This window comes from Nonomuraea sediminis (assembly GCF_018531495.1).
GTDB classification, from domain to species: domain Bacteria; phylum Actinomycetota; class Actinomycetes; order Streptosporangiales; family Streptosporangiaceae; genus Nonomuraea; species Nonomuraea sediminis.
This window is the reverse complement of record NZ_JAHDTI010000020.1, coordinates 55,681-110,905: the sequence shown is the minus strand read 5'-3', so window position 1 is coordinate 110,905 and position 55,225 is coordinate 55,681. Positions and strand designations below refer to the sequence as shown.

Here is a 55,225-nt window from a genome sequence, read left to right as displayed (position 1 = left end):
ACTCGCTCGGCGGGCTCACGCTGGGGCTGGCGGTCTCGCAGCTGATGCCCTCCCGGGCGATCTACTCCGATCCCGCCTTCCGGCTGCCGGTGCTGCCCGACGGCTCGGCGGTGACCTCGCAGATGGCCGCCGTCAAGGACCTGTCGGTCGAGCAGATGGCGGCCGTGCATCCCGAGTTCTCGGCGGAGGAGGTGGCGCTCGAGGTCGAGATGACCAAGCTCTGGGACCCCGCCACGGCCACCTCGCTCAGCACGGTCGCGGGCAAGGACTTCACGCCGCCGCTCCCTGTGCCGTCGCTGGTGCAGGTGGCGGATCCGAGCTTCCTGGTCTCGCCCGAGTACCAGGAGGAGCTGCGCGGCAAGGGCTTCGAGGTCCGCGTCGTCGCGGGCGCGACCCACACGATCCACCGCCACCTCTTCGACGCCTTCATGTCCGGCCTCGACGACTGGCTCTGACGGTCGGGGTCTGTGGTTTGGGGCTTGTACGGCAAGCCAGGGTGCCGCCGCCCGCCGTACTTCGGCTCAGGGCCCGCGGCCGGCGAGTTTCCGCTGTGCCTACATAGCTGGAAATATGCGTCGATAGCTCGATAGATGGCTAGACGCGCCGAATAATAGAACGATGATCGCGCATAACGGCGAACTGGATTCGGTGGATCTCGCGATCCTGGCCGAGTTGCAGAGGGACGCCCGCCTGCCGAACAAGGATCTCGCCGACCGGCTCGGCGTGGCGCCGTCCACCGCCCTGGAGCGCGTACGCTCGCTGCGCCGCCGCGGGATCGTCACCGGCTTCCGCGCCGTGGTCGACACGGCCAGGCTGGGCCGCCCGCTCCAGGCGCTGCTCGCGCTGCGCGTGCGGCCGCACACCGAGCAGCTCGTGGACCCGCTGCGGACCTTCGTGCTCGGGCTGCCCGAGACGATCACGCTGTTCCACGTCGCGGGCGTCGAGGACTTCCTGGTGCACGTGGCCGTCGCCGACGCCGACCACCTGCACCGGCTGGCGCTGGAGAAGTTCCTGATCCGGCCGGAGATCGTGCAGCTGCAGACCACGTTGATCTTCAAGACCGAGCATCAGCCCATCCAGCGGCCGCCCGAAATGTGACAATGATCCACATGGCTCTCCGGATCACTTCGCTCGCCGAGCGTCCAGAATTCGCCGCCACGTTATGGGACATGCCGCACGCCTGGCCGCCGTTCATGTTCCAGGACCCGATGGCGGACCTCTTCTATCCGGTCGCCGCGACCGAGTACGCCGACTACGTCCTCGTGGCCGACGACTCCGACGATCCGGGACGGCTGGCGGCGCGGGGCTGCATGATCCCCTACGCGGTGCGCGGGGACGAGCTGCCCGACGGGGGCTGGGACGAGATCATCCGCAACGGCCACCTGGCGCGGGCCGCCGGTGACGTGCTTGACGGCATCTCGGCGCTGGAGATCACGATCAGGGAGGACCTGCTCGGCACCGGGATCTCCCACCACATGATCGCCGCGATGCGCGACCAGGCCGTGAAGCTGGGATTCCGCGAGCTGGTGGCGCCGGTCCGGCCCAACCAGAAGCATCTGGAACCGCACGTGCCGATGTCGGACTACGCCTTCCGCACCCGGGAGGACGGCCTGCCGTACGACGCCTGGCTCCGCGCCCACGTCCGCGCGGGCGCCGAGATCGTGAAGGTGGCGCCGCGCTCCATGGTCATCGCCGGGACGCTGGCGGAATGGCGCGCCTGGACCGGCCTTCCCTTCGACACCCCCGGCCCCATCGACGTCCCCCGCGCCCTCACCCCCGTCCACTGCACCCCCTCCCACAACCACGCCGTCTACGTCGAACCCAACGTCTGGGTCTCCCACCCGCTCTGACGAGGTGCTTCCTTTACGGCGCCGCTCTCAAGGGCCGCCTCTCGTCCGACGGTGCTCTCAAGAGATGCCTCTCGTACGGCGCCGCTCCCAAGAGACGCCTCTCGTACGTGCTCCCAAGAGACGCCTCTCGTACGGCGAGCCGCCGCCACCGGCCGCCCGCCATACTCCGGCTCAGGACCCGCGCCCGGCGCTTCCGGCGAGTCGATGACCGTCACCCACCGCTACGACGCCCCACCACCGTGGCCCCCGGTCACCGACTCCCCGCCGCACAAGGCGCCGACCACCGCCGTCCCACGCCTCACCGACCCGGCGCCCCAAGCCCAACCCGGGTACTAGGCCCCCGGAACCCCGGCGTCCCAGGCACAATCCCTGCGCTCAGGAACCCCCCGGGAGCCCCTGCTCGCCGACGCGGCGCCCCGAGCGCAACCCGTGTACGCAGGAACCCCGGGGGCCGGCGTCTCAAGCGCAACCCATGCGCACAAGCTCGCGGGACTCGACGGCTGTCGTGAGCGGGCCGGAGGGGCGGGGACGTGGGGGCGGTGGGGGTTATGTGAGGGTGAGGGGGGTGCCGGGGGTGGGGAGGTGGGTTTGGGTGGGGGCGGAGGTGAGGGCGGGTTCGAGGGTGTCGCGGCCCTGGGTGAAGTGGGCCCAGTGCTCGAAGTGGAGCGGCACCACGTGGCGGGCCCCCAGGATGGCGGCGGCCTCGGCGGCGTCCGCGCTGGTGAGGGTGAGCGGCGCGTCCGGGATGAGGGGCGTCATGGCGGCCCCGGCGAAGAGGATGGCGACGTCCACCGAGGGGAAGCGGGCCGCGATGGACTTGACGACGTCCAGGGAGGCGTTGTCGCCGCTGACGTAGACCGTGGGAAGGTCGGGACCCTCGATGACGAACCCGGTCACCTCACCAGTGAGGTGCTCCGACCCGTCGGGCCCGTGCTGGGCGGGTACGCCGGTGATCGTGAGAGGGCCGAGCGAGTGGGACGTCCAGTTCGGCAGCGCCTGGACGGGCGGCCCGATCCGGTCGGCGGCCGACCGGGTCGACAGCACCAGGGGAACCGTGGCAAGAAAGGCGCGCCCAGCCGTGTCCAGGTTGTCGGGATGCTGGTCGTGCGACAGCAGCACGGCGTCCACGGACCCCACCTCGGAAGGGCCGAAGGCGGGCCCGGCGGTCTTGGCCAGCACCCTGGACCCGATCGGATACTCGCCGGGCGGGTCGAACGTGGGGTCGAGCAGCAGCCGCACCCCACCGATCTCCACCAGCGCCGTCGGTCCACCCACATAGGTAATCTTCATGACCGGTATGGACACCGGGCGCGGGGAATTCATTCCTGCTACCTGAGGGCGGGCCAGTGCTCCGGCCTTAGACCGGGAGTTAAGGCCGGCGCGGGAGTGTCCGCTAGGGCGTGAGCGTGCCTTGACCCGCCTGATCCTGCTGCTCGGTCCACCAGGCGTATGAGACCAGGACGGCGCGAGGTTCGCCATGACGTTCCACGATGGTCGGTTCGCCCGTGAAGTGGGCGACGTCGATTCGTCGGCCGAGGTTGTCTCGGAGTTCTCGAACACTCATACGTTCAGCCATGAGATTCATGGTACCGTTGGTACCGTGCAGCTTCGGTACTCCTACCGCATTTACCCGACACCGGGCCAGCGCCAAGCGCTGGCCCGCGCGTTCGGGTGTGCGCGGGTGGTGTTCAACGACGCGCTCGCCTCGCGCCGTCAAGCACACACGGACGGGCTGCCGTTCATCACCGACGGCGACTTGTCCAAGCAGGTCATCACCGAGGCCAAACGACGTCCCGATCGGGCGTGGCTGGGCCAGGTGTCGGCGGTGGTGCTCCAGCAGGCTCTCGCGGACGCCGTCATGGCCTACCGAAACTTCTTCGCCAGTCTGTCGGGCAAACGTAAAGGACCGAAGATCTCCGCGCCCCGGTTCCGCTCCCGCAAGGACAACCGGCAAGCGATCCGCTTCACCAAGAACGCCCGGTTCAAGGCCGGGGACAAATTGACGCTGCCGAAGATCGGCGACATCGCGGTGCGATGGCCACGCCCCCTGCCGTCCGATCCGTCCAGCGTGACGGTGATCAAGGACGCGGCGGGCCGGTACTTCGCCTCGTTCGTGGTCGAAGTCACCGAACGGCCCTTGCCCCGGATCGAGGCTGAGACCGGTATCGATCTGGGGTTGGGGCATTCGCGGTGCTGGCCGATGGCCGGAAGATCGGCTCGCCCCGGTTTCTGCGTCGGGCTGAGAAGAAACTCAAGCGCCTTCAGAAAGTGTTCTCGCGCAAGGAGAAGGGATCTGAGAACCGGGTCAAGGCCCGGGCGAAGGTGGCCCTTCAGCATGCGAAGGTCGCCGATGCGCGCCGGGAGTTCCACCACCAGACCTCCATGCGGATAGTTCGCGAGAACCAAGCGATCTATGTGGAGGACTTGGCGGTCAAGGGACTGGCTCGCACGAAGTTGGCCAAGAGCGTGCACGATGCGGGCTGGTCAGCGTTCGTGGGCATGCTGGAGTACAAGGCGAAACTGTACGGTCGCACCTTCGTCCGGATCGACCGGTTCTATCCCTCCTCCAAGCTCTGCTCGGCGTGCGGGAACCTGGCAGAGGTGATGCCGCTGAACGTCCGGGAGTGGGCGTGCGCCTGTGGCGTGACCCACGACCGGGATGTGAACGCCGCGATCAACATCCTGGCCGCCGGGAGGCGGCAGGTCGCCGCTGGACGGAAACCCGGATCTGAGATGGGCGGGAAGCGGAGACCCGAAACGCCTGTGGAGGCTGGTAAGACCCCACGCCCGGTGCGCAAGCGCCGGGTACGGGGCTCGGCCGATGAAGCAGGAAGCCACCGGAGTGCCGCATGACACCATGCGGCACAGGCGGAATCCCCGGGATCCATCCCGGGGAGCGCGTCACTTCAGCCGCAGCCGCCGCATCGTCTTCAGCGTCGTGGCCAGCACGTTCGCCCACGCCTCGTTCGACATCCCGAACGGCGGCTCGAACCCGAGCCAGGACGCCTGCGAGGCCACGGTCTGCACCTCGGTGTACCGCAGCAACCCCTCGGGACCGTGGCGCCGTCCCAGCCCGGAGGCCTTCATGCCGCCCATCGGGGCGTCGTAGGAGGCGTAGGCCGCGCCGTACCCCTCGTTGATGTTGACCGTCCCGGCCTTGAGGCGGGCGGCGAAGGCGCGACCGCGGGGTGGCGAGGAGGTCCAGACGGAGGCGTTGAGCCCGTAGATCGTGTCGTTGGCCAGCGCGAGCGCCTCCTCCTCCGAGGAGTAGGGGTAGAGGGCGACGACGGGGCCGAAGGTCTCGTTGCGGCAGAGCGTCATGTCGTCGGTGACGCCGGTGAGCACGGTGGGCTCGTAGAAGAGCGGGCCGAGGTCGGGCCGGGGTTTGCCGCCGGTGAGCACGGTGGCGCCGCGGCCGACGGCGTCGTCCACGTGCGCCGTGACGGTGTCGAGCTGGCGCTGGGAGGTCAGCGAGCCCATCTGGACGGACCAGTCGCGGCCCGCGCCCAGCTTGAGGTTGCGCACCTGCCTCACGAAACGCTCGGAGAAGTCGTCGAACAGCGCGGCGGGCACGTAGAGCCGTTCGATCGACAGGCACAGCTGCCCGGCGTTGGTGAAGCACGCCCGGATCGCGCCCTGCACGGCCAGGTCCAGGTCGGCGTCGTCCAGGACGATCATCGGGTTCTTGCCGCCCAGCTCCAGCGAGCAGCCGATGAGCCGCTTGGCCGCCTCCTCGGCGATCTTCCTGCCGCCCCGGGTCGAGCCGGTGAAGGCCACGTAGTCGGCCCCGTCGAGCAGGGCGTCGCCGATGTCGGCGGGCTCGCCGAGCACGACCTGCCAGATCTCGCGCGGCATGCCCAGCTCGACGAGCAGGTCGATGGTCCACAGCGTGGACATCGCGGTCTGCGTGTCCGGCTTGTGCACCAGCGTGTTGCCTGCGAGCAGGGCGGGCACGGCGTCGGTCACGCCGAGCGAGAGCGGGTAGTTCCACGGCGAGATCAGCGCCACCACGCCCTTGGGCTGGCGCAGCTCGCTGACCCGGGTGGCCAGCGGGAAGATGCCGCTGCGCGCGTGCGGGACGAGCAGGCCGGGGGCGCGGCGGGCGTAGTACAGGCTGCAGCCGGCGACGTCGAGCACCTCCTCGAAGGCGTGCTTGCGCGCCTTGCCCGTCTCGCTCTGGACGATGTCGAGGATCTCGTCGCGGCGGTCCAGGATCGCGTCGTGCAGCCTCAGGAAGGGCCGCACCCGCTCGGCCACCGGCCGCGCCGCCCATTCGACCTGCGCCGCCCTGGCCTTGACGTAGGCCTCGCGCACGTCGTCGGCGGCGGAGATGGGCAGCTCGGCGATGGGGTCACCGGTGAAGGGAGCGGTGATCTCCTGCGTCTTGACGGGCATGACGGAATGATATTCCGCCTAGCTACCGGCGGGTAGTTTTTGTGGATGTCATAGCAAAGGGCCAGAATTCCCCACATGCCAACGTTTGCCCCGCTGAGGCCAGGAGACCCCGAGACGCTCGGAGGCCACGTCATCCTGGGCCGCCTCGGCGAGGGCGGCCAGGGCGTGGTCTTCCTCGCCAGAGACCCGTCAGGCACCCACGTGGCGGTGAAGCTGCTGCAGGCCGACGACCAGGTCAGCATCGGGCGCTTCCTGCGCGAGGCCCAGGTGGCCCAGCAGGTGGCGCCGTTCTGTACGGCGGCGGTGCTCGGCACGGGCGTGGAGGCCGACCGCCCGTTCATCGTCAGCGAGTACATCGAGGGCGCGTCGCTGCACCGGGTCGTGCAGGAGCAGGGGCCGCGCTCGGGCTCGACGCTGCACCGCCTGGCGATCGGGACCGCGACCGCGCTGGCCGCGATCCACCAGGCGGGGATCGTGCACCGCGACTTCAAGCCCGCCAACGTCATCATCGCCGCGGACGGCCCGCGGGTCATCGACTTCGGCATCGCCCGCTCGCTGAACGCCACCTCCACGCTCAGCAACATGCCGGTCGGCACGCCCTCCTACATGGCCCCCGAGCAGGTGCTGGGCCATCCGGTCGGCCCGGCGGCCGACCTGTTCTCCTGGGCGAGCACGATGGTCTACGCCGCCTCGGGCCGGGCGCCCTTCGGCAGCGACACGATGCCCGCGGTGATCAACCGGGTCCTCAACCATCCGCCCGACCTGGGCGTGCTGGAGGGCCCGCTGCGCGACGTGGTGGCCTCCTGCCTGAGCAAGGACCCGGCCCAGCGCCCGACGGCCGAGCAGGTGATCATGCGCCTGCTCCAGCACCCGGTCACCGGCTCCGGCATGCTCGCCCAGGGCGCCGCGGCGGCCCAGGCGGCAGCGAGCGCCGGCCGCCCCCAGCCGAGCCACCCCCAGCCCAGTCACCCTCAGATCAGCCACCCCCAGATCAGCCACCCTCAGCCCAGCCACCCCTACGCGCCGCACGCACAGCCGCCGCACGCACAGCCGCCGAACCAGGGCTGGCCGCCGCATCCCCAGTACGGCCAGCCGGCCACCCACCCGGTCCGCCGCAAGAGCCGGGCCCCGATCATCATCGGCGTCAGCGTGGCCGTGGCCCTCGCCGTGGTGGCCGCGGTGGCCCTGGCGGTCCCGTGGCAGCGGATCAGCGCGGCCGGCCTTACGACCGCGAGCCCGTCACCCACCGTCGAGCGGCGGACGGCGGAGCCGCGCACGACCCCGACCAGCGTGCCCACCGACGGCATCAAGCGGGTCCAGCTGCCCGGCGGCCCGATCACGCTGTACGAGCACCCGGCCGACCCGATCACGCTGACGTCGTACGAGATCTACAACAAGAAGGCCGACGACTGGATCGACTACGCGCGCGGGTCGCTGCGCGGGACCTTCAAGAAGTACCCGGGGAACTGGGAGTCGCTGGTCTCCCCCGACGGCCGCTCCCTGGCGAGCCGGGGCAGGAACTACACCTCCGACAACTACGACTCGATCATCATCACCGATCGCGAGTCCGGTGGCCGCACCACGGTCAAGACCGTGCGGAGCCCGCTGATCAGCAGCATCCGCTCCTGGTCGAGGGACGGCTCGCGGATCCTGCTCAACATCGAGAAGGAGGACCGCGGCAACTGGACCTACCTGGGCTTCGTCATCGTGGACGTCAAGGCGGGCAAGGCCAAGGTGATCAAGGTCGCCGACCAGGCGATCCGCGACACGGCCTTCGGCTGGGACGGCAGCGAGCAGGGCGCGGTCAACGTGGTCGGCAAGGACAAGGGCCTGCGCTTCTTCGACGAGACGGGCAAGGCCACGCGCACGGCGACGGGCGTGGGCAAGCTGGCCTCGGGCACCGACGACATCTTCTCCCCCTCGGGCAAGATGTTCGTCACCAACTGCCCGGGCGGCGGCGACGGCGACCACTGCCTGTGGGACGCCGAGACGGGCGAGCGGGTCCGCAAGTTCTCCTCTGACTGCGACAAGGTGCTGGGCTGGTACGACGAGTCGCACCTGTTCTGCTGGGAGCAGGACAACGGGACCAAGGACGAGATCCAGGTGGTGGACTTCCAGGGCAGGCTGGTGCGCAAGCTGCTTGACCTTCCCAACGAATTCGACTTCAGCCCAGTTTTCACGATGAACCATGAACCGGACGGGTGAGTGATCCGTCGTGAGGGCATGAAGCCGTTGATCCGTAAGGCCCTGACCGTCGCCGCGCTGGCGACGGCCACAGCCGCCTGCACCTCTGCTCCGAGCGGCACCCCGGCCAAGCTCGATCTGAGCAAGAACGTGCGCCTGGTGTCTTACAGCAGCTGCGACGACATGCTCGCCGGGCTGCGTGAGCACGCCGCGGACAACGTGGGCCCCTGGGGCTTCGGCGGGCCGATCATGCCGTACCTGGCGCGTGAGGACACGGCGATGACTCCGCAGGCCAAGACCGCCGAGACCCCCGACCACTCCACCACCAACGTGCACGAGGCGGGGGTGGACGAGCCGGACCTGGTCAAGACCGACGGCAACCGGGTCATCACCGTCACCGACGGCACGCTGCGCGTCGTCGACACGGCCACGAAGAAGGTCACCGCCACGCTGAAGCTGACCGAGAAGGGCCAGCCCGTCTACACGCCCGCCAACCTGCTCGTCTCAGGCGACCGCGCCCTCGTGCTGTTCGAGGGCGGCAACATCATGTTCAAAAGGTTCGCCCCGGTCGGCGACACCCGTTACGTGCTGGTCGACCTGTCGGGCGAGCCGAAGGTGGTGGCCACGATCAAGCCCAAGGGCGGGCAGTTCATCGACGCCCGCATGGTCGGCTCGACGGTCCGCCTGGTGACCCGCAGCCAGCCCGACATCACCTTCCCCACGCCCAAGGACAACGCCACCGACGACGAGCGCAAGAAGCAGAACCAGGACGTCGTACGGCGGGCTCCCCTGGACGCGTGGCTGCCCAAGGTCGAGATCACCGACGCCTCGGGCGCGGTCAGGACGGACGCGGTCAAGTGCGAGCGGGTCAGCCACCCGGCGGACTACACCGGCACCTCGCTGCTGACCGTGCACACCATCGACCTGGCGCAGGGCATCACGCCCGCGGGCACCGCCCCGATCAGCCTGGCCGCCGACGGCGACACGGTGTACGGCACCTCCGGCAGCCTCTACGTGGCCAGCAACCCGCAGTGGTGGGGCGGCATCATGGAGCCCATGGCCGTGGACGACGCGCCGGCCACCGCGCCCGAGGCGACACCGTCGACGCCGAAGGCTCCGCCGGAGGAGACCGAGGTCCACAGGTTCGACATCACCCAGCCGGGCGCGCCCTCCTACGTGGCCTCGGGCAAGGTGCCCGGCCGGCTGCTGAACCAGTACTCCCTGTCGGAGTTCGACGGCAACCTGCGCATCGCCACCACGCAGTCGCAGGACCAGAAGAACAGCTCCAGCGCCGTCTACGTCCTCAAGTCGGACAGCATGGACAAGGTCGGCGAGGTCGGCGGCCTGGGCGAGGGCGAGCGGATCTACTCGGTGCGCTTCATCGGCCCGGTCGGCTACTGCGTCACCTTCAAGCAGATGGACCCGCTCTACACCCTGGACCTGCGTGACCCGGCCGCGCCCAAGGTCACGGGCGAGCTGAAGATCACCGGGTACTCGGCCTACCTGCACCCGGCCGGCGACGGGAGGCTGATCGGCATCGGTCAGGAGGCCAGCGACAAGGGCAGGCCGCTGGGCACGCAGGTCTCGCTCTTCGACGTCAGCGACCCGGTCAGCCCGAAGCGCCTGTCGCAGATGTTCCAGAAGGACTCCGGCTCGGGCGCCGAGTGGGACCCGCACGCCTTCCTGTACTGGCCCAAGACCGGCCTGGCGGTCATCCCGCTCAGCACCTACAGCGAGCAGCAGCAACAGGACGGCGCCGTGGCGTTGAAGATCGACGACTCCGGGGTCTCCAAGCTGGGTATGATCACCCACCCGGTCCACAAGCAGGACGGCTACAGCTACCAGCCGGGCATCCAGCGCTCCATGGTCATCGGCGACTCCGTGTGGACCGTCTCCTACGACGGGGTCCAGGTGAACGACATCAACACCCTCGCCAAGCAGGCCTGGATCCCGCTCCACTGAACCGCGCCTCCCGCACAAGGAAGGGCGCCGACCACTGAGGGAGTCGGCGCCCTTCCGCCTCTTTTGACGTATCGACAAATCCCGACAGTTGGTGAAAAATCCACTGACATCTAGAAGTCGGGCCGGGCGGTGCGGCATGCCTTTCGTAGGACGCGAGCGCGAACTCCGGCTGCTGGCGGGCACGCTCAACCAACCGCCGGTCGTCGTCCTCGTCGAAGGGGAGGCCGGAGTCGGCAAGACCCGGCTCCTGCACGAGCTGATCGGGCACCCGCTGCTGATCGGCAACTGCCATCCGATGCGCTTCCCCTACGGCCCGATCGTGGAGGCCCTGCGCGACGCGAACCCGCCGGGCGGCCTCAACCCCGTCACCGGCGCCTTACGCCCGCTCCTGCCCGAGTACGCCCACCTGCTGCCGCCCGCCCCGGATCCGCTCCAGGATCCGCTGGCCGAGCGGCATCGTCTGTTCAGGGCCGTACTGTCGCTGCTCGAGGCGCTGCGCCCGGTCACGCTCGTGGTCGAGGACCTGCACTGGATCGACGCCGACACCCGGCTGCTGCTGCCGTTCCTGACGCGTTGCCTGCCCGAGGCGGTCAACCTGGTGCTCACCTACCGCCCCGAGGACGTCTGCTTCCCCGTCGCGGCCCTACTGGCCCAGCTCCCGCCGCACGTCAACCACGCCGAGCTGGCGCTGGCGCCGCTCGACGCCGAGGAGACCGCGCTGCTGGCCAAGCACCTGCTGCGCGATCCCCCCGACCTGTGGCCGATGACCAGGGGCCTGCCGTTCGCGATCGTCGAGCTGGCCAGAATGCTGGCCGAGGGCAGGACGGCGGGCACCCCGCCCGCGCTCCGCGACGCCGTACTGCTCAGGATGGACGAGCTGCCCGTCTTGGCGCGGCGGCTGGTGCAGGCGGCGGCCGTGCTGGAGGAGCCGGCCTGCGAGCGGTCGCTGGCCGCGGTCGCGGGCGTGCCCGCCGAGCAGGCCGAGCGCGGGCTGGCCGAGGCGGTCCGCCGCGGGCTGCTGACCCGCTGCCCCGACGGCCTGTACGGCCTGCGGCAGCCGCTGGCCAGGCAGGCGGTCTACGACTCGATCACCCCCACGGTACGGCGCAGGCTGCACCGCAGGATCGACACCCCGGCCCAGCCGCAGGGCACCTTGTCGCCGCGGGAGGAGCAGGTGCGCAGGCTGGCGGCGACCGGGCTGACGAACAGGGAGATCGCCGAGAGCCTGTTCCTGTCGCCGCGGACGGTCGAGGTGCACGTGGCCAACGCGCTGCGCAAGCTCGGGCTGACCTCGCGGCGGCAGCTCAGAGGCACTACGTAGTCGCAATACGTGGTCTCTACGTATGGCCCGGGCCCTGGTCATGGCTCATGTTTCAGATGTTCCCATCCGCCACCCATGGAAGGGCTCACGCTGCCATGCGACGACGCACCCCCATGCTCGCGTTACTCGTCAGCGCGCTGGCGTTACTCACGACGCCACTCCCGGCCTTCGCCCGGGCCGACACCCAGACCTACATCGTCCAGCTCAAACCGATCCTCAGGGAGGCGCCCAGGTCGATCGCGAGCGACCAGGTCTCCCGGTCGGGCGGCCAGCTGGTCGGCGTCTACGAGCACGCCTTCAAGGGCTACACGGCCAAGCTGACGCCGCAGGCCGCCGAGGCGCTCAAGTCGGACCCGAACGTGCTCACCGTCGAGGCCGACGCCGAGGTCACCGCGTTCGACCAGACCGTCGGCACCGGAGTCCGACGGGCGTTCGCACCGGACAACCCGAACCTGGACATCGACGGCACCGACGACGTGCGCATCGACACCGACGTCGCGGTGATCGACACCGGCGTGGACTACACGCACCCGGACCTCAACGTGGTCGAGCGGACCGACTGCCAGACCGGTACCTGCGCCGCCAACAGCGGCACGGACGACAACGGTCACGGCTCCCACGTCGCGGGCATCATCGGCGCGCTCGACAACAACATCGGCGCCGTGGGCATCGCGCCCGGCGCCCGCATCCACGCGGTGAAGGTGCTCAACTCGGCCGGATCCGGCACGCTGTCGGCGATCGCCGCCGGGATCGACTGGGCGGTGGCCCACGCCTCCTCGATCAGGGTCATCAACATGAGCCTCGGCTGCGACGGCTGCACCAGCAGCGCGATCAGCACCGCGATCACCAATGCCACGAACAAGGGCATCGTGGTCGTCGTCGCGGCGGGCAACAGCACCAAGGACGCGGCCACGTTCTTCCCGGCCAACCACCCCGACGTGGTGACCGTGTCGGCGCTGACCGACATCGACGGCAAGCCGGGCGGCCTGGGCGGCAGCACGCTGCCGTGCCGCAGCGAGACCGACCAGGACGACACGCTGGCCTTCTACTCCAACTTCGGCAGCACGGTCGAGATCGCCGCGCCCGGCACCTGCATCTACTCGACGTGGATGAACGGCGGCTACAACACCATCAGCGGCACCTCGATGGCCAGCCCGCACGTCGCCGGGGCCGCGGGGATCCTCACCTCGGGGACCAACAAGCCCACCGACAGGGCCGGGGCGCTGGCCGTACGGTCCAAGCTGATCGCGACGGGCAACTCCAACTGGACCGACGACAGCGGCGACGGCGTCAAGGAACCGCTGCTCGACGTGCACGACGCCACCCAGTACCCGCCGGGCTCCGGGCCGGGCAACAAGCCGCCGGTGGCCGCGTTCACCAACTCGTGCACCGTGCTGGCCTGCTCCTTCGACGCCTCGAGCTCGTCCGACCCCGACGGGACGATCGCGTCCTACGCCTGGGAGTTCGGCGACGGCACGACCGGATCAGGCAAGACCGTGTCGCACACCTACGGCGCGGCGGGCACCTACACGGTCAAGCTGACCGTGACCGACAACCAGGGCGCCAGCGCGTCCACCACGAAGACCATCACCGTGGGCACGCCGACGAACCAGCCGCCGAAGGCCGCCTTCACGCAGACGTGCAGCGTGTTCTTCATCTGGCACTACTGCAACTTCAACGGCTCGTCCTCGTCCGACCCCGACGGGACCATCACCGCGTACGCGTGGAACTTCGGTGACGGCTCGACGGGCAGCGGCGCCACCATCACCCACTTCTACAGCTCGGCGGGCGCCAAGTCCGTCAAGCTCACCGTCACCGACAACCAGGGCGCGACGGGCTCGGTCACCAAGACGGTGACCGTACCCTAGCCCGAAGATCAGGAGTGTTCAGGGACTGCGACCGGGACGATCTCGGGGGCGCCCAGCCTGATGGCGTCGGCTTCCTGGTCGGAGTCCTGCTCCTGGGAGAGCCTTTCGGCCTCCACCCGCTTGCAGAAGTACTCGACCTCCCGCTTGACCTGGTCGCCGTCCCAGCCGAGGGGTACGGCGAGCAGCTCCGCGGCCTCCTGGGCCACCGCGAGGCCGCGGTGGAAGGTCTCGATCGAGATGTGCGTGCGCCGGGTCAGCACGTCGTTCAGATGCCTGGCGCCCTCGTGCGTGGCGGCGTAGACGATCTCGGCGCGCAGGTAGTCGTCCGCGCCGTTGAGCGGCCTGGCCAGCGACCTGTCGCCCTCGACGAGCTCGAGCACCTCGTCGATGAGCGAGCCGTAACGCTGCAGCAGGTGCTCGATCCTGGCCACGTGCAGCCCGCTGGTGTGCGCCAGGCGCTGACGGGAGTTCCACAGCGCTTGGTATCCCTCAGCGCCCACCAGCGGGATCCGGTCCGTGCACGACTGCGGCACCCGCTGGTCCAGCCCGTGCGCGACGGCGTCGACCGCGTCCTTGGCCATCACCCGGTAGGTGGTGTACTTCCCGCCCGCGATCATCACCAGGCCGGGCACCGGGTGGGCGACGACGTGCTCGCGCGACAGCTTGGAGGTCTCCTCCGACTCCCCCGACAGCAGCGGGCGCAGCCCCGCGTAGACGCCCTCCACGTCGTCCCTGGTCAGCGGCACCGACAGGACGGCGTTGACGTGGTCGAGCAGGTAGCCGATGTCGACGCTGGAGGCCGCGGGGTGCACCTTGTCCAGCGTCCACTGGGTGTCGGTGGTGCCGATGATCCAGTGTCTGCCCCACGGGATCACGAAGAGCACGGACTTCTCGGTGCGCAGGATGATCCCGGTCAGCGAGTGGATGCGGTCGCGCGGCACGAGCAGGTGGACGCCCTTGGAGGCGCGCACGTGGATCTGACCGCGCCCGCCGACCAGCTCCTGGATGTCGTCGGTCCATACCCCGGTGGCGTTGACCACCTGCCGGGCCCGCACGTCCAGCTCGGCGCCGCTCTCCAGGTCCCGCACCCGCACGCCGGTGACCCTGTCGCCCTCGCGCAGGAATCCGACGACCTGGGCCCTGGGCGCCACGTGCGCGCCGTAGGTGGCCGCGGTGCGCAGCATGGTCATCACGTAGCGGGCGTCGTCGACCTGGGCGTCCCAGTACTGGACGGCGCCGGTGAACGCGGTCTTCTTGAGCGCGGGAGCCAGGCGCAGCGCCCGGCTCCTGGACAGGTGGCGGTGACTCGGCACGCCCCTGGTCAACCCGGCCGCGTAGCCGAGCGTGTCGTACAGCGCCACGCCCGCGCCCACGTAGGGCCGCTCCCAGCCGTAGTGCGTCATCGGGAACAGGAACGGCACCGGGCGCACCAGGTGCGGGGCGATGCGCTGCAGCAGCAGGGCGCGCTCCTGCAGCGCCTCCCTGACCAGGTCGAAGTTGAGCTGCTCCAGGTAGCGCAGGCCGCCGTGGATCAGCTTCGAGGAGCGCGAGGAGGTGCCCGAGGCGAAGTCGCGCGCCTCGACCAGGCCCACGCTGAGCCCGCGGGTCGCGGCATCGAGCGCGATGCCCGCGCCGACCACTCCGCCTCCCACCACGACCACGTCGAGCTCCTGCGCGGCCATCGTGGTCAGCGCCGATGCCCGCTCGACGGGCCCGAGCCGGGCCACCTGCCTTCCCGCCGCCATAGCTCCCCCTGGGATACGGCCGTCACCTTGTCCTGACATTCCTACCCGCCCTGAGCTTAGGGCAGCAGTCCGGAACGCCGGGTGGCGCTCAAGGTGAAGAATGTCGAGAACGACGAGAACGTCCAGGCCGGCCCTCGCCGGGCCGGCCTGGACGTCGCGATCAGGACAGGTCGAACCGGTCGAGGTTCATGACCTTGTCCCACGCCGCGACGAAGTCCTTGACGAACTTCTCCTTGGCGTCATCGCTGGCGTAGACCTCCGCGAGCGCGCGCAGCTCGGAGTTCGACCCGAAGACCAGGTCGGCCCGGCTGCCGGTCCACGTGACCTCGCCCTTGGCGTCGCGGCCCTCGAAGGTGGCCGCGTCCTCCGACGTCGCCGTCCACGTCGTGTCCATGTCGAGGAGGTTGACGAAGAAGTCGTTGGTCAGGGTGCCGGGGGCCGTGGTGAGGACGCCGAGCGACGACTGCTTGTGGTTCGCGCCCAGGACGCGGAGACCACCGACGAGCACCGTCATCTCGGGCGCGCTGAGGGTCAGCAGGTTCGCCTTGTCGATCAGCAGGTACTCGGCGGGAAGCCGGGTGCCCTTGCCGACGTAGTTGCGGAACCCGTCGACGGCCGGCTCGATCGCCGCGAACGACTCCACGTCGGTCTGCTCCTGCGTGGCGTCCGCGCGGCCCGGCCTGAAGGGGACCTGGACGTCGAAGCCGGCGTCCTTGGCCGCCTTCTCGACACCGGCGGCACCGGCCAGCACGATCAGGTCGGCGAACGAGATCTGCTTGCCGCCGCTCTGGGCGGCGTTGAAGGCCTGCTGGATCCCCTCCAGCTTGCGCAGCACCGTCGCCAGCTGGTCGGGGTCGTTGACCTCCCACCCGCTCTGCGGCTGCAGGCGGATGCGGGCGCCGTTGGCGCCGCCGCGCTTGTCGCTGCCGCGGAAGGACGAGGCCGACGCCCACGCGGTGGACACCAGCTCCGACACCGTCAGGCCCGAGGCGAGGACCTGCTCCTTGAGCGAGGCGACGTCCTGGGCGTCGACGAGCTCGTGCGTCACCTCGGGGAGCGGGTCCTGCCAGAGCAGCGTCTCGGCGGGGACCTCCGGGCCGAGGTAGCGCGCCTTCGGGCCCATGTCGCGGTGGGTCAGCTTGTACCAGGCCTTGGAGAAGGCTTCCGCGAGCTCCTCGGGGTGGTCGAGCCAGCGCCGCGTGATCTGCTCGTAGACCGGGTCGAACCGGAGCGAGAGGTCGGTCGTCAGCATCGTCGGAGCGTGGCTCTTCGACGAGTCGTGAGCGTCGGGAACGGTCCCCGCGCCCGCGCCCTCCTTCGGACGCCACTGGTGCGCCCCCGCGGGGCTCTTGAACAGCTCCCACTCGTACCCGTACAGGATCTCCAGGAAGCTGTTGTCCCAGGTGATCGGGGTGTTCGTCCAGATGCCCTCGAGACCGCTGGTGATCGCGTCGCCACCCTTGCCGGTGCCGTAGCTGCTCTTCCAGCCGAGGCCCTGCTGCTCGAGCGGGGCGGCCTCGGGGTCGGCACCGACGTTCTCCGCCGGGCCGGCACCGTGGGTCTTGCCGAAGGTGTGGCCGCCCGCGATGAGGGCGGCGGTCTCCTCGTCGTTCATCGCCATCCGGCGGAACGTCTCACGGATGTCGCGGGCCGCGGCCAGCGGGTCCGGGTTGCCGTTCGGGCCCTCCGGGTTGACGTAGATGAGGCCCATCTGGACAGCGGCGAGCGGGTTCTCCAGCTCCCGGTCGCCGGTGTAGCGCTCGTCGTCGAGCCAGGTGCTCTCGGGACCCCAGTAGACGTCCTCGTCGGCCTCCCAGACGTCCGCACGACCGCCGGCGAAGCCGAACGTCTTGAAGCCCATCGACTCCAGGGCGACGTTGCCGGACAGGATCATGAGGTCGGCCCACGACAGGCTCTTGCCGTACTTCTTCTTGATCGGCCACAGCAGGCGGCGGGCCTTGTCGAGGCTCGCGTTGTCCGGCCAGCTGTTGAGCGGGGCGAAGCGCTGCTGGCCCGCGCCGGCGCCGCCGCGGCCGTCGCTGATCCGGTAGGTGCCCGCGCTGTGCCAGGCCATCCGGATGATCAGCGGGCCGTAGTGGCCGAAGTCGGCCGGCCACCAGTCCTGCGAGGTCGTCAGCACCTCCAGGATGTCCCGCTTCACGGCCGGGAGGTCGAGGCTGTTGAACGCCTCGGCGTAGTCGAACTCCTCGCCGAACGGGTTGGCCACGGCGGGGTTCTTGGCGAGGATCTTCAGGTTGAGCCGTTCCGGCCACCACTGGCGGTTTCCGCCGCCCTGAGTGGGGTGCGGGGCGCGCTCGTGCGCGACCGGGCAGCCGCCTGCGTTTGCCTCTTGGTTCTCAGACATGGGGAATCCTTTTGCTCAGGAACTGCTGGCGATGGAACAGTCGGGGCACAGGCCCCAGTAGACGACCTCGGCCTCGTCGATCGTGAACCCGAGATCGTCGGCCGCGGTCAGGCATGGCGCGTGCCCGACCGCGCAGTCGACGTCGGCGACGACACCGCACGACCGGCACACGATGTGGTGGTGGTTGTCGCCGATACGCCCTTCGAACCTGGCCGGACTGCCGGCCGGTTCGATACGGCGTACGAGCCCCGCCGCGGTGAGCGCGTAGAGGGCCTCGTAGACGGCCTGAAGGGAGATGTGGCCTACGCGATCGCGCACTCCTGAGGCGATCGCTTCGGCGTCGAGATGGTCACCGTCGCGGACGGTCTCGAGCAGCGCGACGCGGGCGGCCGTCACCCGCAGGCCGGCACCTCGCAGCTCCTCGGCTGTGGACGGAGGCTGGGATGCGGTCATGCCGTCAACCTACCCACATAAACACGAACAGTTCAAGGGAACGAATCGCCCAAGTCTAGGATGTCGCGCAATGTTTGCCCTGCTATGACGTGGGCTTTTGGAGCATGTCACGGGCGTTCTGACGGCAGCACAAAGACGCGGGATCGCCCCTGAGGGCGTGACTCTAGGCCCTGATGACCTTGACGCCCGCCTCGGAGAGCGACGCGGCCAGGGCGTCGGAGAGCCGGCTGTCGGTGACGAGGGTGTCGATCTGGGTGATCGGGCAGATGCGGGAGAAGGCACGCTTGCCGATCTTGGAGGAGTCGGCCACGACCACGACCTGCGCGGCCCGGCTGATCAGCAGGTGGTTGACGCTGGCCTCGCCCTCGTGGTGCGCCGAGGCGCCCAGGTCGACGTCGAGCGCGTCGACGCCGAGGAAGGCCACGTCCAGCGTCACCTGCTCCAGCACGCCCGAGGCCAGCGGGCCGATGAGCTCGTAGGACTGCTGGCGCGCCACGCCGCCGGTGACCACGATCTTGACGTGCTGGCGGACCGTGAGCTCCGAGGCGATGTTGAGCGCGTTGGTGACGATCGTGAAGCCGGACTCGAGCGTGGAGCGGGTGGCCAGCGTGCGGGCCAGCTCGGAGGTGGTGGTGCCGCCGTTCATGCCGACGACCGCGCCGGGGGCGACCAGGTCGGCGGCCGCCGCGGCGATGCGGTGCTTCTCGTCGGCGTGCCTGGCCGTCTTGTAGCGCAGCGGGAGGTCGTAGCTCACGCTCTGCGCGACCGCGCCGCCGCGCGTGCGCATGAGCATCTGCTGCTGTGCCAGCTGATCGAAGTCGCGACGGATCGTGGCCGTGGAGACGTCGAGCGACTGCGCCGCCTCCTCGACGGTGAGGCGACCCTCCTGCGCGAGCAGTTCAAGAATCGCGTTCCACCGGTCATAACGGGACACGAAGTCCTCCCTCGGAGATCCGTCAGGAGCAAGCGTGGCACATCACGGGAGGTCAAGGCCACCAGTGCAAAAATATGCGCTGTTCTGATATAAAAAGAGCAGAAACAAACATCGATCGGGAGGTAAGTGGTGACCACCCACACCGAAGCCGAGATCGCATCCCAGCCGGAGTGCTGGCGCCGCGCCGTCGAGAACGTTCCAGCGGGCGCGCTGCCGCAACCGGGCGAGCGGGTCGCCGTCGTCGGCTGCGGGACGTCGTGGTTCATCGCGATGGCCTACGCCACGCTGCGCGAGCAGGCCGGGCTCGGCGAGACCGACGCGTTCGCCGCCTCCGAGGCGCCCACGGGCCGCCGCTACGACCGCGTGCTCGCGCTGACCCGCTCGGGCACCACGACCGAGGTGCTCGCCCTGCTGGCCGAGACCGACCTGCCGACCACGGCCATCACCGCCGACCCGAACACCCCGGTCATGACGGCCGCCGACCAGGTCGTCGTGCTCGACTACGCCGACGAGCAGTCGGTCGTGCAGACCCGCTTCGCCACCACCCAGCTCGCGATGCTGCGCGCCAGCCTCAGCGAGGACCTCACCCAGGCGATCGCCGACGCCGGCAGGGCTCTGGCCGAGCCGCTGCCCGCCGAACTGGTCGAGGCCGAGCAGTTCAGCTTCCTCGGCACCGGCTGGTCGGTCGGCCTGGCCCAGGAGGCGGCGCTGAAGATGCGCGAGGCCTCCAGGTCGTGGACCGAGGCGTACCCGGCGATGGAGTACCGCCACGGCCCGATCAGCATCGCCGGCCCCGGCCGCGTCACCTGGATGCTCGGCACCGCCCCCGACGGCCTGCGCGAGCAGGTGGAGGCCACCGGCGGCACGTTCTTCCAGAGCGACCTCGACCCGATGGCCGAGCTGATCAGGGCCCAGCGCGTCGCGGTCGCCAGGGCCTTCGCCCGCGGGCTCAACCCCGACGAGCCCCTGCACCTCACGCGATCTGTGATCCTTTCTTCATGAGCCTTACTCTCTCCGACGCCCGGATCGTGACCCCCGAAGGGGTGCACGAGGGGTGGTTGACCATCGAAGACGGCCGGATCACGCACGTCGGCCGGGGATCCGCCCCCCGCGCGGGCCACAGCCTGGGCGGGCGGCATGTCGTGCCCGGTTTCGTCGACATCCACAACCACGGCGGAGCGGGCGGGTCCTTCCCGACGGGCGAGCAGGACAAGGCGCGGGAGGCGATCGCGCTGCACCTGCGCCACGGCACCACCACGATGGTCGCGAGCCTGGTGACGGAGACGCTGGAGAACCTGGCCTCGGCCGCCGCGTCGATGGCCGAGCTGTGCGACGACGGCCTGCTGGCCGGGATCCACTTCGAGGGGCCCTACATCTCCAAGGCGCGGTGCGGCGCGCACAACCCCGCGCTGCTGCGCGAGCCGACGCCGGCCGAGTTCGCCGGGCTGCTCAAGGCCGGCCGCGGCCACGTGCGCATGCTGACGATCGCCACCGAACTGCCCGGCGCGCTCGACACGATCCGTACGGCTGCCGCCGAGGGCGTGATCGTGGCGCTCGGCCACAGCGACGCCGACTACGACAAGACGCTGGAGGGCATCGAGGCGGGCGGCACGGTCGCCACCCACCTCTACAACGCCATGCCGCCGCTCGGCCACCGCGCGCCGGGGCCGGTCGCCGCGCTGCTCGAGGACGAGCGGGTCACGGTCGAGCTCATCAACGACGGCGTGCACGTGCACCCCGCGATGCTCCGCCTGGCCTACGACGTAGCGGGGCCGTCCAGGACCACTCTGATCACCGACGCGATGGCCGCCACCGGGATGGGCGACGGCACCTACGTGCTCGGCAGCATGCAGGTCGACGTGGCCGACGGCGTCGCCAGGCTGGTGGAGGGCGGCTCGATCGCCGGGTCCACGCTGACGATGGACGTGGCGTTCCGGCGCGCCGTCCAGGAGGTCGGCCTGTCGCTGCCCGAGGCGGTCCAGGTGGCCTCGCTCACGCCCGCGCGCGTGCTCGGCCTGGACTCCCAGCTCGGCTCGATCGCCGCGGGCAAGGTGGCGGACCTGGTCGTCCTTTCCGACTCCCTGCAGGTCGAGGGCGTCATGCAGCGCGGAGCCTGGACCACGGAGCCCTGATGATCCTCACCGTGACGCTCAACGCCGCACTCGACGTCACCTACCAGGTGCCCGCCGTCGACTGGGACGGCGTCAACCGGGTCCGGACCGTGCACAGGCGCGCGGGCGGCAAGGGCGTCAACGTGGCCCGCGTGCTGGCGGCGCTCGGCCAGGAGGTCCTGGTCACGGGCCTGGCGGGCGGGCCGACGGGTGAGGCCGTCGCGGCCGACCTGCGCGCGTCGGGGCTCCCCGACGCGCTCGTCCCGGTCTCCGGTGACTCCCGCACCACGCTGGTCGTCTCCGAGCCCGGCAGGACCGCGCTGTTCAACGAGCCAGGCCCCACGGTGACGCCCGACGAGCTCGCGAACTTCCTCAAGCGGTACGGCGAGCTGCTGCGTGACGCGGGCGCGGTGGTCATCTCGGGGAGCCTGCCGCAGGGCGTGCCCGCCGACTTCTACGCCACGCTCGCCCAGGTCGCGCACGACCGGGGCGTTCCCGCGGTCGTGGACGCCGACGGCGAGCCGCTGCGCCACGCCCCCAAGGGCCGCCCGGCCATCGTCAAGCCCAACGCCGAGGAGCTGGCCAGGGCCGTGCCCGGTGGCACCGCTCTGGAGGGGGCCGCCGAGCTCAGGTCGCAGGGCGCCGAGGCGGTGGTCGTCTCGATGGGCGCCGACGGGCTGCTCGCGGTCACCCCGGAGGGCGCCTTCCGCGCCGGCATGCCGTACCGGGTGGAGGGCAATCCCACAGGGGCGGGCGACTCGCTGGTCGCGGGGCTGGCGCTGGGGCTGGTCGAGGGGACGCCGTGGCCGTCCAGGCTGGCCAGGGCCGCCGCGCTCGGGGCGGCGGCGGTGGCCGCGCCGGTGGCGGGCGACTTCGACCGCGACGTCTACGCCGACATCCACCCCAAGATCGTCATCAGCTAAGGAGCCCGCCATGCCCCTCGCCTCCATCGGCGACATCGTCCGCGACGCGCCGCTCGGCGTTGGCGCGTTCAACGTGATCCAGCTCGAGCACGCCACCGCCATCGTGGCGGGGGCCGAGGCGGTGAACCTGCCCGTCGTGCTGCAGATCAGCGAGAACTGCGTGAAGTACCACGGCGCGCTGGCGCCCATCGCGCTCGCCTCGCTGGCCGTCGCGCGCGCCGCCCGCGTCCCCGTGGCGGTGCACCTCGACCATGCCACCGACCGCGCGCTCGTCGAGGAGGCCGTCGAGCTGGGGCTGGGCTCGGTGATGTTCGACGCCTCAGCGCTGCCCGACGAGGAGAACGTGGCCGCGACCGCCTCCGTGGCCGCCTGGTGCCACGAGCGGGGCGTGTGGGTGGAGGCCGAGCTGGGCGAGGTCGGCGGCAAGGACGGCGTGCACGCGCCCGGGGCGCGCACCAAGCCGCACGAGGCGGTCGACTACGTGGCCCGCACCGGCGTCGACGCGCTGGCCGTGGCGGTCGGCAGCTCGCACGCGATGACCACCAAGGACGCGGTGCTCGACCTGGACCTCATCACCGAGCTGCACGCCGCGGTGCCGGTGCCGCTGGTGCTGCACGGCTCCTCCGGCGTGCCGGACGACACCCTGCGCGAGGCCGTACGGCACGGCATGAAGAAGATCAACATCGCCACGCACCTGAACAAGGCGTTCACGGGCGCGGTCAGGGAGTACCTGGCGGCCGACGCCAAGGTGGTGGACTCCCGCAAGTACCTCAAGGCGGGCCGCGACGCCGTGGCCCGCGAGGTGACCCACCTGCTGGGCGTGCTGGCTAGCTGAGCTCCTTGCGCATCTCCACGGCCTGCCGTCCCTCGACGCCCTTGAACCCGACCTCCTGGTAGCCGAGCCGGGCGTACAGCGCCCGGTTGGACAGCATCTTCACGTTGGTGATCAGGCGGGTCGCGGGCAGGCCCAGCCTCCTGGCCTCGTCCTCGGCGAAGGCCAGCAGCTCCCTGCCGACCCCCTTGCCGTGCATCTGCGGCCGGACGGCGACGTTGTCGATGTACAGCGCGCCGTCCTCCGGGATCAACACGATCAACCCGTCGATGTCCCCGGTCAGGTGCACCCGCTGCTCGGCGATGAGCTTGCCGTAGTCGGCCTCCATCGGCAGCGGCCGCATCCCCACGATCTCGACCCACGGCTCGTAGGCCGCGAACACGATCTCCTCGACCGCCTTCTGGTCGCTCTCCCGCGCCAGCCTCATGCTTCCCGCCTTCACGACGTCGTCATTCACCTACGGCAGACTACGCTCGACCGCCGCCGCCACCAGATCCTGGACCTCCTGCTCGGAGAAGACCTCAGGGAGCGTGAGCTGCTCGACGATGAGCCAGTTCATCGCGAGGAAGAGCAGCTTGACGGTGGTCTCGTCGCCGGGTAGCCCGGATTCGAGGTGGTAGCGGACGTTGGCGTCGATGTCCTCCCTGATGCGCTTGGTGAGTACGGCGCGCAGCTCCGGGCGGCGGGTCGCCTCCAACCGGAGCTCCAGGAGCGCGAGCCAGCCCGTGCGGAACGCCGTGATGCGGCCGACGATGTCGCGCATGAGCTCCACGACGCGCTCCTTGGTGCGCGGGCCCGCCAGGGAGTCGGTCATGGTGCGCTCGTCGGGCTGCAGCCGCTCGTAGATCCGCCCGCCCGCCTGCGTCAGCAGGTCGTCGCGGTTGTCGAAGTAGTTCGAGGCCGTGCCGACCGGCACCTCCGCCTGCGCGTCCACGGCCCGGAACGTCAGCCCGCGCGCCCCGTCGCGCGCCAGGACCTCGATCGCGGCGTCCACGAGCGCCGCCCGACGGGCCAGGTTCTGCCTCACCATTGACACCACTCCACATGTAGTACTACGGTTAAGCCACTTCAAACAGAGTACTACAGGAGCAGTCATGCGAAAGCTTGTTTACTTCGTCGGAATGTCGATTGACGGCTACATCGCCGGCCCCGGCGGCGAGATCGATTTCTACCCCCTGCCCGAGGACATGCTCGCGTGGATCAGGGAGGACTACCCCGAGACGCTGCCCACGCATGCCAGGCCCCACCTCGGCCTGGCCGTCGACGCGCCGAACCAGGCCTTCGACACGCTGGTGATGGGCCGGGGCACCTACGAGCCCGCCCTGGCCATCAACGTGACCAACCCGTACGCGCACCTGCGCGAGTACGTCGTGTCCAGGACCATGGGCCTGGTCGAGGACCCGGTGAAGCTGGTGCGCGAGCTCAAGCAGGAGGACACCGGCAAGGACATCTGGCTCGCCGGCGGCGGCAAGCTGGCCGCGAGCCTGCTGCCCGAGATCGACGAGCTGGTCGTGAAGAGCTACCCGGTCGTGGCGGGGACGGGCATCCCCGGCTTCGCCGGAGAGTTCAGCCCGACCCTGTTCAAGCCGACCGCGCGCCGCGAGTTCAGCAACGGCGCCACGGTCACCTGGTTCACCCGGTGATCACCACGGCAGGGGCCGGCCGTCGCGGAAGAAACCGCCGGTCGGCCCGTTGTCAGGCAGGTTCACCGCCCACAGCACGCTCGCCGCGCCCTCGGCCACCGGCCGCCCGCCCGGCCCGCCCATGTCCGTCGCCACCCAGCCCGGGCACACGGAGTTGACCAGGATGCGGTCGCCGCGCAGCTCGGCGGCGAGCATCCTGGTGAGCGCGTTCAGCGCCGCCTTCGACATCGCGTAGGCGGGGGTGCCCGCGCCCATGCTCGCCAGCGATCCCGCCTCGCTGGAGACGTTCACCACGCGCGCGTGCCCCGAGGCGCGCAGCAGCGGCAGCATCGCCTGCGTGAGCTGCCAGGCGCCGAGCACGTTGGTCTCCAGCGCCTCCCGCACCACGCGCAGGTCCGCCCCGGCCGCCCGCTGCCAGGTGTCGTAGTGGATGGCCGCGTTGTTGACCAGCACGTCCAGCCGGTCGAGCGAGAGCCCGGCCACGGACTCCGCGTCCGACACGTCCAACCACACGGGCACCACGTCGCCCCGGATGCCCTTCGCCGCCTCCTGAGCCTTGCCCAGGTCGCGCGCCGTCAGGATCACGGTGTCACCCGCCGCGGCCAGTTGCCGCGCCACCTCCAGCCCGATCCCCCGGTTCGCCCCCGTGACCAGGCAGGTGCGGCTCACGCCGCGTCCCCTGCGAGCTTGGCGAACGCCGCCTGCCAGTCGGCCACGGGATCGCCGGGCACGCCGTACACCTCGAAGGTCTTGCCCCGCGCGGTGGGCACGCGCAGCGCCTGCACGCAGATCTCGGCGATGTCCTCGCGGCTGACCTGGCCGTCGCCGGTGTCGCCCTGGTCGAGCAGCAGCGCGCTCCGCCCGCCGGGCTGGCCTGTCAGCCAGCTGGGCCTGACGATCGTGTACGGCAGGCCGCTGCGCCGTACCGCCTCCTCGCCGGCGAACCGGGCGCCGAGGATGTAGCCCATCTCGGGATGCTCGTCCGCCCTGGTCAGGTAGATCTGCGTGACCAGCACGACCTGCGTGCCGGGCGCGGCGGCCTCGACGACGTTGCGCACCCCCTGCTCGTGCACGGCCCTGGCGCTTGCTGCCGTGGTGCCTGACTCGACCGCGATCACCACGCCGACGGCGCCCTCGAGCGCCCGGCGGACCGCGGCCGGGTCATCGATCGAACCTCGCACCGCGCCGGGCCCCGAGGCGCTGCGCCCCAGCACCCGCACGCTCTGGGCCGCCTCGGTCAGCTTGCGCACCACATGACTGCCGACGCGCCCCGTGCCACCAATGACAAGAATGCTCACTTTCGCGAGCCTAGCCCTGGCCTGGGTGGTCGCTGGTTATCGCCCCCAAGTGGCCGTGTCGGCGCGCCGTGTCCGCTTCTACCGTGGACGCGTGATCGAGATCGGCAAGCTCCAGCCCGCGGACCGGCCCGTGTGGGAAGCGCTCTTCCGTGGATACATCGACTTCTACCAGCGCGTGGAGCCGGACGAGATGTACCGGCGCGCCTGGGAGGAGTTCCAGGCCGACACCCGCCTGCACGCCCTGGGGGCCAGGGTGGACGGCGACCTCGTCGGCATCACGCACTTCCTCACGCACGCCAGCACCTCCAAGCCCGACACGGACGTCTGCTACCTGCAGGACCTCTTCACCGCCCAGGCCGCGCGCGGCAAGGGCGTCGGCCGCGCGCTGATCGCCGCGGTGACGGACTGGGCCCGCGAGCGCGGCTGCGACCGCGTCTACTGGAACACCCACGAGACCAACACGACCGCCCGGACCCTGTACGACAAGGTCGCCTCCTACCGGGGCTTCATCCGCTACCAGATCGACCTGCCGTGAGGAAGTCGCGCACGGCCCGGTCGTAGCGGGCGCGGTCCACGTTCCACGCCTCGGTGTGCCCGCCCTCGGCGAACTCCTCGAACGTGATGTCCCAGTTCAGCCGCCTGCCGGTGGCGACCAGGCCGCGTGCCTCCTCGATCGGGTGCTGGTCGTCGGGGACGGTGTGGATCAGCAGCGTCGGCGGCCTGACCGCGGGCGGGTGGCGGATCAGGCTGAGCTCGTCCGCGTCCACCCCGGTACGCCACTTGATGACCTGGTTCGACAGCGCCCCGAGGAACCCCGGCAGGTGGAAGTTCCTGACCCCCTGCTCCGCGGTCATCCGCACGTCGATCATGGGCGCGTCCAGCACCACCCTGTCCACCTGGCCCGCCAGCCCCGACCTGGCCAGGAACTGCCCGATGATCTGCCCGCCCATCGACGTCCCGTACAGGACGAACCGCTTGGCCCCCATCCGCTGCGCCTGCCGAATCGCGGCCTCCAGATCCCGCCATTCCGAGTCGCCCAGGTGCAACAGGCCGTCCGGCGAGGCCGGCGCGCCCTCGTCGTTGCGGTAGCTGATGTCCAGGAACGGCAGGCCCAGCTCGTGCACCACCGGGAGCACCTTCAGCTCCGCCTTGCGCCGCCCGTTCTGCCCATGCACCGCCACCACCCAGGTGGTGCCGCGCCCCCGCACGTACCAGGCGGGGGCGGGCCCCAGCTCGGTGGGCACCATGACCTCGGAGTAGCCGATCCCCCAGGCGACCTCCGGATCGCCCGGCGGCACGTTCCCGAACCACCCAGGCGTGCCCACGGACGGCGTGAGCCCCCGCAACACCTTCCTCGTGACCCGCCCCGGCGCCCGCGCCACGACGTCGCCCAGCATCGCGAACGACCCCGTCCACTCCAGCCAGTAGGTGCCCGGCTTGCTCGTCTCGGCCGTCTCGGTCAGCGTGACCGTCCCGTCCTGTACGGCGAGCACCGAGGTGTTCCCGCCTCCGTAGTGCTCGACCTTGATCCCCTGGTCGCTCCCGAACCAGGCGCCGTATCCCACCGCGCCCACCAGGACCACCACGACGACGATCAGCGTCTTCCTAAGCGCGGATGCCATCGAGGAGCCTCCTGGCGTTCCGCTCGCACAGCTGCCTGAACCCGGCCTCGTCGAGCCCGATGCGCCCGCCCAGATACAGCTGGACCAGTCCCTGCGTCGACGAGGTCAGCACCAGCGCCACCTCCAGCGGCTGGTCCTGGCGCAGCGACCCGGCCGCCATCCCCTCCTCGACGATCGCCACCACATGCGCGAAGGCCGGAGACCCGCCCCCCTCGAAGTCATCGGGGAACCGCCTGGCCCGCTCGCGCCGCTCGGTCATCAGGAACGTGTACAGATGCGGGCTCCCCAGCGCGAAATCCAGGAAATCCTGCATCAACCCCAGCGCCCTGCTCTCCCAGTCCCCGCCCGGCACCCGCGTCCCCCACCTCCCGGCCAGCTCCAGGAACGTCCGGTCGGCCACGGCTTGGAGGAGTGCCTGGCGGTTGGGGTAGTGCTTGTAGATGGCCATCGCCGTGACACCGACGATCTCACCGACCCGCCGCATGCTCACGGCGTCGGCACCCTCCCGCACGAGAATCCCCTGAGCGGCATCCACGATCTTCTCGGCAGTACTCACGTATACACCGTAAACCATCTGGGTGTACGGCGTATACCTCACCAGAGACACCACGTTCTCCGATTTCGTGCCGGCTGCGCCATGGAAAACAGGCGGCGTTAGCGGGTCCTCCGTCACCGGTGGAGCGCTCGCTCTACGCATCTGGGTGGGCAGGAGGTGGCCGGCCACCTACGTGGGTTTCGGGTGGGGGCTTCAAAAGAACGCCCGACCGGAGGGAGGACCTTTCTTGGGGGCCTTCCTCCGGAGGGCGACGGGTCAGCGCTGGACGGGGGCTACGACTACCTCGACGCGCTGGAATTCCTTGATGTCGGAGTAGCCCGTGGAGGCCATGGTGCGCTTGAGGGCGCCCATGAGGTTCATCGAGCCGTCCGCCACGCTGGAGGGGCCGTGGAGGATCTGCTCCAGCGTGCCGACCGTGCCGAACTCGACGCGGCGCCCGCGCGGCAGGTCAGGGTGGTGGGCCTCGGAACCCCAGTGGAAGCCGTGCCCGGGAGCCTCGGCGGCACGCGCCAGGGGCGAGCCGACCATGACGGCGTCCGCGCCGCAGGCGATGGCCTTGGCGATGTCGCCCGAGGTGCCCATGCCGCCGTCGGCGATGACGTGGACGTAGCGGCCGCCCGACTCGTCCATGTAGTCGCGGCGCGCGGCGGCCACGTCCGAGATGGCGGTGGCCATGGGTACGGCGACGCCGAGGACGTTGCGGGTGGTGTGGGAGGCGCCCCCGCCGAAGCCCACGAGCACGCCGGCGGCCCCGGTGCGCATCAGGTGGAGGGCCGCCGTGTAGGTGGCGCAGCCGCCGACGATGACGGGCACGTCGAGCTCGTAGATGAACTGCTTGAGGTTGAGCGGCTCGGCCCGCCCGGAGACGTGCTCGGCGGAGACCGTGGTGCCCCGGATGACGAAGATGTCGACCCCGGCGTCGATGACCGCCTTGTGGTACTGCACGGTCCGCTGCGGCGACAGCCGTACGGCCGTCGTGACGCCCGAGGCGCGGATCTCCTCGATGCGGCGGCCGATCAGCTCCTCCTTGATCGGGGCCGTGTAGATCTCCTGCAGGCGCTTCGTGGCGGCGGCAGAGTCGAGCGAGGCGCACTCCTCGAGCAGCGGCGACGGGTCCTCGTACCGCGTCCACAGGCCTTCGAGGTCGAGCGGCGCGAGCCCGCCGAGGCGGCCGATCGCGATGGCGGTGGCCGGGGAGACGACGCTGTCCATGGGGGCCACCACGACGGGCAGCTCGAACCGGTAAGCGTCGATCTGCCAGGCGATCGAGACCTCTTCGGGGTCCCGGGTGCGCCGGGAGGGGACGAGGCCGATCTCGTCGAGCGCGTAGGCCCGGCGACCGGTCTTGCCCCGGCCGATCTCCACCTGCTGAGTCATGTCTTACCTTCTGTGATAGTTGGGAGCTTCCACGGTCATCTGGATGTCGTGGGGATGGCTCTCCGTGAGGCCCGCCGCGGTGATCGGCATGAGCTCGCAGTCGGTGTGCATCTGCGTGATGGTGCGGCAGCCCGCGTACCACATGCCCTGGCGCAGGCCGCCGACGAGCTGGTGGGCGACGGCGGCGAGCGGGCCGCGGTAGGGCACCTGGCCCTCGATGCCCTCGGGGATGTACTTGTCCTCGCCGCCGACGTCGGCCTGCGCGTAGCGGTCCTTGGAGAAGGACGTGCCGCCGCGCTCGCGGTTGCGGACCGCGCCGAGCGAGCCCATGCCGCGGTAGGACTTGAACTGCTTGCCGTTGATGAAGATCAGCTCGCCGGGCGACTCCTCGCAGCCTGCGAGCAGGGAGCCGAGCATGACCGTGTCGGCCCCGGCGGCGATGGCCTTGACGATGTCGCCCGAGTACTGCAGGCCGCCGTCGCCGATGACCGGCACCCCGGCGGGCCCGCACGCGAGCGAGGCCTCGTAGATGGCCGTGACCTGGGGTGCGCCGACCCCGGCCACGACGCGGGTGGTGCAGATGGAGCCGGGGCCCACCCCGACCTTGACCCCGTCGGCGCCCGCCTCGACGAGCATCTGGGCGCCCGCCCTGGTGGCGATGTTGCCGCCGATGACGTCGACCCGGCTGTTGGCCTTGATCTTGCCGACCATGTCGGCCAGGCCCTTGGAGTGGCCGTGCGCGACATCCACGACGATGGTGTCGACGCCCGCGTCGATCAGCGCCTTGGCGCGCTCCTCCGCGTCGCCGCCGACCCCGATGGCCGCGCCCACGACCAGGCGGCCGTCGGCGTCCTTGGTGGCGAGCGGGTACTGCTCGCTCTTGGTGAAGTCCTTGACGGTGATCAGGCCGCGCAGCTTGCCCGCGTCGTCGACCAGCGGCAGTTTCTCGATCTTGTTGGCGCGCAGCAGCGCGAACGCCTCGTCGCGGGAAACCCCGACCGGCGCGGTGACCAGCGGCATCGCGGTCATGACCTCGCGGACGGGACGCGACTGGTCGGTCTCGAAGCGCATGTCGCGGTTGGTCACGATGCCGACGAGTACGCCGGAGTAGTCCGTGACCGGAACTCCGGAGATCCGGTACGTGGCGCACAGCCGCTCCACGTCGGCCAGCGTGTCGTCCGGCGAGCAGGTGACCGGGTTGGTGACCATCCCGGCCTCGGAACGCTTGACCAGGTCGACCTGCTGGGCCTGCTCCTCCACGGACAGGTTGCGGTGCAGGATCCCGATGCCGCCCTGGCGGGCCATCGCCACCGCCATGCGTGCCTCGGTGACCGTGTCCATGGCCGCGGAGACCAGCGGGATCGCCAGTGTGATGTTGCGGGACAGACGTGAGCTGGTGTTGGCCTCGCCTGGTTGCAGGTCCGAGTACGCGGGCACCAGCAGCACGTCATCGAAGGTCAGACCTGTCTCGGTGAACTTGGACATGCTGCGGCCCCCTCTGCCGTTTAGCTTTGCAGCCAAGTCTAGGGCCTGGGTCCAAAAGGCAGGGATGCCGGGGAGACGATGACCCCCACGATCCGTCGTACCCCCGGCATCGAAAAGAGCCGGGGATGGGGCGGTCGGTGATCCGCCCCATCCTCCGGCCACCGGCACCGGGCTGGCGCGCGTTCGCGCCACCGAACCCCCCTCCGTGTCCTGATGGCCGCGCTACCCGCCGGGTGGTGCCGACGCTGGGTTAAGCCTGCGTTACTCATCGGCACACCGCAATGTGAAAACTTGCAATTGCACGAAGTTGCACACCAGGCTGAGGAGTCGGCGCAAGGCGCGGACACGGGCGTATTGCCGGGTTATCCTCGCGGACACGCCCGTCCCCCCTACGGAGCACTCCACATGCGCAACGACTCCCGCACCGCGCCGGATCCGCTCGAGACGCTGGGCCTGGCCCCGGCGCAGACCGCCCTGTACACGGCGGTGCTCCGCCTCCACAGGGCGACGGTCGCCGAGCTCGCGGAGGCCATGGACGGCTCGGTGGAGAAGGTGGGCAGGGAGCTGGAGGCCCTCGTCCGGCTCGGCGTGGTCGACGAGCAGTCCGGCGAGTACCTGGCCAGGCATCCGGCGGCCGCGCTCGGGCGGCTCATCGCCGAGCGGCTCGACCGGCTGGCCGAGGAGAGCAGGCGCATCGACAGCGCGCTGGGCTCGATCCGCGGCCTGATCCGCGACTACGACGCGGGCCGCGACTACCAGAGCGGCCCGTTCCCCGTCGAGGCGGTCAGCGGGGCGGACGTCCTCTACGAGTCGGTGGTCGGCATGGCGGTCCAGTCGCCGCCGATGGAGCTGCTCACCGCCATCCCGGACGAACGCACCATGACGGATTTTGTCCGGAAATTTGCGGATCCCTGGATCGATGCGCAGGGGCGGCACCTGCTGCACGTGCGTGCGGTGATCCCGGTCGACACGCTGTCGCTGCCCGGCGTTCGCGAGCAGCTGACACGGCTGACGGAGACCGGGGGCAGGGTGCGCACGCTTGACCGGGTGCCCAGCTGGTTCATGACCGCGGGCCCCGAGGCCGCGGGGCTGCCCGCGCTGTGGGGCGGCAACCTGCCCGACCACGCCTACAACTTCTACCTGGTGCGCGCCCCGATCGTGGTCGGCGTGCTCCGCTCGCTCTTCGAGGAGCTGTGGGGCCGGGCCGTACCCCTGCCGTGGGGCAGGCGCGGCGACGGGATGGTGCAGGTGCTGCGGCTGGCCGCGCAGGGGCAGTGCGACGACTCGATCGCGCGGCAACTGGGCGTGTCGGTGCGTACCGTGCGCGCCAGGTTCGCCGACGCGATGGCCGAGCTGGGGGCCCAGTCGCGCTTCCACGCCGGCGTGGAGGCCGCACGGCGCGGATGGCTCGCCTAATACGAGTCACACGGGCCGCATCGGTCATATGGTGGTGAGGTGCTGGAAGACGTCCCCCGCGACCCGTTCGCGGACGACCCGAACGATCCGTCGTCGGAGATGGGCGAGCTCGATGACGCCGAGCCGCTGACCGCGGCCGAACGCGACGAGGCCATCACCGACCTGGCCGACGTGGAGGTCTTTCGATCCCTGCTCGAACCGCAGGGAGTGCTGGGCCTGGTCCTCGACTGTCCGGAATGTGGTGAACAGCACTTCTTCGACTGGGAGCTGCTGCGCGGCAACCTGCGCCAGATGATCGAGCGGGGCCAGCCGCAGGTGCACGAGCCGGCCTTCCACCCCGACCCGACCGACTACGTGACCTGGGAGTACGCCAGGGGCTACGTGGACGGCGTCATCGACACCGAAGAGCGCCGCTGAGTCACGTCGGCGCGCAGCGCCGCGAGCAGCCGCACGGCGGGATCGGCGAGGTCGGGCTGCTCTCCCCGGGCGAGCGCGTCGAGCAGAGCCTCGGTCCGCTCCTCCGGCGTCAAGCCGACTCCAGCTCGGCCATCTGCCTCAACCTGGCCAGCGCCCGATGCTGGGCGACCCGGACTGCCCCTGGTGACATACCGAGTACATTACCGGTCTCCTCGGCCGACAGGCCTGACACCACCCTCAGCAGCAGCAGTTCCCGCTGGTTCTGTGGCAGCCGCGCCAGCAGCCTGCGGGCGTGCTCGACCTCGATGTAGCGCACCACGGTCTCCTCGGGACCCGGCCCGTCGTCGGGCCCGTCGGGCAGGTCCTGCGTGGGTACGGCGGAGCGGACGGAACTGCGCAGCGCGTCGGCCACCTTGTGCGAGGCGATTCCGAACACGAACGAGGCGAACGGCCGGCCCATGTCGCGATAACGCGGCAGCGCGGACAGCACCGCGATGCACACCTCCTGGGCCACGTCATCGGCAATGTGATATTGCCCGGAAACCCTGCCCAGCCTGGCCCGGCAATAGCGCACCACCATCGGGCGCAACTCACCGAGAAGGGATTCGATCGCGCGGCGATCCCCCTGAACAGCCAGGCTCGTCAGTTCCCTTAGGTCGGAGTCATCCGCACGTGCCGGAAGTCTCGACGCGAGCCTTACCCCAATTTTGGCGTCGGCGACGCTTCCCTCGCTCACGTTAGGCATGATGCCCGCACCGATCCTGCCTGTCGTCATAGCGAACGGCTACGGATTGGTCACATTGAAGCGACGATAACCGCCCGTAATCGTACGGCCACACTAAGCCTTTCGGGTTGGCGAAATATTTCACGATATAACCCGAAATGAGGGACAATTGTCAGACGCCTAGACGCTTTGCGAGCGTTCCCGGTTTACCGCAATAAACCAACTTTCTCTAGAGATCCCACCCTCTACGAGGAGATCGCTCCAGGGCCCCTGTCCGCTACACCCCATTTCATGCCAGATCTTGTACGGCAATGCCACACTCAACCAGATTCCGCACGAAAACACGCACTCGTACCCAGACTCGGCGCCGTACACGCAGAAAGGCCCGCACCGGACAGCGGTGCGGGCCCCTCTTCCGAGAGATCAGTGGCCGTGACCGTGGCCGTGACCGGCGCCGGCGGCCGGCGCCTCCTCCTCGGGCTTGTCCACCACGAGGGCCTCGGTCGTGAGCAGCATGCCGGCGATGGACGCGGCGTTCTGCACGGCCGAGCGGGTGACCTTCACCGGGTCGATGACGCCCTGGGCGACCAGGTCGCCGTACTCGCCGGTGGCGGCGTTGAAGCCGTGACCGGGCTCCTGCTCGGAGATGCGGTGCGTGACCACGTACCCCTCGAGGCCGGCGTTCTCGGCGATCCAGCGGGCCGGCTCGACCAGCGAGCGGCGCACGATGGCGACACCGGTCGCCTCGTCGCCGTCGAGGCCGAGGTTGTCCAGGTCCTTGGAGACGTGGATCAGGGCCGCGCCACCGCCGGAGACGATGCCCTCCTCGATCGCGGCGCGCGTCGCGGAGATCGCGTCCTCGAGGCGGTGCTTCTTCTCCTTGAGCTCGACCTCGGTGGCGGCGCCGACACGCAGCACGCACACACCGCCGGCGAGCTTGGCCAGGCGCTCCTGCAGCTTCTCGCGGTCCCAGTCGGAGTCGGACTGCTCGATCGCGAGCTTGATCTCCTTGACCCGGTCGTCGATGGCCTTCTGGTCACCGGCACCGTCGACGACGGTCGTGTCGTCCTTGGTGATGACGATGCGGCGGGCCTGGCCGAGCACCTCGAGGCCGACGTTCTCCAGCTTGAGGCCGACCTCCTCCGCGACGACCTGGCCGCCGGTGAGGATGGCCATGTCCTGCAGCATCGCCTTGCGGCGGTCGCCGAAGCCCGGGGCCTTGACGGCCACGGAGGTGAACGTGCCGCGGATCTTGTTGGTGACGAGTACGGCCAGAGCCTCGCCCTCCACGTCCTCGGCCACCACCAGCAGCGGCTTCTTGGTCTGGGCGACCTTCTCGAGCAGCGGCAGGAAGTCCGCGATCGAGGAGATCTTGCTCTGGGTGAGCAGCACGTAGGCGTCCTCCAGGACGGCCTCCATGCGCTCGGGGTCGGTCACCATGTAGGCGGACAGGTAGCCCTTGTCGAACTGGAGACCCTCGGTGAACTCCAGCTCCATGCCCATGGCGTTGGACTCTTCGACGGTCAGGACGCCGTCCTTGCCGACCTTGTCGAACGCCTCGGCGATCAGCTCGCCGATCTTGGCGTCCTGCGCGGAGATCGTCGCGACGTTGGCGATCTCCTTCTTGTCCTCGACCGGGCGGGCCACGGCGAGCAGCTTGTCGCTGATCGCCTTGGCGGCCTTGTCGATGCCGCGCTTGAGCGACAGCGGCGAGGCGCCGGCCGCCACGTTGCGCAGGCCCTCGCGGACCATCGCCTGGGCCAGGACCGTCGCGGTGGTGGTGCCGTCGCCCGCGATGTCGTTGGTCTTGGTGGCGACTTCCTTGGCGAGCTGGGCGCCGAGGTTCTCGTAGCGCTCCTCCAGCTCGATCTCACGAGCGATGGTGACACCGTCGTTCGTGATCGTCGGAGCACCGAACTTCTTGTCGATGACGACGTTGCGGCCACGCGGGCCGAGGGTTACCTTCACGGCGTCCGCGAGGGCGTTCACGCCGCGCTCGAGCGCGCGACGGGCGTCCTCGTTGAACTCCAGGATCTTCGCCATTGCTATGAAAGTCCTCTCCTAGTGTCGAAAGCCCCGGCGCTCGACAGAGCGTCCGGGGCCCGACACATCCGGCTTACTTCTCGATGATCGCGAGAACGTCGCGGGCGGAGAGCACCAGGTACTCCTCGCCGCCGTACTTGACCTCGGTGCCGCCGTACTTGCTGTAGAGGACGATGTCGCCCTCGGCGACGTCGAGCGGAATCCGCTTCTCGCCCTCGTCGTCCCAGTTGCCCGGGCCCACCGCGAGGACCTTGCCCTCCTGCGGCTTCTCCTTGGCGGTGTCAGGGATGACCAGGCCGGAAGCGGTCGTCTGCTCGGCCTCAAGCGGCTGAACCACAATGCGGTCGCCGAGCGGCTTAACGGGAACCTTGGTGGCGGTCGTCACGATCGGACCTCCCCTTCAGATTTGAATGATCTAGAAGAGGCGACCAGCGGGGCCTGCCGTCGCGGGTGTCAGACCTGCCTCGTCGCACGTTGGCACTCTCAAGGGGAGAGTGCCAACAGGAAACATATGCAAGAGGGGCTTGACAGTCAACACGAACGCGTCCGCTCAGAGCGATCCGAGGTACGAGCCTTCCACCAGGTCGGCCAGGATGCCGGGCCTGCTGGGGTTCCAGCCGAGCGCGGCGCGGGTGCGCTCGGATCCGACACGCTGGCTCAGCGCGAGCGCGTCGGCGAACGGCCGGCCGAGCAGCTCGGCGGCCTCCTCCACGGGCCAGGCGTTCACGCTCGGGTCGACGCCGGCAGAGCGCGCGGCGGCCTTGGCGACCTCGTTCAGCGGCACGCCCTCCTCGGTGATCCCGTGGTAGACCGCGCCCTTCTCGCCCTTCTCCACGACCGCCACGATCAGCTCCGCCAGGTCGTCGATGTGGACGAACGACCAGGTGGGCACCGTGCCGTCCGAGACGTACACGCCCTGGCCGCGCTCGGCCGCCTGGCTGCGCAGCAGCGCGGCGATGCCGGAGCCGCGCCCGTGCACCACGCCGGGCCGGACCACGGTGCCGCCGGCGTCGACGACCAGGCGCTCCACCTTGGGCCGGTAGCCGACCAGCGCGATCGGGTCGGTCGGGCTCTCCTCGTGGCCGCCGTCGACCGGGCCGAGCACCCAGACGCCGCTCACGTAGACCAGCGGCTTGACCGTCAGCTTCCCGATGGCCTCCAGGTCGACGGCCTCGTCGCCGGTCAGCTGCGCGGCGTGCACCACGGCGTCGATGTCGGAGGTCACCTCGATCGTCGCCGGGTCCGACAGGTCGCCCTGGCGCACGTCGGTCACGCCGGGGACGACCTTCTCCCCCCGGACCACGGCCGCGACGTCGTGGCCGTGCTCCCGCAGCTTCTCCACGACCGCGCCGCCGATGTAGCCCGTCGCGCCCAGCACCAGCACCTTCATGATCTCCACCTTCAAAACTTCGACATTGAACTTTTCGACGCCGCCGAAGCTAGCGCATCGAATCGAACATTTCAACCTCGAAGTTTTTGATAGTGTGGCCACCATGGACGACGCAGTCGACGCGATCACCGCACAGTGGGCGCGGACCCGGCCCGGCCTGGATGTCTCTCCGATGGGCGTGATCGGCCGCCTGTCGCGGGCGTCGCGCCTGGTGGAGCGCGAGGTGAAGGACTTCTTCCAAGCGAGCGGCCTGGAGGCGTGGGAGTTCGACATGCTGGCCACGCTGCTGCGCGCCAACGCCGAGCACACCATGTGCATGAAGGACCTGGCGGGCTCGGCCCTGGTCAGCCCCGGCGCCCTCACCAACCGCATGGACCGCCTGGTGGAGCGCGGCCTGGTCGACCGATGGCCCGCCCCGGAGAACCGCCGCATGGTCCTGGTCGCGCTCACCGAGAAGGGCGAGCGCCTGGCCGGCGAACTGCTCGAGGGCCACATGGCCAACGAACGCCGCCTCCTGGCGGCCCTCACGCCCGACGACCAGGAGGCCCTGGCCGGCCTCCTGCGCCGCCTGCTGGTCTCCCTGGGCGACACCGAACTCTGACCGGCGGAGCGGTAACGTCGGGTGGTGTGGAGCTGGACGCCTTTCTCGAGTTGCTGACCCCCAGAGGACAGAAGGCGCTCGGGGAGGCGGTCGAGCTGACCGGCGGCGATCCCGTGAAGGCCGCCACCACGCTCCGGAAGACGTACGACGCGGCCCTGACGTCCGCGGCGCTGACGCAGGCGGGGCTCCGCGAGCGGGCCAAGGCCAAGTTCGGCGACGACGCCGGGAGGATGTACTTCACCCCGCACGGGCTCGAGCAGTCCACCAGGGCCGAGGTGGCCGCGCACCGGGCGCGCCGGCTGGCGGATCTCGTGCCCCCGCACGGCGCCCGCGTGGTGGACGCCTGCTGCGGCATCGGCGGCGACGCCCTGGCGCTGGCCCGGGCGGGATACACGGTCGAGGCCGTGGACGCCGATCCGCTGACCGCCGCCGTCACCGCGGCCAACGCCGACGCGCTGGGGCTCTCGGGCGGGATCTCCGTCCGTACGGCTGACGCGGCCGAGGTCACGCCGGAGGACCACGACGCGCTGTTCGCCGATCCGGCCCGCCGTACGGGAAAGGGGAGGACCTTCGATCCCCTGGCGTACTCGCCGCCGTGGCCTGTCGTGCTGGAACTGGCCGCGCGGGCGCCGGTGGCGTGCCTGAAGGTGGCGCCGGGCATCCCGTACGAGTTCATCCCCGGCAGCGCCGAGACGGAGTGGGTGTCGTACAAGGGCGAGGTCAAGGAGGCCGCGATCTGGCTCGGCGGCGGGCGCCAGGGACGGCGGGCCACGCTGCTGCCCGGCGGCGACACCATGGCCTCGGCCGGCGAGGCCGCGGTGGCGCCGGTGGGGCCGCTGGGGCGCTATCTGTACGAGCCCGACGGGGCGGCGATCCGGGCGCACCTGGTCGCCGAGGTCGCGGCGATGGTGGGCGGCAGGCTGGCCGATCCGATGATCGCCTACATCACCGGGGACGAACCCATGGACACCCCCTGGGCCTCCAGGTTTCTGGTCGAGGAGGCGCTGCCGTTCTCGTTGAAGCGGCTGCGGGCCGCACTCCGCACCCGCGAAATAGGAAATGTCACCATCAAAAAGCGCGGCTCCGCGGTGGACATCGACCGGTTGCGGATGGATTTGCGACCTTCGGGCGATAATTCCGTGGTAATCATTCTGACCAGGGTTATGAATGAGCCGTACGCCCTGCTCTGCCACCCCTCCCCACCTGCGTAAATGACAAATCGGGGCGTTAGCCGGGGAACCCTGATCTTTTCCATCACCGCTGACGCACCTTGATCCACTGGCTAAGGTGGACGGGCGGAAGTTCACCTCCCGATCGCGGATTACCGCAGCCCTCCTTCTTTCATCTGCAAACCTGACCTATCTCACCGCTGCGCGGCAGACCGTCGGCGAGCGAAGGAGCTTTCGGTGGATCATTCCAACCACACCACCCTTCTCCAGGCGGGTGGCCAGACGGCCATCTCCGACAGGATGCGGGAGCTGCTGGCGCGGGCCGCCCAGGACCACGTCTACGAGCAGCGCACCCAGGGAGCCGTCCTCGACGAGATCCGCCAGCGCCTGGAAGGCATGGAGTGGCTGCTGCGCGAGGTGCGCGAACGCGAGCTCGGCGGGCTGAGCGGCACGCTGGAGACGGTCAGCGGCCGCATCGACGACTTCACCGCCAAGCCGCCGCTGTGGGCCGAAGGCCTGGCCCAGCACGTCGAGGCCGTGCGCGACCACGTCGACGCCGTGGGCGAGCAGGTGGGCACCGTCGACGCCAGGGTCGACTCGGTCAGCCAGCGCGTCGCCCCGGTGATCGAACTGCCCAGCCTCTGGGCCGACCTCGGCACGGTCGGCGAGAGCGTGGACGAGGCGTTGAAGCGGCTGCAGGCGGTGCTCGACACCACCGACGGCATCACCAAGCGGATGGGCGAGTTCGCCACCAAGCTCGGCCAGCTCAACTCCAGCATGGAGGCCGCGGCCAACCGCTTCACCCGCCTCGACAAGTCGCTGGCCGACCTGAGCGCGCGCACCGACCGCGTCGAGGGCGGCGTGCTCGACCTCGGCGAGCGGGTCCAGGACGGCCTCGCCCAGGTCGGCACCCGCGTGCAGGCCACCGAGGAGCGCCTGCTCAACCGCGTCGACTCCGCGCACCAGGCGCTCGTGCTGTCCGTCGAGGCCGCGCAGGAGACCCTGACCGGCGACGTGGACGCCGCCCAGCTGGCCCTCACGGGCCGGGTGGAGACCCTCCAGCAGGGCCTGACGAGCCGTCTCGACGCCGCGCAGCAGACGCTGGGCAGCTACGTCGAGGCCGCCAGGGAGTCCCTCACGAGCGACGTGGAGGCCGCCAAGCAGGCCGTGGAGAGCCGGGTGGACGAGTCCGAGCGGCAGGTCGCCGCCAGGGTCGACCGGGTCGACGGGCGGCTGGTCGCGATCGACGCCCGGCTCGACAGCGTCGACGGCCACATCGAGACCGCCGACGAGTGCCTGGCCGACATCGACACCCGCCTCGACGGCGTCGACGGCAGGCTGGCCGTCACCGCGCAGCAGCTGGCGGCCATCGACGAGCAGCTGGCCAACACCGGCAACCACCTCGGCGCCGTCACCGACCACCTGTCCCGCCACGACGACCGCTTCGACGAGCTCGGCGGGCGGGTCGACAGCCGCTTCACCGCCCTCGACGAGCGCCTGGCCAGCACCGACCAGCACCTCACCGACACGGCCACGCGCCACGAGGGCCGCTTCAACAACCTCGACAACGGCCTCGATTCGCTCGACGAGCGCCTCGGCGAGGTCGAGGAGCACGTCGCCAACCGCTTCGACACCGTCGACACCCACCTCACCGGCCTGGTCTCGCACGCCACCAAAGCCGACGAGCGCCTGGAGGCGGTCGACCAGCGCGTCGGTCAGCTGCCCGCCGCGCTCGGCATCGGCGAGCTGCTCGAGTCCCAGACGGCGGGCCAGGCCGAGCGCCTCACGGCCGCCGCGGCCACCCTCACGGAGCTCATCCAGGCCCGCCCGGACCGCGACGAACTCACCCGGTCCGTCACCGAGATCGTCGAACCCGCCTCGAGCGACCTCACCAAGCGCCTCGGCGCCCTGGAGGAGACCATGCTCGCCCTGGCCGAGGCGCTCCTGCGTCCGTCCCGTTCCAAGGACTGACCATCCCGTACGGCGGTGCCCCGACAGATGTGCGAGCTTGGCGGGGAAGCGGGGCCGCCGCGCCCGCACGTGTTCGCGCGCCCGGTGGGTCGACTGCCGCGCCGGGCGTGACATGTGGGGCGGATCACATCGGCGGATGTCACGTTCGACCCTCCGCGGTTCCGTCTGTTGCTCAAGACCGATCAACAGAGGAGCGGATGGTGTTCGTCAAGATCGCGGTGGTCCTGTCGGCGGCCATGATGCTGGTCACCGGTGCCTGGATGCGCATAGATCCGGCGAGTTTCGCCGCATGGGCGAACTGGCCCGACCACGTGCACTTCCTGCACGACGCGGGCGTGTTCCAGCTGGGCATCGGCCTGATGCTGCTGTCGGCCCTGTGGTGGCGGGACGTGATCTCCGTGGTGCTGGCCGGGTTCCTGTTCGCCAACACCTTCCACGCCGTCAACCACGCGCTGGACACGGGCGGCGGCCACGACTCCGACTGGTGGAACCTGGCGGTCTTCTCGGTCCTGGCGGCCGTCGCCCTCGTCGTCCGGCTTCGCGCCCTCAAGACGCGATGAGGGTCCTGCTCGCCGGGGCCACCGGCACGATCGGCACGGAGATGGTCCCCCAATTGCTGCACGCGGGACACGAGGTGCTCGGCATCACCCGCTCCGAACGCGGCGCCGCCAGGCTCGCCGAGAGCGGAGCGATACCGATAAACGCGGACATGATGGATCGGGAAGGGCTGCTCCGGGCGGTCCGCGGGCAGCGCCTGGACGCCGTGGTCCACCAGGCCACCGCGATCACCGGCACGCCGCTGTTCCACCGCGACCTGTACGCCACCGACCGCCTGCGCGACGAGGGAACCGCCAACCTGCTGGCCGCCGCCCGCCAGAGCGGCGCGACCCGCTTCGTCACCCAGTCCTTCTTCCTCGGGTACGGCTACCGCGACCACGGCACGGAGCCCGTCACCGAGGACAGGCCGTTCGCCGAGCCGGGCCAGGGCCGCGGATACGACGTCCACATGCGCTCGATGCGCGCCAACGAGCACCAGGCCTTCAGCACCCCGGGCATCGAGGGGATCGCCCTGCGCTACGGCATGTTCTACGGGCCCGAGCCGTCCACCAGGAAGCTGATGGACCTGGCCCGGCGGCGCCTGCTGCCGGTGGCGCGCCCGGCGGGCGTGGTCTCGCTCGTGCACGTCCACGACGCCGCCGCTGCCGCCGTGGCCGCGCTGGAGCGGGGGCGGGCGGGCACGCCGTACAACATCGCCGACGACGAGCCGGTGGGCTTCGACGACTACGTCCGGGCCCTGGCGCGGGCTGCGGGCGCGCCGGAGCCGCGCACGGTGCCCGCGTGGCTGCTGGCGGCCACGCCGTACCTGAAGGCGATGATGACGAACACCCGGATCCGGCTGTCGTCGGAGCGGGCCAGGCGGGAGCTCGGGTGGCAGCCCGGGTATCCGACCTACCGGGAGGGGCTGCTCACACGTGCACGGTCGTGATGGGCAGCGACGAGTCGGCCGGGATGTCCAGGGCCGAGGGTGCGATGCCCGCCGCCACCAGGTCCGAGCCGAGCGCCGCGACCATGGCGCCGTTGTCGGTGCACAGGCCCGGCCGCGGCACCCGCAGCCGGACGCCTGCCGCGTCGCAGCGCTCCTGGGCCAGCGACCGCAGCCGCGAGTTGGCCGCGACGCCGCCGCCGACGAGCAGGTCGTGCACGTCGTACTTCTTGCAGGCCTGCAGCGCCTTGCGGGTCAGCACGTCGACCACGGCCTCCTGGAAGGAGGCGGCCACGTCGGGCACGTGGATGGACGGCTGGGCCTCCACCCAGCGCGCGACGGCCGTCTTCAGCCCGGAGAAGGAGAAGTCGAGCGTGCCGTCGTCCACCTTTCCGCGCGGGAACGCGATCGCGTCGGGCGAGCCGTCGCGGGCGGCCCTGTCGATGTGCGGCCCACCGGGGAACGGCAGCCCGAGCACCCTGGCCACCTTGTCGAACGCCTCGCCGGCCGCGTCGTCCACGGTGGATCCCAGCGAGATCACGTCGGCGGCCACGTCGGGCACGAGGAGCAGCGAGGAGTGGCCGCCGGAGACGAGCATCGCGATGCACGGCTTGGGCAGCGGCCCGTGCTCGAGCTGGTCGACGGCGACGTGCGCGGCCAGGTGGTTGACGCCGTACAGCGGCACGCCGAGCCCGGCGGAGTAGGCCTTGGCCGCGGCCACGCCCACCAGCAGCGCGCCCGCGAGCCCGGGACCGGCCGTCACGGCGATCGCGTCGATGTCGGAGAACTTCAGCCCGGCCTGCTCGAGCGCGCTCTCCACGGTGGGCGTCATCGCCTCCAGGTGGGCGCGCGAGGCGACCTCGGGCACCACGCCGCCGAAGCGGGCGTGCTCGTCCATGCTGGAGGCGATCGTGTTGGCCAGCAGCGTGTGACCTCTGACGATGCCGACACCGGTCTCGTCGCAGGACGTCTCGATGCCCAGGACCAGCGGTTGTTCAGCCATCCAGCTTCCTTCTCATCATGATCGCGTCGGTGCCGTCGTCGTAGTAGCGGCGGCGCAGGCCGATCTCCTCGAATCCGAAGTGCCCGTAAACGCCCTGTGCCCGGGGGTTGTCGGCGCGGACCTCCAGGAAGATCTCCCGCGCGCCCCGCCTGCGGGCCTCGGCCAGCAGCTCGCTCAGCAGCGCCCCGCCGATGCCGGTGCCCTGGTGGGCGTCGAGCACGGCGATGGTCTGCACGTCCGCCTGGTCGGCCGCGGCGGCCAGCCCGGCGTAGCCGACGATCTGGCCGTCGACCTCCGCCACCACGTAGTGGCGGCTGCGCGGCTGGTCGGCCAGCTCGCCGCGCATCATCGCCTCGCTCCACGCGTCCAGCGGGAACGTGGCCCGTTCGATCGCCATGACCGCAGGCAGATCCGCCTCGATCATCTGCCGCAACCGCAGGCTGCGCCCGTTGGCCGAGTCGGCCTCGCCGTGGACCCTGGGGTCGTCGTCGCCTCTCATCGTGTCCGGTTCGGCTCTCTCTCCGTCACCCTCTTGGGCGCGCCGGGCACGACCGCGTCGGGCCTGCGCAGGTAGATCGGGCGCGGCGGCTCGAGCTCCTGCCCCGCCGCCAGCCGCTCGGCCGCCAGCGCGGCCATGAAGCGCGCGTACGGGTACGGCGGAGCCACCGCCTCGCCCAGCGTCTCGGGATAGATCGTGGGCCCCGCCCCGGCGACCGGCAGCCCCGCGACGGACACGTCGGCGGGCTTGTCGACCAGGGGCCCCTCGAGCCGCGTGCGGAAGTCCGCGTAGCGCGCCCAGAAGACCTCCTTGCGCCGCGCGTCGGTGGCCACCAGGAACTCGGTGGTCAGCCCGCTGCCGTAGGCCACGGCGTCGAGCGTGCAGACGCCGTGCGCGGGCACGCCGAGCGCGGTGGCGAGCGCCTGCGCGGTCATGAGCCCGACCCGCAGCCCCGTGTAGGGGCCTGGGCCCATGCCCGCCACGATCGCCGTGACGTCGCGCAGCGCCGCGCCCGCCTCGGCCAGGACGCCCTCGATGGTGGGCATCAGCAGTTCGCCGTGGCGCCGGGCGTCGATCGTCGTGGATTCTGCGAGCACCCGTTCCCCGTCGTGGAGGGCCGCGGTGACGGCGGGCGTCGCGGTGTCAAAGGCCAGGACCAGCACGAAGGTCAAGCCTACCCGCGTGAGAGCTCAGACCCAGCCGGTACGCAGCTTCAGCCACTCGAGCGCGGCCTCGCCCTGCGCCGCCTGGAACTCCCTGAGCGTGGGGAGCCCTGGTGGCGGGGGCTGGCGGCTCTGCCGTACGAAGTAGCCCGTCAGGGCGGCCAGCACGGTGGTGACGTCCGGGTCGGGGTCGGTCAGCAGTTCCTGCGGTGCGGGGCCGCCTTGCATCGCGATGGACGGCAGCATGCCGAGCAGGTCGAACCAGGCGGCGCCGACGCAGGCCCACGGCCAGTCGACGATGTAGACGTGCTCGTCGGTGAGCAGCACGTTGTCGGCCCGCAGGTCCGCGTGCAGCAGCGTGTCGCCCGCGGCGGCCGCCTCCCAGCCGGACTCCAGCTCCGCCAGGGCGTCCAGGTGGCGCCGTGCCCATGGGTCGAGCCCGGTCAGGTCCTCGCCGAGGAGTCTGCGCCAGCCGCGGAAGCTGTCGCGGTGCAGTTCGGCGATGGGCGGCGCGTCGATGGGTGAGGGCGTCAGCGCGGCGGCCATCTCGCGGGTGGCGGCCAGCACGCGGTCGAGCTCGTCGCGCCGCCAGGGCAGCTCAGGGTGACGGCCCTCGACGTCCTCGAAGACCAGCACCACCCAGCCGTCCCGCTCGAAGCTGGTCAGCAGCCGCGGCGCCGGCACGGAGGCGGGCAGCGCGGCCGCGTTCCTGGCCTCGGCCCGGTAGATCCCGGCGGACTCCGCATTCGGCTCGGGCCCGACGGCCTTGACGAAGACCCGCCTGTCGTTGGCGGCGCGCAGCCGTACGGCTGCCGCCGGCGAGAACCCGCCCGTCTGGGTGACGGCCTCGAGCACGGGCGCGCCGAGGAAGGCCTCGACCTCGGCGCGGGCGGCGGGCAGCACCTCGGACCAGGGAACGCGTGACGGGTTCATGACGTCAATTGTCCGGACCGCCGCAAGCCGTTTTCAGGCGGGCGAGGCGTAGACGATGATGTTGTCCACGTACTCGCCCTTGGCGTAGTCGAACTGGCCGCCACAGGTCACCAGCTTGAGCCCGTTCTCGACGTAGACCCGTTTGGCGGGGAAGTCCGTCTTGGGTATCTGCTCGACGGAGTCCACCTTGTACTCGGCGGTCTTGCCGTCGGAGCGCTCCACCTTGATGAGCGCGCCCTTGCGGATCTGCCTGAGCTTGAAGAACACCGCCGGTGCCGTCTTGGTGTCGACGTGGCCCACGATGACCGAGGCGCCCTTGTCGCCGGGGACCGCGCTGCCGGTGTACCAGCCGGCCATCTTGGGCTTGTCGAACGGCGGCAGCTGCAGGTCGCCGCTCTTCTCCAGCTTGAGCTTCATCAGCGGTGCGTCGACGTCGATGGAGGGGATGTCGATGTTCTCGGGGAAGACCGCGGCGCCGGCCGGCGTGGGCGCGACGAAGCTCTTGCCGAAGGCGACCAGCAGCAGGCCGGTGGCGGCGCCCGCGATGACCACTCGCCCCTTGCGGGCCATGGTCAGGCCCGGCTGCGCCGCAGCATGAAGACGGCACCGCCGATCAGGAGCAGCGCCACGACGATGCCGGCGGGGCCGAGCGGCAGGCCGGAGCTGTCGTCCACGTCCTTGCCGAACGTACCGCCGCCGCCCGCGTGCGGCGCCTTGGTCGGCACGCCGGTCGGGTTGGCGTCGGCCGCGACGACGCGGAGCGTGGCCTTGCCGGTGTCGTTGGTGCCCTCGCACTTGACGGCGACGGTGTAGGTGCCGCGCTTGACCGTGCCCGACACCTCGCCCTCACCGCGCACCCACGGACCAGGCGTGGCCGTGCCGGTGGGCGTCGGCACGCTCACGGCCGGCGAGGCGGTGGTGGTGACCGGGTTGAGCGGGACGCCGGACAGGAACGCCTTGGAGGTGGCCGTGCCCGTGTGGGCCGGGCCGCCGGTGGGGACCGGGCAGTTGGCCAGCACGAACACCTTGGAGCTCTCGCCCGCGGTGACCTTGTCGGGGTTGAGCTGGACCAGGATGTTCTGCCGTGACACCGAGGGGCTGGGCGTCACGGCGGAGATACTCGCCGAGGGAGTCCCAGAGGCCGATGGTGTCGGTGTGCTGCCTTCGGCCGCCGAGCAGCCGACCAGCCCGATCATGACGATGGCTCCCGCGTACGCGACCCGTCTGACCCTGGACACCGCCGCACCCCACTTTGCCGTCTTTGCACCCAGCATCCACCCAAACGGCGAATGTCACCCCACCTGATACCCAGAAAATCTAGGCAAATCCATGACCAATGATCATGATTGACGCCAACGGCGAGGTACGTCAAGGGTGCCAGCATTGCCGGACGATGGCCCGGGTTTTACTCTTCTGCCGGATCAGACGGCGTGTCGGCCCATCTCTGCCCGATTCCCCGCAGGGTCAGGGTGCGGGCGTCGCCGCCCGCCTCGCGGTCGATGTGGATCTCCAGGCGGTCCTCCGACAGGCCCTCGACCAGGCCCTCGCCCCATTCGACGACCGTGATGGACTCCTCCAGCGAGGCGTCCAGGTCGAGGTCGTCCACCTCCAGGTCGCCGCCGAGGCGGTAGGCATCGACGTGCACCAGCGGCGGGCCCTGGCGCAGCGACGGGTGGACCCGGGCGATGACGAAGGTGGGCGAGGTGATCGGCCCGCGTACCTTCAGCCCCTCGGCGATGCCCTGGACCAGGGTGGTCTTGCCGGCGCCGAGCGGGCCCGACAGGACCAGGAAGTCGCCGGCGCGCAGCCGGGTGGCCAGCCGCGTGCCGTACGTGCGCATGTCTTCAGCCGTGGCCAGGAGCACCACTCAGACCTCCACCTGCTTGATCAGGTCACGGAGGGCGTCGTTCACCACGCCGGGGCGTTCCAGCTGGATCAGGTGGGAGGTGTCGGGCACCTCGGTGAACTGCGCCCGGGGAAGGGCGGCCGCGATGGCGCGGCCGTGGTCGGGCGGGGTGAGCCAGTCCTTGTCGCCCACCAGGATCGCGGTCGGCACCGGGTCGAGGACGTGCAGCGCCGACAGCTTGTCGTGGTTCATCAGCGCCGGGTAGAAGTCGGCGAACACCTCGGTCGGGGTCTGCCTGATCATCGACTCGGCGAAGTCGACGAGGGTGGGGCTGACGTTCCTGGAGTCGCCGAAACCCATGTAGCGGGTCATGAGGAAGGCGATGTCGCTGCCGGCGTGGCGGGTCTTGTCGATCAGCTCGCCGCGGCGGCCGAGCATCGAGATCGTGGACGGCGCGATCTTGTGCACCGCCTTGGACAGCATCGCGGGCAGCCCGAGCGTGAGCTCGGCCAGCTTGCCGGCCGAGGTGGCCATCAGGGCGACGCCGCGGATCTTGTCACCGAACAGCTCGGGGTGGCGGTCGGCGAGCGCCATGATCGTCATGCCGCCCATGGAGTGGCCGACCAGCACGCACGGGCCCGGTACGAACTCGGCGATGACCTCGGCCAGGTCCTCCCCCAGCCGGTCGATCGTGCTGTCCTCCGCCTCGGCGCGCTGGGAGCGGCCGTGCGAACGCTGGTCCCACAGCACCATGCGGTGGTTCTCGCGCAGGTCGCGGCGCTGGTAGTGCCACGACTCCAGGTTGAGGCAGTAGCCATGGCAGAACACGATCGTCAGCGGCGCGTCGTCGGGTCCGTCGAGCTCCACATGCAGCGCCACCCCGTCGGAGGTGGTCAGCGTGGCCTGCGTGCCGCCGAGCTCGCCGAACGGCTCGCTGGCCTCGGGGTCGGGACGCAGCCTGATCCGGCCCACCGCGTAGCGCTTGGCCAGTGCCGCGGCGGCGACACCCGCCGAGGCGGCGCCCACGATGGCGCCGGCGATCCCGACCTTCCGTCGTGTTGTCGTCGTCATGTCCCCGATCCCTTGTAAACCCTCGGCACGCGCGCGCCGATTCTCGTCACGATCTCATGCGTTATCGTGCCGAGGTTATCCGCCCACTCCTGCAGCGTGCTTTCGCCCGTCTTACCAGGTCCGAACAGCACGACCTCGTCACCGGCCGCCAGCGGGTCGTCGCCGACGTCGATCATGAACTGGTCCATGCACACCCGGCCGACGATGGCCCGCCGCTTCCCGCCCGCAAGCACCTCGACCTTGCCCGAGGCGTGGCGCACGATGCCGTCGGCGTAGCCGAGCGGGACCAGCCCGAGCGTGGTCTCGCGCTCGCAGTGGTGCAGGTGCCCGTACGACACGCCTGAGCCCTCGGGCACCCGCTTGGCCAGCGCGATCCGCGCCACCAGCGTCATCGCCTGGTGCAGCCCGAAGTCGCCGAGCTCGGGGATCGGGCTCAGCCCGTACATGGCGATGCCCGGGCGGACCAGGTCGTAGCGGGTGCGCGGCAGCGTCACGATCGCCGCGGAGTTGGCCAGGTGCCTGATGACGTGGGACCCGGCGGCGCCCGCCTGCTCGGCCAGCTTCAGCGCCTGGTCGAACGCGTCGATCTGCGCGTCGATCGACGGATGGCCGGGGATGTCGGCGCAGGCGAAGTGCGACCAGAGCCCGACGATCTCGACGGCCCCCTCGGCCTGCAGCTCCAGCGCCCTGGACAGCAGCCCCGGCCAGGCGGCCAGCGGGGACCCGCCCCTGCTCATGCCGGTGTCGGCCTCCAGGTGCATCCGGGCGGTGCGCCCCGTGCGCCGCGCCGCGGCGGCGATCTCGTCGAGCAGTCGCGCGTCGGGGGCCGACAGTTCCAGATCGGCCTCGAGCGCCTCGTCGATCGGCTCGCCGGGGGTGACGATCCACGACAGCACGGGCGCGGTGATCCCCGCGGCGCGCAGCGCCAGGCCCTCGCGGATGTAGGCGGTGCCGAGCCGGCTCGCGCCGCCCTCGAGCACGGCCCTGGAGGCGGGGACCAACCCGTGACCGTAGGCGTCGGCCTTGACCGCGCCCATCAGCTCCGCGCCTGCCGCGTGCTCCTTGAGCAGGGCCACGTTGTGCCTGATCGCGTCCAGGTCGATCCGCGCCTGCGAAGGCGTCGCCATCGGGGAGTTCATCTCACCAGTCTGTCAGCTCGCTCAGGTGGTCGAGCGTGATTCGCCTCTCAGCGACCTGATGGCGTCGGGCACCATGGCCGCCACGTCCGCCGAGGTGAGCGGGGCACCGTCCGCCGCCAACCGTCCGGCGAGCCCGTGCAGGTAGGCGCCGCACGACCCGGCGTCGTAGCAGGACAGTCCCTGGGCCAGCAGCGCGCCCGCGATTCCCGACAGCACGTCTCCCGTCCCGCCGGTGGCCAGCCACGAGGTGCCCGTCCTGTTCACCCGGACCGGCCGGTCCTCCTCGGCGATCACCGTCGTCGACCCCTTGAGCAGCACGGTCACGCCCAGCTCCGCCGCCGCCCTGCGGGCGTGCTCGAGCCTGCGCTCCTCGACCTGGTCCCTGTCGACGCGCAGCAGCCGCGCCAGCTCCCCGGCGTGCGGGGTGATGAGCACGGGAGCGGTACGGCGCAGCAGCGACCGATCCCTGGCCACCAGGGTCAGCCCGTCGGCGTCGACCAGTACCGGAACGTCGCCGGCCAGCACCCTGGCCGCCAGCTCGTGCGCCCAGTCGCCGGTCCCGAGCCCCGGACCCAGCACCCACGCCTGCACCCGGCCCACCCCGTCCAGCGACGGGCCGTCGAGCTCGGTGATGACGGCCTCGGGCCAGCGCGCGCGCACCTGCGCCACCGGGGCGGACGATCCCACGTAGCGCACCATCCCGGCGCCCGTCCGCAGCGCGCCGCCCACGGCCAGCACGGCCGCGCCCGTGTAGGCGTCGCTGCCGGCGGCCACGCCGAGCACGCCCCTGCGGTACTTGTCGGACTCCTCGGCCGGGCGCGGCAGCAGGTCTTCGACGTCCGTCCTGGTCAGCGCGGCCACGTCAGGATCGGGCAGGTACGGCCCGAGCCCGATGTCGATCACCTCGAGCAGGCCCACCTGGGCCGCGCCCGGGTCGACGAGCAGCCCGGTCTTGCAGGCCCCCATCGTGACCGTGACCTGCGCCCTGACGGCCACGCCCGGCACCCGGCCGCTGCCGGCGTCCACGCCGCTCGGCACGTCGACCGCCACGATCGGCGCCCCCGAGGCGTTCGCCTCGGCGACCAGCCCCGCGTACGGCTCGCGCAGCGCGCCTGCCACGCCGATCCCGACCAGCCCGTCGACGACGAGGTCAGCAGGCTCCATCGTGCCGGCCACCCGGCCGCCCGCCTGCAGGAACGCCTCCAGGCCCGCCTGGTGCGTCCTGGATCCCGCCAGGATCGCCGTCACCCTGGCGCCGCGCCGCGCCAGCCGTACACCGGTGTAGAGGGCGTCGCCGCCGTTGTCGCCGCTGCCGACCAGCAGCAGGACGCGGGAGCCGTACACCTTGCCGAGCAGGTCGGCGCAGACGGCGGCCAGACCGGCCGCGGCGCGTTGCATGAGCGTGCCGTCGGGGAGCTCGGCCATCAGCACCTGCTCGGCGGCCCTGATCTGGTCGGCGGTGTAGGCGGTGAGCATGATCAGAAGCTATCCCTCCGCGATCACGTAGGCCATGGCGATGCCCGCGTCGTGGCTGAGTGAGATGTGCCAGCGTTTGACGCCGAGACCGTAGGCCACGTCGGCGGCCTTGCCCGTGAGGTGGAGCTCCGGTTTGCCGGTGTCGTCGACGCGCACCTCGGCCTCCAGGTGCGACAGCCCGCGCGGCGCGCCCAGCGCCTTGGCGACGGCCTCCTTGGCCGCGAACCTGGCGGCCAGCGACTGGGGCGCCAGCGGCCGCTCGACGTCGGTGAACAGCCGCTCCCGCAACCCGGGAGAGCGCTCGAGCGCGGCCTCGAACCGGGCGATGTCCACCACGTCCACGCCGATGCCCAGGATCATCTCCTCAGGTTATTCGAGATTCCCCTGGGACCCCAGATGCGTGGATCATGAAAAAAGGTTCTTACCCCGAACGCGGTCCTGGTAATCCCCGAGGTTTATCCACAAGGTGTGGACACAGCCCAGGGGAAACCCACGAACGGCCCATGAGTAGGCTGCCTGGGTGAACAACGGCTACGTGGAACTGAGCAGGGAGCAGTGGAGCGAGCTCCGCAAGAACACGCCCTTGACTCTCACCGCAGAAGAGCTGGAAGAGCTGCGAGGCCTCGACGACCCGATCGACCTCACCGAAGTCACCGACATCTACCTCCCCCTGACCCGCCTGCTGAACCTGCACTTCACCGGGTCCAAGCAGCGCAGCAGCGTGCTGAGCGCCTTCCTCGGCCACGACGAGCAGCGCGTGCCGTACATCCTGGGCATCGCGGGCAGCGTCGCGGTGGGCAAGTCGACCACCGCGCGCCTGCTGCACACGCTGCTGGCCCGCTGGCCCGAGCACCCGCACGTGGAACTGATCACCACCGACAGCTTCCTGTACCCCAACAAGGTGCTCGAGGCCAAGGGCATCATGCACAGGAAGGGCTTCCCCGAGAGCTACGACCGGCGCGCGCTGGTCAGGTTCGTGGCCGAGGTGAAGGCGGGCGCGGCCGAGGTCCAGGCTCCGATCTACAGCCACCTCGAGTACGACATCGTCCCCGGCGCCACGCAAACCGTGAAAAGTCCGGACATCTTGATCATCGAAGGGCTGAACGTCCTCCAGCCCGCTCCCCCGACGGCCCTGGCGGTCAACGACTACTTCGACTTCTCGATCTACGTCGACGCCAAGGTGGAGGACATCCGCACCTGGTACGTGCACCGCTTCCACAAGCTGCGCCGTACCGCGTTCGAGGACCCCAAGTCCTACTTCCGCTACCTGGCCGAGCTCTCCTACGAGGAGGCCACCGACTTCGCGGTGAACATCTGGCGCGACATCAACGAACGCAACCTGGTCGAGAACATCGCGCCCACCCGCGGACGCGCCGACCTGGTCCTGCAGAAGGGCGCCGACCACGCGGTCAAGCGGGTACGGCTGCGCCGTACGTGATCCCGCACAGCTCCTCGTAGACGTAGGCGGCGAACCTGCCCGCGCAACCGAGGTCGTCGATGTCGGTGAACCAGCACTGCTCGCCGTGAACGTGGCATGTCATGCGGGCCAGCCTCGCGGCGAGTTGTCAACAGGGCATCAACATCGGATCGACGAGAATGGGCAAATGCTCCACCTGCGAATGATCTGCCCGGCCCCCCGCACCGACGAGGTGCTGGCCGTGCTGGACGACTGCGTCGGGGCCACGAACGTCGTGCTCCTGCCCGGCGCGGGCCGCGGGCCGGTCGGCGACGTGATCCTGTGCGACCTGGCCCGCGAGTCCGCCAACGAGGTGATCGGCAGGCTCAGGTGGCTGCAGGAGGTGGGCTCGATCGCGGTCGAGTCGATCGACCTGGCACTGTCCAGGGTGGCGAGGGAGGCCGTCGAGGAGGCGCCGGGCGAGCCCGAGGACGCGGTGGTCTGGGAGGAGCTCGCCCAGACGGTGATCAGCGGCTCCCGGATGACCTGGGCGTACCTGGCCTTCCTCGCGATCGCCACGCAGCTGGCAGGCATCGGCGTGACGCAGAACTCACCGATCCTGATCGTGGGCGCGATGGTGCTGGGTCCGGAGTTCGGCCCGATCGCGGCCATCTGCTTCGGGCTGCTGCGCGGCCGCTGGCACCTGATCACCACCTCGCTGCGGACGCTGGTCGTCGGCTTCGTCTTCGCGATCGCGGTGACGTTCGCCTGCGCGCTGGTCTCCTATTGGCTGGGCTGGATCGGACCGGGGAACCTGCAGGTCAACGAGGAGGTCCGGTTCATCGTCAAGCCAGACAAGTGGTCGCTCATCGTCGCATTGCTGGCGGGCGGGGCGGGCGTGCTGTCGATCACCGCAGGCAAGTCGACCTCGCTGGTGGGCGTCTTCATCTCGGTGACCACGGTCCCCGCCGCCGGATACGCCGCGGTCGCCATGGCCGTCGGCGAGTGGACGGAGGTCGCGGGCGCGGTCACCCAGCTGGGCGTGAACATCTTCGGAATGATCATCGCGGGTACGGTCACCCTGCTGATCCAGCGCGAACTCTGGCCTCAAGTAGGACGCCGTTCATCCGTGTGAACGAGGCCACACCGGGGTCACGGCGGGTAGTGTCCGGATCATGCACATCCTCGCGACCGAGGGGCTGACCAAACGCTTCCCGACCATCACGGCGCTGGACCAGCTGACGGTGACGGTGGGCACCGGCGTCACCGGGCTGGTCGGGGCGAACGGCGCGGGCAAGTCGACGTTGATCAAGATCCTGCTCGGCCTGCTGCCGCCGACCGCGGGTGGCGCGCGCGTGCTCGACCTGGACGTGACCACGCAGGGCCCGCAGATCCGGCGGGTCGTGGGCTACATGCCGGAGCACGACTGCCTGCCGCCCGACGTGTCCGCCACCGAACTGGTCGTCCACCTCGCCCAGATGTCCGGACTGCCGCGCACCGCCGCCCGCGAGCGGGCCGCCGACGTGCTGCGCCACGTGGGCCTGGCCGAAGAGCGCTACCGGGCCGTCGGCGGCTACTCCACCGGCATGAAGCAGCGGGTCAAGCTGGCGCAGGCGCTGGTCCACGACCCGAAGCTGATCTTCCTTGACGAGCCCACGAACGGGCTCGACCCGCGCGGCCGCGACGAGATGCTGGGCCTGATCAGGCGCATCGGCACCGAGTTCGGCATCAGCGTGCTCGTCACCTCGCACCTGCTGGGCGAGCTGGAGCGCATCTGCGACCACGTGATCGTCATCGACGCGGGCCGGCTGCTGCGCTCGTCCGCGATCGCCGAGTTCACCCAGGCGACCCAGACGCTGACCGTCGAGGTCGAGGAGGGCACGCAGCCGCTGGCCGCGCGCCTGGCCGAGCTGGGCCAGACGGTCACGCCGCACGGCAGGCTGCTGCTGGTCAAGATGCTCGGCCCCGAGACCTACGACGCGATCCGCGACGCCGTGGTCGACCTCGAGCTGTGCCTGATCCGGCTGGAGCACGGCCGCCACCGCATCGAGGACGTCTTCCGGGAGAACGAGGCCGCCAATGTCTAGCGAGATCTACGACATCGGCTACCGCCACTACGACGGGCCGCGCCTGGGGCGTGGCTACTCCACGCGGGCGCTGACCGTGCACAGCCTGCGCGGCGTCTTCGGGCTCGGGCGTACGGCACGCAGCAAGATCGTGCCGTTCGCGCTCGGGATCATCATGCTGCTGCCCGCGGTGGTCTCCATCGCGATGATGGCGCTGATGAAGCAGCGCGGCATGCCGTACAGCGGGTTCACGGTCATCATGCAGGCGGTGCTGGCGATCTTCCTGGCCGCGCAGTCGCCCACGATGGTGGCGCCCGACCTGCGGTATCGCGTGCTGCCGCTCTACCTGTCGCGGCCGGTGACGATCGTGGAGTACGTGGGATCGAAGGTCGTCGCGATGACCGTGGCGCTGTTCCTGCTGATCGCCGTGCCGTTGACGCTGATCTACGTGGGCGAGCTGCTCATCGATCTGGAGGGGCCGCCGCAGACCAAGGAGTACCTGGGTTCGCTGCTGATGGCGCTGGTGCTCGCGCTACTGCTGTCGTCGTTCGGGCTGGCGATCGCCTCGCTCACGCCCAGGCGCGGGCTCGGGGTGGCCTCGGTGATCGCGGTCTACCTGCTGGCCTCCGCCTCCGTCCCGGTGATCTACGGGACGCTGACGTCGACGGGCAACGAGTCCGCCGCCAAGTGGGCGTGGCTGCTCAACCCGTTCTGGCTGGTGGACGCCGTCCAGGTGTGGCTGTTCGGCACGCCGCCGCACTCCGACGGCGGCTACCCGCCCGGCCCGGCACCGGCGATCATCGTGGTCGCGCTCATCGCGGTGGCCATCGCGGTCCTGATGCTGCGCTACCGGAAGGCGGCGGCCAAGTGAAGCTCGAACTGTCGCAGGTCTCGCGCTGGTACGGCAACGTGGTGGCGGTCAACGACGTCACGATGACGATCGGTCCCGGCGTCACCGGGCTGCTCGGCCCCAACGGGGCGGGCAAGTCGACGCTG

General features: G+C 70.4%; 57 protein-coding genes and 1 pseudogene (2 of these 58 running past the window's edge). 26 read left to right on the top strand and 32 right to left on the bottom strand.

Annotated elements, in window-relative coordinates; genetic code table 11:
• The 3 genes from KIK09_RS51680 to KIK09_RS51670 form a co-directional block, all read left to right on the top strand.
• Positions 1 to 455, top strand: partial view of an alpha/beta fold hydrolase gene (locus KIK09_RS51680; protein WP_214326968.1) — the 3' portion only. It extends 244 nt beyond the left edge of the window; only the last 455 of its 699 coding nucleotides appear in the window; its start codon lies beyond the left edge, outside the window; it ends in the stop codon at positions 453 to 455.
• Between the two features lie 163 nt (positions 456 to 618).
• A complete protein-coding gene (locus tag KIK09_RS51675) occupies positions 619 to 1,098 on the top strand; it encodes an Lrp/AsnC family transcriptional regulator (RefSeq protein ID WP_214326967.1) in 480 nt (159 codons plus the stop codon).
• An 11-nt stretch (positions 1,099 to 1,109) separates the two neighbouring features.
• Complete coding sequence (locus tag KIK09_RS51670) at positions 1,110 to 1,850, top strand: N-acetyltransferase (RefSeq protein WP_250575176.1); 741 nt, start codon at positions 1,110 to 1,112, stop codon at positions 1,848 to 1,850.
• A 546-nt stretch (positions 1,851 to 2,396) separates the two neighbouring features.
• On the opposite strand, the gene KIK09_RS51665 is transcribed toward KIK09_RS51670, so the two are convergent.
• Both KIK09_RS51665 and KIK09_RS60875 read right to left on the bottom strand, forming a co-directional pair.
• Complete coding sequence (locus KIK09_RS51665; protein ID WP_214326965.1) at positions 2,397 to 3,140, bottom strand: MBL fold metallo-hydrolase; 744 nt, start codon at positions 3,138 to 3,140, stop codon at positions 2,397 to 2,399.
• 103 nt (positions 3,141 to 3,243) lie between these two features.
• Entirely contained in the window at positions 3,244 to 3,414 is a 171-nt protein-coding gene (locus KIK09_RS60875) for a type II toxin-antitoxin system Phd/YefM family antitoxin (RefSeq protein ID WP_372455814.1), read from the bottom strand.
• Between KIK09_RS60875 and KIK09_RS60870 the strand changes: the two are divergent.
• A pseudogene (locus KIK09_RS60870) lies at positions 3,361 to 4,703 on the top strand (RNA-guided endonuclease InsQ/TnpB family protein). The gene KIK09_RS60875 and the pseudogene KIK09_RS60870 overlap by 54 nt on opposite strands.
• 48 nt (positions 4,704 to 4,751) lie before the next feature.
• Here the strand turns inward: KIK09_RS60870 and KIK09_RS51650 are convergent.
• Complete coding sequence (locus KIK09_RS51650) at positions 4,752 to 6,245, bottom strand: succinic semialdehyde dehydrogenase (RefSeq protein ID WP_214326963.1); 1,494 nt, start codon at positions 6,243 to 6,245, stop codon at positions 4,752 to 4,754.
• A gap of 75 nt (positions 6,246 to 6,320) precedes the next feature.
• Here KIK09_RS51650 and KIK09_RS51645 point away from each other — a divergent pair, with 75 nt between their 5' ends.
• The 4 genes from KIK09_RS51645 (at position 6,321) to KIK09_RS51630 (ending at position 13,580) form a co-directional block, all read left to right on the top strand.
• Entirely contained in the window at positions 6,321 to 8,450 is a 2,130-nt protein-coding gene (locus KIK09_RS51645; RefSeq protein WP_214326962.1) for a WD40 repeat domain-containing serine/threonine protein kinase, read from the top strand.
• A gap of 18 nt (positions 8,451 to 8,468) precedes the next feature.
• On the top strand, positions 8,469 to 10,391 hold the full coding sequence (locus KIK09_RS51640) for a beta-propeller domain-containing protein (RefSeq protein WP_250575175.1): 1,923 nt from the start codon (positions 8,469 to 8,471) through the stop codon (positions 10,389 to 10,391).
• Positions 10,392 to 10,527: 136 nt separating this feature from the next.
• Entirely contained in the window at positions 10,528 to 11,712 is a 1,185-nt protein-coding gene (locus tag KIK09_RS51635; protein ID WP_214326961.1) for a helix-turn-helix transcriptional regulator, read from the top strand.
• Between the two features lie 95 nt (positions 11,713 to 11,807).
• The gene (locus tag KIK09_RS51630) at positions 11,808 to 13,580 is read left to right on the top strand and encodes a S8 family serine peptidase (protein ID WP_214326960.1); all 1,773 of its coding nucleotides are present in this window, start codon (positions 11,808 to 11,810) and stop codon (positions 13,578 to 13,580) included.
• A gap of 8 nt (positions 13,581 to 13,588) precedes the next feature.
• On the opposite strand, the gene KIK09_RS51625 is transcribed toward KIK09_RS51630, so the two are convergent.
• From KIK09_RS51625 to KIK09_RS51610, 4 genes are all read right to left on the bottom strand, one after another.
• Positions 13,589 to 15,325 carry a glycerol-3-phosphate dehydrogenase/oxidase gene (locus KIK09_RS51625; RefSeq protein WP_214326959.1) on the bottom strand — a complete coding sequence of 579 codons (1,737 nt, stop codon included), beginning with the start codon at positions 15,323 to 15,325 and terminating at the stop codon, positions 13,589 to 13,591.
• A gap of 160 nt (positions 15,326 to 15,485) precedes the next feature.
• A complete protein-coding gene (gene katG, locus KIK09_RS51620; protein ID WP_214326958.1) occupies positions 15,486 to 17,690 on the bottom strand; it encodes a catalase/peroxidase HPI in 2,205 nt (734 codons plus the stop codon).
• A 15-nt stretch (positions 17,691 to 17,705) separates the two neighbouring features.
• On the bottom strand, positions 17,706 to 18,143 hold the full coding sequence (locus KIK09_RS51615) for a Fur family transcriptional regulator (RefSeq protein WP_214326957.1): 438 nt from the start codon (positions 18,141 to 18,143) through the stop codon (positions 17,706 to 17,708).
• A gap of 163 nt (positions 18,144 to 18,306) precedes the next feature.
• Positions 18,307 to 19,077 (bottom strand): DeoR/GlpR family DNA-binding transcription regulator, encoded by a 771-nt coding sequence (locus KIK09_RS51610; protein ID WP_214326956.1) that lies wholly within the window; start codon positions 19,075 to 19,077, stop codon positions 18,307 to 18,309.
• A 129-nt stretch (positions 19,078 to 19,206) separates the two neighbouring features.
• Between KIK09_RS51610 and KIK09_RS51605 the strand changes: the two genes are divergently transcribed.
• From KIK09_RS51605 to KIK09_RS51590, 4 genes are read left to right on the top strand one after another with little or no spacing between them, the layout of a single operon-like run.
• Positions 19,207 to 20,079 (top strand): SIS domain-containing protein, encoded by an 873-nt coding sequence (locus KIK09_RS51605; protein WP_214326955.1) that lies wholly within the window; start codon positions 19,207 to 19,209, stop codon positions 20,077 to 20,079.
• Positions 20,076 to 21,209 (top strand): N-acetylglucosamine-6-phosphate deacetylase, encoded by a 1,134-nt coding sequence (gene nagA / locus KIK09_RS51600; protein WP_214326954.1) that lies wholly within the window; start codon positions 20,076 to 20,078, stop codon positions 21,207 to 21,209. Before KIK09_RS51605 ends, nagA begins: the two co-directional genes overlap by 4 nt.
• Positions 21,209 to 22,111: a 1-phosphofructokinase family hexose kinase gene (locus KIK09_RS51595; RefSeq protein WP_214326953.1), complete on the top strand. Its 903-nt coding sequence runs from the start codon at positions 21,209 to 21,211 to the stop codon at positions 22,109 to 22,111. The genes nagA and KIK09_RS51595 overlap by 1 nt, the downstream gene beginning before the upstream one ends.
• Before the next feature lie 10 nt (positions 22,112 to 22,121).
• A complete protein-coding gene (locus KIK09_RS51590) occupies positions 22,122 to 22,946 on the top strand; it encodes a class II fructose-bisphosphate aldolase (RefSeq protein ID WP_214326952.1) in 825 nt (274 codons plus the stop codon).
• Here KIK09_RS51590 and KIK09_RS51585 read toward each other — a convergent pair.
• Complete coding sequence (locus tag KIK09_RS51585; protein ID WP_214326951.1) at positions 22,939 to 23,400, bottom strand: GNAT family N-acetyltransferase; 462 nt, start codon at positions 23,398 to 23,400, stop codon at positions 22,939 to 22,941. The genes KIK09_RS51590 and KIK09_RS51585 overlap by 8 nt on opposite strands.
• Positions 23,401 to 23,970, bottom strand: coding sequence for a TetR/AcrR family transcriptional regulator (locus KIK09_RS51580; protein WP_214327028.1), 570 nt, complete (start codon positions 23,968 to 23,970; stop codon positions 23,401 to 23,403).
• Between the two features lie 67 nt (positions 23,971 to 24,037).
• Here KIK09_RS51580 and KIK09_RS51575 point away from each other — a divergent pair, with 67 nt between their 5' ends.
• Complete coding sequence (locus KIK09_RS51575) at positions 24,038 to 24,586, top strand: dihydrofolate reductase family protein (protein ID WP_214326950.1); 549 nt, start codon at positions 24,038 to 24,040, stop codon at positions 24,584 to 24,586.
• Here the strand turns inward: KIK09_RS51575 and KIK09_RS51570 are convergent, their stop codons facing one another.
• Both KIK09_RS51570 and KIK09_RS51565 read right to left on the bottom strand, forming a co-directional pair.
• Entirely contained in the window at positions 24,587 to 25,255 is a 669-nt protein-coding gene (locus KIK09_RS51570) for an SDR family oxidoreductase (protein ID WP_308164801.1), read from the bottom strand. It abuts the gene before it with no gap.
• Positions 25,252 to 25,884, bottom strand: a complete 633-nt coding sequence (locus KIK09_RS51565; protein ID WP_214326949.1) for an NAD(P)H-binding protein — start codon at positions 25,882 to 25,884, stop codon at positions 25,252 to 25,254. Before KIK09_RS51565 ends, KIK09_RS51570 begins: the two co-directional genes overlap by 4 nt.
• A gap of 91 nt (positions 25,885 to 25,975) precedes the next feature.
• On the opposite strand from KIK09_RS51565, the gene KIK09_RS59770 reads away from it, so the two are divergent.
• Complete coding sequence (locus tag KIK09_RS59770) at positions 25,976 to 26,419, top strand: GNAT family N-acetyltransferase (protein WP_214326948.1); 444 nt, start codon at positions 25,976 to 25,978, stop codon at positions 26,417 to 26,419.
• On the opposite strand, the gene KIK09_RS51555 is transcribed toward KIK09_RS59770, so the two are convergent.
• The 4 genes from KIK09_RS51555 to guaB all read right to left on the bottom strand — a co-directional run bounded on the left by KIK09_RS51555 (position 26,391) and on the right by guaB (position 30,924).
• On the bottom strand, positions 26,391 to 27,506 hold the full coding sequence (locus KIK09_RS51555) for an alpha/beta hydrolase family protein (protein ID WP_214326947.1): 1,116 nt from the start codon (positions 27,504 to 27,506) through the stop codon (positions 26,391 to 26,393). The genes KIK09_RS59770 and KIK09_RS51555 overlap by 29 nt on opposite strands.
• Entirely contained in the window at positions 27,490 to 28,062 is a 573-nt protein-coding gene (locus KIK09_RS51550; RefSeq protein WP_214326946.1) for a TetR/AcrR family transcriptional regulator, read from the bottom strand. The genes KIK09_RS51555 and KIK09_RS51550 overlap by 17 nt, the downstream gene beginning before the upstream one ends.
• 255 nt (positions 28,063 to 28,317) lie before the next feature.
• Positions 28,318 to 29,439: a GuaB3 family IMP dehydrogenase-related protein gene (locus KIK09_RS51545; RefSeq protein ID WP_214326945.1), complete on the bottom strand. Its 1,122-nt coding sequence runs from the start codon at positions 29,437 to 29,439 to the stop codon at positions 28,318 to 28,320.
• Positions 29,440 to 29,442: 3 nt separating this feature from the next.
• On the bottom strand, positions 29,443 to 30,924 hold the full coding sequence (guaB, locus tag KIK09_RS51540; protein ID WP_214326944.1) for an IMP dehydrogenase: 1,482 nt from the start codon (positions 30,922 to 30,924) through the stop codon (positions 29,443 to 29,445).
• 405 nt (positions 30,925 to 31,329) lie between these two features.
• Here guaB and KIK09_RS51535 point away from each other — a divergent pair, with 405 nt between their 5' ends.
• Positions 31,330 to 32,340 (top strand): helix-turn-helix transcriptional regulator, encoded by a 1,011-nt coding sequence (locus KIK09_RS51535; protein ID WP_214326943.1) that lies wholly within the window; start codon positions 31,330 to 31,332, stop codon positions 32,338 to 32,340.
• A gap of 39 nt (positions 32,341 to 32,379) precedes the next feature.
• On the top strand, positions 32,380 to 32,757 hold the full coding sequence (locus KIK09_RS51530) for a DUF5319 domain-containing protein (RefSeq protein ID WP_214326942.1): 378 nt from the start codon (positions 32,380 to 32,382) through the stop codon (positions 32,755 to 32,757).
• Here KIK09_RS51530 and KIK09_RS51525 read toward each other — a convergent pair.
• The 5 genes from KIK09_RS51525 to KIK09_RS51505 all read right to left on the bottom strand — a co-directional run bounded on the left by KIK09_RS51525 (position 32,718) and on the right by KIK09_RS51505 (position 36,914).
• Positions 32,718 to 32,870, bottom strand: a complete 153-nt coding sequence (locus KIK09_RS51525; RefSeq protein WP_214326941.1) for a hypothetical protein — start codon at positions 32,868 to 32,870, stop codon at positions 32,718 to 32,720. The genes KIK09_RS51530 and KIK09_RS51525 overlap by 40 nt on opposite strands.
• Positions 32,867 to 33,502 (bottom strand): sigma-70 family RNA polymerase sigma factor, encoded by a 636-nt coding sequence (locus KIK09_RS51520; protein WP_250575191.1) that lies wholly within the window; start codon positions 33,500 to 33,502, stop codon positions 32,867 to 32,869. The genes KIK09_RS51525 and KIK09_RS51520 overlap by 4 nt, the downstream gene beginning before the upstream one ends.
• A 402-nt stretch (positions 33,503 to 33,904) precedes the next feature.
• The gene (groL, locus tag KIK09_RS51515; RefSeq protein WP_214326940.1) at positions 33,905 to 35,524 is read right to left on the bottom strand and encodes a chaperonin GroEL; all 1,620 of its coding nucleotides are present in this window, start codon (positions 35,522 to 35,524) and stop codon (positions 33,905 to 33,907) included.
• A gap of 73 nt (positions 35,525 to 35,597) precedes the next feature.
• Positions 35,598 to 35,909: a co-chaperone GroES gene (gene groES, locus KIK09_RS51510; RefSeq protein ID WP_443678893.1), complete on the bottom strand. Its 312-nt coding sequence runs from the start codon at positions 35,907 to 35,909 to the stop codon at positions 35,598 to 35,600.
• Positions 35,910 to 36,074: 165 nt separating this feature from the next.
• The gene (locus KIK09_RS51505; protein ID WP_214326939.1) at positions 36,075 to 36,914 is read right to left on the bottom strand and encodes an NAD-dependent epimerase/dehydratase family protein; all 840 of its coding nucleotides are present in this window, start codon (positions 36,912 to 36,914) and stop codon (positions 36,075 to 36,077) included.
• A 103-nt stretch (positions 36,915 to 37,017) separates the two neighbouring features.
• Here KIK09_RS51505 and KIK09_RS51500 point away from each other — a divergent pair, with 103 nt between their 5' ends.
• The 5 genes from KIK09_RS51500 (at position 37,018) to KIK09_RS51480 (ending at position 42,141) form a co-directional block, all read left to right on the top strand.
• Positions 37,018 to 37,515, top strand: a complete 498-nt coding sequence (locus tag KIK09_RS51500; RefSeq protein WP_214326938.1) for a MarR family winged helix-turn-helix transcriptional regulator — start codon at positions 37,018 to 37,020, stop codon at positions 37,513 to 37,515.
• Positions 37,516 to 37,541: 26 nt separating this feature from the next.
• Positions 37,542 to 38,726 (top strand): class I SAM-dependent methyltransferase, encoded by a 1,185-nt coding sequence (locus KIK09_RS51495; protein WP_214326937.1) that lies wholly within the window; start codon positions 37,542 to 37,544, stop codon positions 38,724 to 38,726.
• A gap of 195 nt (positions 38,727 to 38,921) precedes the next feature.
• Positions 38,922 to 40,655, top strand: coding sequence for an apolipoprotein A1/A4/E family protein (locus KIK09_RS51490; RefSeq protein WP_214326936.1), 1,734 nt, complete (start codon positions 38,922 to 38,924; stop codon positions 40,653 to 40,655).
• Between the two features lie 197 nt (positions 40,656 to 40,852).
• Positions 40,853 to 41,215, top strand: coding sequence for a hypothetical protein (locus KIK09_RS51485; protein WP_214326935.1), 363 nt, complete (start codon positions 40,853 to 40,855; stop codon positions 41,213 to 41,215).
• Positions 41,212 to 42,141 (top strand): NAD-dependent epimerase/dehydratase family protein, encoded by a 930-nt coding sequence (locus tag KIK09_RS51480; RefSeq protein WP_214326934.1) that lies wholly within the window; start codon positions 41,212 to 41,214, stop codon positions 42,139 to 42,141. Before KIK09_RS51485 ends, KIK09_RS51480 begins: the two co-directional genes overlap by 4 nt.
• On the opposite strand, the gene tsaD is transcribed toward KIK09_RS51480, so the two are convergent.
• The 11 genes from tsaD to KIK09_RS51425 form a co-directional block, all read right to left on the bottom strand.
• Positions 42,122 to 43,141: a tRNA (adenosine(37)-N6)-threonylcarbamoyltransferase complex transferase subunit TsaD gene (gene tsaD, locus KIK09_RS51475; protein WP_214326933.1), complete on the bottom strand. Its 1,020-nt coding sequence runs from the start codon at positions 43,139 to 43,141 to the stop codon at positions 42,122 to 42,124. The genes KIK09_RS51480 and tsaD overlap by 20 nt on opposite strands.
• Complete coding sequence (gene rimI / locus KIK09_RS51470; RefSeq protein WP_275956580.1) at positions 43,134 to 43,640, bottom strand: ribosomal protein S18-alanine N-acetyltransferase; 507 nt, start codon at positions 43,638 to 43,640, stop codon at positions 43,134 to 43,136. The genes tsaD and rimI overlap by 8 nt, the downstream gene beginning before the upstream one ends.
• Complete coding sequence (gene tsaB, locus KIK09_RS51465) at positions 43,637 to 44,302, bottom strand: tRNA (adenosine(37)-N6)-threonylcarbamoyltransferase complex dimerization subunit type 1 TsaB (RefSeq protein WP_214327023.1); 666 nt, start codon at positions 44,300 to 44,302, stop codon at positions 43,637 to 43,639. The genes rimI and tsaB overlap by 4 nt, the downstream gene beginning before the upstream one ends.
• A gap of 27 nt (positions 44,303 to 44,329) precedes the next feature.
• Complete coding sequence (locus KIK09_RS51460) at positions 44,330 to 45,235, bottom strand: aminoglycoside phosphotransferase family protein (protein ID WP_214326932.1); 906 nt, start codon at positions 45,233 to 45,235, stop codon at positions 44,330 to 44,332.
• Positions 45,236 to 45,268: 33 nt separating this feature from the next.
• Positions 45,269 to 45,805 carry a class F sortase gene (locus KIK09_RS51455; protein WP_214326931.1) on the bottom strand — a complete coding sequence of 179 codons (537 nt, stop codon included), beginning with the start codon at positions 45,803 to 45,805 and terminating at the stop codon, positions 45,269 to 45,271.
• A 2-nt stretch (positions 45,806 to 45,807) separates the two neighbouring features.
• Entirely contained in the window at positions 45,808 to 46,473 is a 666-nt protein-coding gene (locus KIK09_RS51450; RefSeq protein WP_214326930.1) for a hypothetical protein, read from the bottom strand.
• 167 nt (positions 46,474 to 46,640) lie between these two features.
• Positions 46,641 to 47,102: a tRNA (adenosine(37)-N6)-threonylcarbamoyltransferase complex ATPase subunit type 1 TsaE gene (tsaE, locus tag KIK09_RS51445; protein ID WP_308164799.1), complete on the bottom strand. Its 462-nt coding sequence runs from the start codon at positions 47,100 to 47,102 to the stop codon at positions 46,641 to 46,643.
• On the bottom strand, positions 47,103 to 48,152 hold the full coding sequence (locus KIK09_RS51440) for an alpha/beta fold hydrolase (protein ID WP_214326929.1): 1,050 nt from the start codon (positions 48,150 to 48,152) through the stop codon (positions 47,103 to 47,105).
• Entirely contained in the window at positions 48,149 to 49,279 is a 1,131-nt protein-coding gene (gene alr / locus KIK09_RS51435) for an alanine racemase (protein WP_214327021.1), read from the bottom strand. The genes KIK09_RS51440 and alr overlap by 4 nt, the downstream gene beginning before the upstream one ends.
• 33 nt (positions 49,280 to 49,312) lie before the next feature.
• Positions 49,313 to 50,767, bottom strand: coding sequence for an NAD(P)H-hydrate dehydratase (locus KIK09_RS51430; RefSeq protein ID WP_214326928.1), 1,455 nt, complete (start codon positions 50,765 to 50,767; stop codon positions 49,313 to 49,315).
• 9 nt (positions 50,768 to 50,776) lie between these two features.
• Positions 50,777 to 51,127, bottom strand: a complete 351-nt coding sequence (locus KIK09_RS51425; RefSeq protein WP_214326927.1) for a holo-ACP synthase — start codon at positions 51,125 to 51,127, stop codon at positions 50,777 to 50,779.
• A 175-nt stretch (positions 51,128 to 51,302) separates the two neighbouring features.
• On the opposite strand from KIK09_RS51425, the gene coaA reads away from it, so the two are divergent.
• The gene (coaA, locus tag KIK09_RS51420; RefSeq protein ID WP_214327020.1) at positions 51,303 to 52,205 is read left to right on the top strand and encodes a type I pantothenate kinase; all 903 of its coding nucleotides are present in this window, start codon (positions 51,303 to 51,305) and stop codon (positions 52,203 to 52,205) included.
• On the opposite strand, the gene KIK09_RS59765 is transcribed toward coaA, so the two are convergent.
• A complete protein-coding gene (locus KIK09_RS59765) occupies positions 52,177 to 52,308 on the bottom strand; it encodes a hypothetical protein (protein ID WP_275956579.1) in 132 nt (43 codons plus the stop codon). The two genes, coaA and KIK09_RS59765, sit on opposite strands and share 29 nt — an antisense overlap.
• Positions 52,309 to 52,371: 63 nt before the next feature.
• Here KIK09_RS59765 and KIK09_RS51415 point away from each other — a divergent pair, with 63 nt between their 5' ends.
• The 4 genes in view from KIK09_RS51415 to KIK09_RS51400 are tightly spaced (at most 40 nt apart) and all read left to right on the top strand, a layout consistent with a single transcriptional unit that may run on beyond the window.
• Entirely contained in the window at positions 52,372 to 53,298 is a 927-nt protein-coding gene (locus KIK09_RS51415) for a DUF389 domain-containing protein (RefSeq protein WP_214326926.1), read from the top strand.
• 40 nt (positions 53,299 to 53,338) lie between these two features.
• A complete protein-coding gene (locus tag KIK09_RS51410; protein WP_214326925.1) occupies positions 53,339 to 54,250 on the top strand; it encodes an ABC transporter ATP-binding protein in 912 nt (303 codons plus the stop codon).
• On the top strand, positions 54,243 to 55,100 hold the full coding sequence (locus KIK09_RS51405) for an ABC transporter permease subunit (RefSeq protein ID WP_214326924.1): 858 nt from the start codon (positions 54,243 to 54,245) through the stop codon (positions 55,098 to 55,100). Before KIK09_RS51410 ends, KIK09_RS51405 begins: the two co-directional genes overlap by 8 nt.
• Positions 55,097 to 55,225, top strand: the start of a protein-coding gene (locus tag KIK09_RS51400) for an ABC transporter ATP-binding protein (protein WP_214326923.1). Its footprint extends 789 nt past the window's final position; 129 of the gene's 918 nt are visible here — the first part of the coding sequence; it begins with the start codon at positions 55,097 to 55,099; its stop codon lies beyond the right edge, outside the window. The genes KIK09_RS51405 and KIK09_RS51400 overlap by 4 nt, the downstream gene beginning before the upstream one ends.

Coding starts and splice junctions, on each gene's coding strand:
- KIK09_RS51460 (WP_214326932.1), bottom strand. CDS start 45,235: ATGAACCCGTCACGCGTTCCCTGGTCCGAGGTGCTGCCCGCCGCCCGC.
- KIK09_RS51545 (WP_214326945.1), bottom strand. CDS start 29,439: ATGACTCAGCAGGTGGAGATCGGCCGGGGCAAGACCGGTCGCCGGGCC.
- KIK09_RS51440 (WP_214326929.1), bottom strand. CDS start 48,152: ATGACGACGACAACACGACGGAAGGTCGGGATCGCCGGCGCCATCGTG.
- KIK09_RS51535 (WP_214326943.1), top strand. CDS start 31,330: ATGCGCAACGACTCCCGCACCGCGCCGGATCCGCTCGAGACGCTGGGC.
- KIK09_RS51640 (WP_250575175.1), top strand. CDS start 8,469: ATGAAGCCGTTGATCCGTAAGGCCCTGACCGTCGCCGCGCTGGCGACG.
- KIK09_RS51630 (WP_214326960.1), top strand. CDS start 11,808: ATGCGACGACGCACCCCCATGCTCGCGTTACTCGTCAGCGCGCTGGCG.
- KIK09_RS51645 (WP_214326962.1), top strand. CDS start 6,321: ATGCCAACGTTTGCCCCGCTGAGGCCAGGAGACCCCGAGACGCTCGGA.
- groL (WP_214326940.1), bottom strand. CDS start 35,524: ATGGCGAAGATCCTGGAGTTCAACGAGGACGCCCGTCGCGCGCTCGAG.
- KIK09_RS51430 (WP_214326928.1), bottom strand. CDS start 50,767: ATGCTCACCGCCTACACCGCCGACCAGATCAGGGCCGCCGAGCAGGTG.
- KIK09_RS59765 (WP_275956579.1), bottom strand. CDS start 52,308: ATGACATGCCACGTTCACGGCGAGCAGTGCTGGTTCACCGACATCGAC.
- tsaD (WP_214326933.1), bottom strand. CDS start 43,141: ATGGCTGAACAACCGCTGGTCCTGGGCATCGAGACGTCCTGCGACGAG.
- nagA (WP_214326954.1), top strand. CDS start 20,076: ATGAGCCTTACTCTCTCCGACGCCCGGATCGTGACCCCCGAAGGGGTG.
- KIK09_RS51595 (WP_214326953.1), top strand. CDS start 21,209: ATGATCCTCACCGTGACGCTCAACGCCGCACTCGACGTCACCTACCAG.
- KIK09_RS51425 (WP_214326927.1), bottom strand. CDS start 51,127: ATGATCCTGGGCATCGGCGTGGACGTGGTGGACATCGCCCGGTTCGAG.
- KIK09_RS51505 (WP_214326939.1), bottom strand. CDS start 36,914: ATGAAGGTGCTGGTGCTGGGCGCGACGGGCTACATCGGCGGCGCGGTC.
- KIK09_RS51650 (WP_214326963.1), bottom strand. CDS start 6,245: ATGCCCGTCAAGACGCAGGAGATCACCGCTCCCTTCACCGGTGACCCC.
- KIK09_RS51520 (WP_250575191.1), bottom strand. CDS start 33,502: ATGCCTAACGTGAGCGAGGGAAGCGTCGCCGACGCCAAAATTGGGGTA.
- KIK09_RS51670 (WP_250575176.1), top strand. CDS start 1,110: ATGGCTCTCCGGATCACTTCGCTCGCCGAGCGTCCAGAATTCGCCGCC.
- KIK09_RS51615 (WP_214326957.1), bottom strand. CDS start 18,143: ATGACCGCATCCCAGCCTCCGTCCACAGCCGAGGAGCTGCGAGGTGCC.
- KIK09_RS51485 (WP_214326935.1), top strand. CDS start 40,853: ATGGTGTTCGTCAAGATCGCGGTGGTCCTGTCGGCGGCCATGATGCTG.
- alr (WP_214327021.1), bottom strand. CDS start 49,279: ATGGCGACGCCTTCGCAGGCGCGGATCGACCTGGACGCGATCAGGCAC.
- KIK09_RS51590 (WP_214326952.1), top strand. CDS start 22,122: ATGCCCCTCGCCTCCATCGGCGACATCGTCCGCGACGCGCCGCTCGGC.
- guaB (WP_214326944.1), bottom strand. CDS start 30,924: ATGTCCAAGTTCACCGAGACAGGTCTGACCTTCGATGACGTGCTGCTG.
- KIK09_RS51665 (WP_214326965.1), bottom strand. CDS start 3,140: ATGAAGATTACCTATGTGGGTGGACCGACGGCGCTGGTGGAGATCGGT.
- KIK09_RS51635 (WP_214326961.1), top strand. CDS start 10,528: ATGCCTTTCGTAGGACGCGAGCGCGAACTCCGGCTGCTGGCGGGCACG.
- katG (WP_214326958.1), bottom strand. CDS start 17,690: ATGTCTGAGAACCAAGAGGCAAACGCAGGCGGCTGCCCGGTCGCGCAC.
- rimI (WP_275956580.1), bottom strand. CDS start 43,640: ATGAGAGGCGACGACGACCCCAGGGTCCACGGCGAGGCCGACTCGGCC.
- KIK09_RS51500 (WP_214326938.1), top strand. CDS start 37,018: ATGGACGACGCAGTCGACGCGATCACCGCACAGTGGGCGCGGACCCGG.
- KIK09_RS51575 (WP_214326950.1), top strand. CDS start 24,038: ATGCGAAAGCTTGTTTACTTCGTCGGAATGTCGATTGACGGCTACATC.
- KIK09_RS51455 (WP_214326931.1), bottom strand. CDS start 45,805: ATGGCCCGCAAGGGGCGAGTGGTCATCGCGGGCGCCGCCACCGGCCTG.
- KIK09_RS51625 (WP_214326959.1), bottom strand. CDS start 15,325: ATGGCGGCGGGAAGGCAGGTGGCCCGGCTCGGGCCCGTCGAGCGGGCA.
- KIK09_RS51675 (WP_214326967.1), top strand. CDS start 619: ATGATCGCGCATAACGGCGAACTGGATTCGGTGGATCTCGCGATCCTG.
- KIK09_RS60875 (WP_372455814.1), bottom strand. CDS start 3,414: ATGAGTGTTCGAGAACTCCGAGACAACCTCGGCCGACGAATCGACGTC.
- KIK09_RS51415 (WP_214326926.1), top strand. CDS start 52,372: ATGCTCCACCTGCGAATGATCTGCCCGGCCCCCCGCACCGACGAGGTG.
- KIK09_RS51555 (WP_214326947.1), bottom strand. CDS start 27,506: ATGGCATCCGCGCTTAGGAAGACGCTGATCGTCGTCGTGGTGGTCCTG.
- KIK09_RS51480 (WP_214326934.1), top strand. CDS start 41,212: ATGAGGGTCCTGCTCGCCGGGGCCACCGGCACGATCGGCACGGAGATG.
- KIK09_RS51405 (WP_214326924.1), top strand. CDS start 54,243: ATGTCTAGCGAGATCTACGACATCGGCTACCGCCACTACGACGGGCCG.
- KIK09_RS51410 (WP_214326925.1), top strand. CDS start 53,339: ATGCACATCCTCGCGACCGAGGGGCTGACCAAACGCTTCCCGACCATC.